Raw genomic sequence first — 55,415 nt, forward strand, 5'->3', positions numbered from 1 at the left:
GCTGATCAATGCCGAGCTGCCGCCCGCATTCACGGCCAATGGCGATCCGAGCTTCCTTCTGGGGACGGACAATCAGGGCCGCGATTTGCTCTCCGCCATGCTCTACGGCGCGCGCGTGTCCATCGCCATCGGTGGTGGTGCGGTCGTGCTTGCAGCCACCCTCGGCGTCACGCTGGGGCTGCTTGCCGGCTATTACGGCGGCAGGGTGGATGCCCTGATCATGCGTGTCGGCGATGTGATCCTCAGCTTTCCCACGATCCTGCTGGCGCTTCTGGTCAGCGGCATTGCGCGGGCGATCTTCCCCGGAGCAGCAACAGCCGAATGGGCGCCGATCATCCTGATCTGCGCTATCGCGATCCATGAATGGGTGCAATATGCCCGCACGGTGCGGGCCGCCACCATGGTCGAGACGGCGAAGGACTATGTCCGCGCCGCCAAAGTGATCGGCCTGCCGCCGCGTCGGATCATGCTGCGGCACATCCTGCCAAACGTGATGAGTTCAGTCCTCGTCATCTCCACGATCAATCTTGCAGCCGCCGTGCTCACCGAGGCAACCTTGTCCTTCCTCGGAGTCGGCATGCCTCCCACCTATCCCTCGCTCGGCACGCTCATCCGCATCGGAAACGAGTTCGTGTTCTCGGGGATATGGTGGATCGCCCTCTTCCCGGCGCTCGCTCTCGTGATCCTTGTCCTTTCCGTCAACATCGTCGGCGACTGGCTTCGTGATCGCTTCAATCCCAAGCTGAGGGTGAAACGATGAACGTACAATCCACACCCGTCCTCGCCATCGATAACCTGCGCGTCGAGTATCCGCTCGCCAACGGTAATGTTTTCACCGCCGTGGAGAACGCCTCTCTCGTCATCAGGCCCGGCGAGATCCACGCCCTCGTGGGAGAATCCGGCGCCGGCAAGACGACCATCGGCAATACCGTGATGGGACTTCTCGAGAAGCCTGGACGCATCGTGGCCGGCAGCATCCATATCGACGGCAAGCGATTCGATCCTGCCAGAGGCTCGGCGGAGGGCATCGTGCTCGGCCGCGATGTGGGAGCCGTGTTCCAGGATCCGATGACGAGCCTGAACCCGCTCTTCACCATCGAGAGTCAGCTCACGGAAGCAATGCGCTTTCACCTCAAGCTTGGAAAGGCTGCATCCCGGGCGCGCGCGCTCGAATTGCTCGTAGCCGTCGGAATTCCCGAGCCGCGTCGACGTCTCAAGGCCTATCCTCACCAATTGTCCGGCGGACAGCGGCAACGCGTCGTGATTGCGGCCGCCTTGTCCTGCAATCCCAGGCTCCTGGTCGCCGACGAGCCGACGACGGCGCTCGACGTGTCGGTTCAGGCGCAAATCCTCAAGCTCCTGCGCGATCTGGCGGACAATCGTGGGATCGGCATCCTGCTCGTCACGCACAATATGGGTGTCGTGGCTCAGATCGCCGATCGCGTCACGATCATGCATCGGGGCAAGGTCGTGGAGACCGGATTGACGGCAGAGGTTCTGCGCAGCCCCAAAGCCCCTTATGCCAAGGCGCTGATCGGTGCGGTCCCCCGGATCGACCAACGTCTCGACCGGTTCCCGGTTCTAGGCGAGGAAGGCAAGGGCCGCGCGGAGCAGGCCCGCGCGGAGCTGCGCGCGAAGGCCGATCGCGCGGACGCACCGTCCGAGGAGACGCCGATCCTATCCGTCGAGAACCTATGTGTCGACTATAACTCTAGCGGCTGGCTGCCCGGCTCGAAGGGCCACCGCTTTCGCGCCGTGGACGGCGTTTCCTTCTCAGTCCGCAGCGGTGAAGTCTTCGGACTTGTGGGCGAATCCGGCTGCGGCAAGACGACCATCGCCAATGTCGTTTCGGGCCTTGTGCGCCCCACGTCGGGCCGGGTGCTCTATCGCGGCCAAAGCATCGCCGGCGAAGGTGCGACCCGCCGGGTCGGGCCGCTTCGGCAGGCGATCCAGATGATCTTTCAGGATCCCTATTCATCACTCAACAGCCGCATGCGTATCGGCTCGATTCTGTCCGAGCCGATCCTCTTCTATCGCCTCGCCGACACCCGTTCCGAGGCCGAGCGCGACGTGGAACGGCTGATCGAAGCCGTTGGCCTCGACGCGGAGGCAACGCAACGCTTTCCGCATGCGTTCTCCGGCGGCCAGAGGCAGCGCCTCTCCATCGCGCGGGCGCTTGGTGCCAGACCTAGGCTCATCGTCTGCGACGAGCCGACATCCTCCCTCGACGTGTCGGTCCAGGCGCAAATCCTGAACCTGCTGAAGGATCTTCGTGACGCCACCGGCCTGACGCTCCTTCTGATCAGCCATGACCTCGCCGTGGTGCGCCAGATGTGCGATCGGGTGGCCGTCATGCGTCAGGGTAAGCTCCTGGAGCAGGCAGATTCAGAAACCCTCTTCGATGCGCCTCAGCATGCCTATACGCAGGAGCTGCTGTCGCTCGTTCCGACCCTCGACCGTATCCGCGGCGAAATCAAAGCCGCCTGACTGACCGGAGTTTCCCCATGGCCGACATCATCATTACCAACGGCATCGTCGTTACAATGGACCCGCACCGCCGGGTCATCGAAAACGGCGCCGTCGCCATCGAGAAGGACCGGATCGTTGCCGTAGGAACAACCGAAGAGGTCCTGGCGAGCCATCAGGCGCCCACGATGATCGACGCCAGCCGCAAGATCGTCATGCCGGGTCTGATCGACGGACACGCCCATGCAGGTCACGGTCTGATAAAAACCATGGGCGGCGGCGACAGCGACGCATGGTACGAAGCCTGCCACAAGGCCTATACGGTGGCCTCGACGCCAGAGTTCTGGCGTGCCGAGGCCCGCCTCGCAGCTCTCGAGCGCTTGCGCTTCGGCGTAACCACGGGCGTTTCCCTGCTGGGCGGTGGAGATACGATCCTTCGCACCGACGAGCCCATCTATGGTGATGCTCATTGTGAAGGCGTGCGGGAAGTCGGCACCCGGTCCGTCGTCGCCGTTGGCCCGACCCGCCCGCCCCATCCGCGCACCTATGCGCGCATCGTGGACGGGAAAGCCGTCGAGCGCCCCGTGAGCTTCGAAGAGCAGTTCGAAACCTGCAAGACGCTCATCGACACTTGGCACGGCAAGCACGGCGGGCGCCTCAACATCGCGCTCATCACGCCGACCCTGCGGGCCGAGCATCTCGCGGAGCTCGGCGCGGAGAACCTGGAAGAGGCAAAGCGTCAGGCCCGGTTGACGGCCGCTCTGGCCCGCGAAGCCGGCCTCGTCTTCACGCAGGATGGCCACACGAAGGGAAGCGTCTCCTATGCCAAGGAGCTCGGGATTCTGGGGCCGAATGCCCTGCTCTCGCACTCCACCAACCTCACCGAGGATGAAATCCGGATTGTGGCCGATACAGGAACGAGCATCGCCCATAACCCGAGCGCCATCGCGTCGATTCTGGGGCGGTGCCCGGTGCCCGAACTGCTGGAAGCAGGAGCCAATGTCTGCCTCGGTTCGGACGCCACGGCGCCGGATCGCTCCGGCGACATGTTCCGGCACATGCAGCAATGCATGCACTACCACCGGACCTACTTCAAAGATCCCACCTGGCTCCCGCCGGGCCGCGTGCTCGAGATGTGCACAATCGACGGTGCCAAGGCGCTCGGGATGGAGAAGGACATCGGTTCGCTCGAAGTCGGCAAGAAGGCGGACGTGGTGCTCCTCGATCTGCGCCGTCCGCACCTCTATCCCCTCAACATGCCGGTCTTCCGTCTCATCTACTTCGCCAACGGCAACGATGTGGATACGGTGATCGTCGATGGCCGCATCGCCCTGCAAGACCGAAAGGCCGTGTTCGTCGACGAAGATGAAGTGCTCGACGACGCACAGCGTGAGACCGAGGCGATGCTGGAGCGGACCGGCTTCTGGCCCATGCTTGAGACGCCGCAGATGTTCTGGCGCCACGTGAGAGCCACCGACCAGATCGAAAATTGATGGATGCACAACGGTCGGATCAGAGCCGCGATACCCAACCATCCAGACAAACCGTACCAGCCGCCCGGACGCGGCTGGAAGGACAGACCATGCCGATTGCACGCGACCGGGAGACGAACGAGGCACAAGTGTCGCGCAGCAGCATGCGGACGAGGTCCCTCCCGGTTGCGTTCATCGTAGCCTGCGTTGTGGTCGCCGCGCTCAACCTGCGGCCCGCCCTCACCTCAACCGCGACCATGATGACTGAGATCCAGATGAGTCTGGATCTCAGCCAGGCGTGGATCGGCGCTCTGACCACAATGCCGGTGCTCTGCTTCGGAGTCTTCGGGCCGCTGGCTCCCTTCCTGTCCGCCACGCTCGGCCTCGAGCGCGCCATTGCGGTTCTTCTCCTGGGCCTTGCGGCGGGGCTTGCCCTGCGCGCGCTCCCGATTAGTTTCGCACTGTTCGGCGGCACCCTCATTGCAGGAGCGGCCATCGGCATGGCGGGTGTGCTCCTGCCCGTCGTGATCCGCCGTCGCTTCCCCGCGCAGATCGGCCCGATGACTGGTTTCTACACGATGATCCTGAGCGTGGGCGGGGCCAGCGCCGCGGGCCTGACGCCCGTTCTCGAAGGGGCGTGGCGCTCGTGGCCCCTGGCCTTGGCGAGTTGGGGCATCCTCGCTCTCGCCGGCGGCATCATGTGGGCGGCCCTCGCCTCCGTCGAACAGGCCTCCTCAAGCACCGCCCGCCTGCCGCGCTTCTCGCTTCTGATGCGTGATCGCCTAGCTTGGTCGGTTACGGCCTTCATGGGTCTTCAGGCTGGGCTAGCCTTCATCGTTCTCGGCTGGCTGCCGACGCTGCTGCGTGATCGAGGGCTCGATGTCCTTGACGCAGGTGTCGTTACTTCCGTGTCGATCCTGGCGCAGACGGCAACGGCGCTGCTGGTGCCCTCGCTTGCGACGCGACGCGTGTCGCCACGATTTCTAATTCTGCTGGTTCTCATCGCCACCTGCGCGGGTTTCCTCGGCCTGCTTTATGCGCCGCTCATCTCTCGTGTCCTGTGGGCGCTCGTCCTCGGCCTCGGGCAAGGGGGGTTGTTTGGACTCGCGCTTCTTTTCGTATCACTGCGTTCGCCGACCGCGGAGGTTACGGCGATGCTGTCGGGTATGTCGCAGAGTATCGGCTATCTCGGCGCATCCCTATGTCCCTTTGCCGTTGGTGTACTGCGTAGCAGCGACGACCCCTTCCGGGGCCCAGCCATCATGGTGGTCCTGATCACGGCAGGCTGCATCTGGTCCGGCCTCCGGGCGGCGACACCCGCCTATGTGCTTCCCCATCTCAAACAGGGCTGAAATCTCAGACTGCCTCAGGCAACCTGTCGATCAGTTTGTCCAGCGTAAGTGGATAGTCGCGCACGCGAATGCCGGTGGCGTTATAGACCGCGTTCGCGACCGCGGCACCGACGCCGCAGATGCCGAGTTCCGCCACACCCTTGGCCTTCATCGGCGACGACATCGGATCTACCTCGTCGAGGAAGACGACGTCCTGATGCGGGATATCGGCATGGACCGGTACTTCGTAGCCGGCGAGATCGTGATTGACGAAGAAACCGCGCTTCGTGTCGACAGCGAGCTTCTCCATCAAGGCTGCGCCGACCCCCATGGTCATGGCTCCGATTACCTGACTCCGGGCCGATTTCGGGTTCAGGATGCGGCCAGCCGCGCACACTGCCAGCATGCGCCGGACCCGGATCTCGGCCGTCGCGGCATCGACGCCGACCTCGACGAAGTGGCCGGCAAAGGTCGATTGTTGCTGCTTCTTAGCTAAGTCCCCATACTCAATCATGTCCTCGGCAACGAGCTCGCTTTCCCTCGCGGCTTCGGCGAGAGGGACGCTCCGGTTGCCGGAGCGCACCTCGTTGTCCACGAACACCGCCTCCGCGGAGTTGAAGCCGAGCTTTGCCGCCACGGCCTCACGCAACTTCACGCAGGCGGCATAGACTCCGGCGGTGGAATTGTTGGCGCCCCATTGCCCACCGGACCCGGCCGAGACCGGGAAAGATGAGTCACCGAGCCGGACCGTCACCAACTCCAGCGGGACGCCCATCATCTCAGCCGCCGTCTGGGCCAGGATGGTGTAGGAGCCTGTCCCGATATCCGTCATGTCGGTTTCGACCGTCACCATGCCACGCCCATCGAGGCGAACGCGGGCCGCCGACTTGGTCAGGAGGTTGTTGCGGAAACCGACTGCCATGCCGTATCCCACAAGCCAGCGCCCGTTCCGGACCTGGCCCGGCTCCCGCGGACGTTTATCCCAGCCGAAGCGTTCGGCGCCCTGTCGCAGGCACCCCACCAGATCCCGATGCGAGAAGCGGCGTTCCGGCTTCTCGGGGTCGACCTGAGTGTCGTTGATAATGCGAAACTGGACAGGATCGATGCCGAGCTTCGTGGCCATCTCATCCATGGCGATTTCAAGAGCCAGCATGCCAGGCGCCTCGCCAGGCGCCCGCATGGCATTGCCTTCCGGAAGATCGAGATGTGCAAGGCGCAGGGCCGTCAGACGGTTCGCCCCCGCATACAGCAGTCTCGTCTGGTCGACCGCCGTCTCGGGTTTGCCGTCAGGAAGGTTGCCCGAAATACTCTCGTGTGCGATCGCCATGATCGTGCCGTCAGGATTTGCACCGATGCGGATGCGTTGGATCGTCGCCGGTCGATGCGTGGTGTTGTTGGCGATCAAGGGACGGGCGAGCGCCAGTTTGACAGGCCTTCCCGCGGCTTTGGCTCCGAGAGCCGCCAGCACCGCATCGGCACGGATGAAGAGCTTTCCTCCGAAGCCGCCACCGACATAGGGCGCATCGAGACGCACGTTCTCAGCCGGGATGCCCAGGATCTTGGCGATGCTTCCCCTGCCCCAGGCAATCATCTGGTTCGAGGTCCAGAGCGTGAGCTTGTCACCCTCCCACGCCGCGATCGTGGCGTGTGGCTCCATCATCGCGTGGCTTTCGTCGGAGGTTTCATAGCGCTCGTCGAGCTTGACCGGTGCTGCCGCGAAAGCCTCCTCGAAGTTCCCAACCCGAGCTTCGTGTGGAGCTCCGCTGCCTTCGCCGCTGTCACTGGCGACCGGCTCTGCATGGGGAGCTTCGGCCGCGAGGTCGAACTTGCCGGGCTCGTGCTGATACTCGACCCGGATCAGGTGCGCCGCCGCGCGGGCCTGCTCGAAGGTCTCCGCCACCACGACGGCAATCGCCTGATGATAATGCTGGATGACCGGACCGCCGAACAGGTAGGCGGCGTTCATCCGGCCTCTTCCCAACCGGGGCATGTCGAGCGTGGTGACGATGGACAGAACGCCGGGAGCGCTCCGAGCTTCGTCCACATGCATGGCTGCGATCCGCCCCTTGGCGATCGCGGAGCCGAGTACGAAGCCGTAGGCTTGGTTCGGCACCACGTCGTGACGTTCATAGGCATAGGGAGCCATCCCCGTTGTCTTATACTTACCGTCGATGCGGTCCGTCGGGCGGCCGACGATTCTAAGCTGATCGATTGGATTGGTGCCGGCAGGAGTGTCGAATTTCATGGCTCAGGCCCTTGTCTCGGTGAGCACCGCCGCGATGGTGCGCTCGACGAGTGGAAGCTTGAAAGCGTTGTCGCGGGTTGGTTTTGCGCCGGAAAGGAGCGCCGCTGCCGCGGCCTTTGCCCCCCGGGTCAGTTCCGCGTCCGCTGCTTCGATCCGCCAGGGCTTGTGAGCCACGCCGCCAAGGGCCACTCGTCCGGTCCCGTCCTGCTGCACGATGGCTGCGACAGAGACCAGCGCAAAGGCGTATGAGGCGCGGTCTCGAACCTTGCGATAGATCTGCTTGCCGCCGACCGGGGGCGGCAGAGTGACAGCCGTGATAAGCTCGCCGGGCTTGAGCACGGTTTCAATATGAGGCGTATCGCCGGGAAGACGGTGGAACTCGGCGATCGGGATCGTCCGCGTCGTGCCGCCGGCATCGACCGTCTCGACCTTTGCATCGAGCACACGCATGGCAACGGCCATGTCAGACGGGTTGGTCGCGATGCAGCCTTCGCTCACGCCGACGATCCCGAGCTGCCGGCTGACCCCGTCCAGAGCGGAGCAGCCGGATCCCGGCTCCCTCTTGTTGCAGGGCTGGGCCGTGTCGTAGAAGTAGGGGCAGCGGGTGCGCTGAAGCAGGTTGCCCGCTGTTGTCGCCCGGTTGCGCAGCTGTCCGGAAGCACCGGCAAGCAGGGCTCGCGACAGGACCCCGTAATCACGCCGGATCCGCTCGTCAGCTGCGAGGTCCGTGTTGCGCACGAGCGCCCCGATTCGCATACCGCCCTCGGGCGTCGGCTCGACCCGGTCGAGCTTGAGGCCGTTGATGTCGACGAGGTGGGCCGGGGTCTCGATCTGGAGCTTCATCAGATCGAGCAGGTTCGTCCCGCCCGCAATGAACTTGGCGTCGGGACTGCGCGCAACAGCAGCGGCGGCCTGCGCCGGTGAGCTGACGCGCTCGTACGTGAAGGCCTTCATCCTTGCCTCTCCGCGACTTCAGTGATGGCTTCGACGATGTTGGAGTACGCGCCGCAGCGACAGATGTTGCCGCTCATGCGCTCACGCATCTCGATCTCTGTCGGCTGGATGGGTGCGAGCAGGTCCGCCGTGACATGGCTCGGAATGCCAGCCTTGATCTCCTCCAGCATTGCGACGCTTGAGCAGATCTGGCCTGGCGTGCAGTAACCGCATTGATAGCCGTCATGCTTGATGAACGCGGCCTGCATCGGATGGAGATTGTCGGGCTGGCCCAGCCCCTCGATCGTGGTGACGTCACTGCCCTCCTGCATGACCGCGAGGGTCAGGCAGGAATTGATCCGACGCCCATCCACGATCACCGTGCAAGCGCCGCACTGGCCGTGGTCGCAGCCCTTCTTGGTGCCGGTCAGGTGCAGGTTCTCGCGAAGAAGGTCGAGAAGCGTCGTCCGGGTATCGACGGTCAGTGTATGAGATTGCCCGTTCACCTTCAGGGCAACCTGCAACTCGACGAGCCTGCCATCGGGTTCCGGCTGCGCCCTCGCGGCACCTGGAATGGCCGGCATGGCGGCGTACGCTCCGGCGCCGACCATCAGATCGCGCCGGTTCAGATTCAGGTCGTCCGAATCCACCATTTTCCGTCTCCAGTCTATCGAGGATTTTCTGACGTTGCGAGTGGCTCGCCCACACCCACGATGCCCCGCACATCTCGCCGAACGCCTCCACGGCCTGAACTGTTCCGACGAGCGGCGTTGCAACTTTCAATATTCACCATAGGGAATGGATCATAAGGCTCAGAAAAATGTGGCGGGTGAAGCAGTTTTCCAGTCCGAATATTGTTCAGCGCAAGCCGAGCTTAACCGGACAGGCCTTCATGGGATCTTCGGGTTCTGAACCGAGTGCGGCAGCTTCCCCGGTACCTTCTGCAGAGTATAGGAACTAAAACCAGATGCGTATCGCGGCCCCTCACGCGATGCCGAGGTAGGCCGCCTTGATCTGAGGATCGGCGAGAAGAGCGGAACCGGCGCCGCTATGAGCGACCTTTCCGGTTTCCAGCACATAGCCGCGATCCGCGATCGCCAGGGCCGCGCTGGCGTTCTGCTCGACGAGGAGTACCGTGATCCCGTCCTTCTTGAGCGACACGATGGCATCCAGGATCTGGTCGACAAGGAGAGGCGACAATCCGAGGGACGGCTCGTCCAGGAGCAGAAGCTTCGGGCGTCCCATGAGGGCGCGGCCGATAGCGAGCATCTGCTGCTGGCCGCCCGACAGCCCCCCTGCCAGAAGATGCCTCTTCTCGGCCAAGATCGGGAACATCGCGAAGATGCGGTCGCGATCCTGATCTATTTCCTTGTCGCGCCGCCTGTAGGCCCCGAGGCGCAGGTTGTCCTCGACGGTCAGAGGTCCGAAGACCTGCCGACCCTCCGGCGACTGCGTCATGCCCAATTCCACCCTCTTGTGGGGCGGCAGCCGCTCGATGCGTTGATCCTTGAAGCGGATCTCGCCGCCGGTGATCGGCTGAACGCCCGAGAGCGCGCGAAGCAACGTCGTCTTGCCCGCTCCGTTCGAGCCGACCAGCGCGACAATCTCGCCAGCTTGAACTTTGAGATCGATGCCCTTGAGCACCTCGATCCGGCCATAGGCGCTGCGCAGATTTTTCACCTCAAGCACGGGCAGCCTCCCGTGCGCCGTGTCGTCCCAGATAGGCCTCAAGGACCCTTGGATCATCGCGCACCTCCCGCGGTGTGCCTTCCGCAAGCGGCCGTCCGCGCTCGAGCACGAGGATCCTGTCGGAAATCTTCATCACGAGCTTCATGTCGTGCTCGACTAGGACCACGGCGACACCTCGATCGGCGACCTGCTTGATCAGGTGATCGATCTCCTCCGTCTCCACCGCATTGCAGCCGGCGGCGGGCTCATCGAGAAGAAGCACCCGCGGTTCGGCGGCAAGCGCGCGGGCGATCTCCAGTCGCTTGCAGGCTCCGTAGGGCAAAGATCCGGCCGGAACATCGGCGGCGTCCTTCAAGCCAACCTCGGCCAGCAGATCGAGCGCCGCCGCCCGGGTCTCCCGGTTCTGGCGTGTAACCGACGGCGTCCTGAACAGGGCCGGCAACAGGCTGCACTTCTCTCGCAGGTGGCGCCCCACCATCACATTCTCGCAGGCGGTCATGCGCTGGAAGATCTGCAGGTTTTGAAAGGTCCGCGAAAGCCCGCGCGCGGCGAGCTTGTGAGGGGGAAGTCCCGTCACGTCCTGGTCGGCGAGGCGGATCGATCCGCGGCTCGCCGTATAAACACCGGACACGATGTTGAAGAGCGTGGTCTTGCCAGCGCCATTGGGACCGATGATCGACAGGATCTGTCCAGGACTGGCCGAAAAGCTCACGCCATCGACCGCCTTCACGCCGCCAAAGGAAATGCCAATGTCCGTCGCTTTCAGGATCGTCATGAGCGGGCCCTCCGGACCAAAAGGCTCGAGAGGCTCGGCACGATGCCATTGCGCATGAAGATCATCGCCACGATGATGATGAGGCCGAGCAGAAGGTGCTCGTACTCCTGGAAAATCGTAAGGGCCTGCGGGAGGGTGATGAGCACCGCGGCACCGACGATGCTCCCGACCACGGAGCCGAGACCGCCGAGCACCACGATGGTGACGAGTTCGACCGAATGCAGGAAACCGGCCTGATCCGGGTTGATGAAGCCATTCATGAAGGCAAGGGCGGAACCCGCGAGAGACGCGTAGACGGCGGCGATCACGAAGGCCTGCAGCTTGAAGCGGGCCACGTCGACACCGACGACCTGCGCTGCCACCTCGCTGTCATGGAGCGCGCGGAAGGCTCGTCCGGTCGGTGTCTCGTCGAGATTGAGCGCGATCCAGGTTCCGATGAGGAGAAGGGCCCCGGTTACCCAGTACCAGGTGTAGGAGCCGCTCACGCGCCAGCCGAACAGCGTCAGCCGCTCGACCGGCATGCCGTCCGGTCCGCCGGTCCAGCGGCTCTCCGTTGTAATGACGAGCGCCACGAGGACGCCGAGACCGAGAGTCGCGATCGCAAGGTAGTGTCCTTTCAGCCGCAGGATCGGGCGCCCAACAAGATAGGCGAGAATGCCTGAGAGAACCGCGCCGACGAGCAGCGCGGCCCAGGGGGGAATGCCGAGATGCGTCGGCCCGATCGCCACCGCATAGGCTCCGATGCCGAAGAAGGCTGCATGTCCCAGGCTGACCTGTCCGGCCTGCCCCATCAGGATGTTGAGGCCGATCGCGGCAAGCGCCGAGACCCAGACGAGCGAAGCCACGCGGAAGTAATAGCTCGACGGAAAGACGAGCGGCAGCGCGGCGATCACCGCCGCCAGCACGATGAGCGTGATGAAGCGCTGGTTCAGGAGTGCCCGCATGTCTACACCCTCTCCACGACCCGGCGTCCGAACAGGCCCTGGGGAGCCGCGAACAGGACGATGAGAATGACGACGAACGCGAAGGCATCCTTGTAGGTCGAACTGATGTAGCCGGCACCGAAGGCTTCCAGCAGACCAAGCAGCAGGCCGCCCACGACGGCTCCGACCGGATTGCCCATGCCGCCCAGCATAGCGGCGGCGAATCCTTTCAGGGCCAGCAGCGTGCCGACGTCGTAGCTCGTCAGCGTGATCGGTGTCACGAGGATGCCCGCGATGGCCCCGATAGCGGCAGAGCCGCCGAAGGCGAGTGCCATGATGGTGGTGGTGTTGATTCCGACGAGACGCGCCGCGAGGCGGTTCGCGGCCGTCGCGAGCACGGCCTTGCCCGTGATCGTATGTTCGAGAAAGATGTAGAGGGCGAGGACGACGACCGCCGTTCCGCCCAGCACCCAGAAGCTCTGCGGCTGCACAGCCGCACCCATCACGTCGACCGGCGTATCGCCCGTGAAGGCGGGAAGCTTGTGGAACTGCTTGTCGAAGACGATCGCCGCAAGGCCGCGCAACAGGATCGAGGCGCCGATGGTGATGATGATGAGGGTCACGGCCGATGCGCCGCGCGCCGGCTCGATGGCGAACCGGTGCAGCAGCAGCCCGATCACGACGGCCACCCCGATGGCGATCAAAGCTGCCAGCGGAAGAGGCACGCCGGCCGCCGACACGAACACCGTCACCATGCCGCCGAGCATGACGAATTCGCCCTGGGCGAAATTCACCACGCCCGACGCGTTGTAGATCAGGGTGAAGCCGAGTGCGACCAGCGCGTAGACGGCTCCTACCGTCAGACCGGAAATGAGAAACTGGAGGAACTCGGCCATGATGCTGTCCCGCGGCCTTCAGGTTGCAGAACGGGAGGCTGACGATCAGCCTCCCGTTCGATCGATGATGTCGAGGAGTCAGCTTCCCGAGGCGATCAGGTTCCAGTCGCCGCCCTTGATCTCGAGCATTCGGAAGGCCGAAAGATCGAGACCGAGATGGTCGGTGGGCGACATGTTCACGATGCCTCCGGTGCCGACGAAACCCTTGGTCTTCTCGATTTCGTCGCGGATCTTCTTCGGATCGGTCGAGTTCGCGCGCTTCATGGCCTCGACCAGGATGAAGAGACCGTCATAGGCGTGTCCGCCGAAGGTCGAGACCGGCTGTTTGGTCGCGCCCTCGTAGGCCTGCTTGTATTCCGTCACGACCTTCTTCTGCGGATCGCTCTCCGGCAGCTTGTCGCCAACGAGGAGCGCGGCCGCCGGCAGGCGCACGCCTTCGGCAGCGGCGCCGGCCAGATCGATGAAGCTCTTCGAGGCCACGCCATGGCTCTGGTAGAAGGGGATGTTGGTCATGCCGAGCTGGGCGTAGTTGCGGGTCACGATGGCTGGCCCCTGGCCGAAGCCTGGATTGACCACCGCCTGCAGGCCGGCCGTGTTCTTGATCTTCGTCAGCTGAGCGGTCATGTCGCTGTCGCGCGGACCGTAGTTCTCGTCGCTGACGATCTCCATGCCGTAATTCGGCGCGACCTTGACGCATTGCGCGCGCATGGATGCCCCGAAACCGTCTGTGCCCGAGATCAGGCCGACCTTGGTGAGATTGCGCTTCTTCAGATCCTCGAAGATCTTCTCGCACGCCATCTTGTCCGTGTGCGGTGTCTTGAAGACGAACTTGCGCGCCGGATCGATCACCTCGATGGCACCCGCAAGCGAGATGAACGGCACTTGCGCCTCTTCGAAGACCGGGATCATCGCCATGGTGCTGCCGGTGGTCGTTCCTCCCACCATGGCGATCACCTCGTCATCTTCGATCAGGCGCGTCGCGAAGGTGCGTGCCTTGTTGGCATCGCCGCCATCGTCGTAGATCACGAGCTCGATATGCTTGCCAGCGACGCCGCCCGCCGCATTGATCTTGTCGACGTAGAGCCGCATCGTCTTGTCTTCCGGCTCACCGAGAAACGACGACGGCCCGGTCACCGAGAGCACTGATCCGATTTTGACGGTGTTCTGGGCGAGCGCGCCCTGCGAGACGCCGAAAGCCATGACGCTGGCGGCCAGAAGTGATTTGAGAGCGGTTTTCGAGTTCATCTGTTTCCTCCGGTTTCGTTGTCGTTTTCTGTTTTTTTATTGCGCAATGACTGGGCCGCCAAGTGCCCGCGGATCATAGCGAGAAGAGAGCGATCAGGAGGCCGCAAAGCAGGCGTAGCTTTGCATACGGATCCTGTCGGCCGCCAAGGCATGCCATCTCGCTTATCACCTGAAAGGACCGAGTATTGGCTGATTGACGCTGTTTCTCCCATCAATATAATTGACCGGACGGTTGGTCAATAGTAAACAAGTCGCAAGACCACCCGCTTGCCATCAGCGAAAAATCGGGAGGGCCATGGTGGAGAACGATCTCATCGTCACGGAGCGTCGCGAGGGCTATCGGGCTCTTGTTCTCAACAGGCCCGATCGCCTGAACTCCTTCAACGAGGCAATGCATGCGGCCCTGATGTCCGCTCTGGTCGATGCCGAAGCGGACGGGACCTGCCGCGCTCTTGTCATCACGGGCGCCGGTCGCGGATTCTGCGCCGGCCAAGATCTGTCGGATCGGGTCTTCAGCCCCGGCCAGGTTCCGGATCTCTCCTCAACCCTGGAGCGCCTCTACAATCCCCTCGTACGCAAGCTCCGTGCGCTGCGGATGCCTGTCATCTGCGCGGTGAACGGCGTTGCCGCGGGAGCAGGCGCCAACATCGCGCTGGCCTGCGACATCGTCCTGGCGGCGCGTTCGGCCAAGTTCATCCAGGCCTTTTCCAAGCTCGGCCTCGTGCCGGATTCGGGCGGCACCTGGTTCCTGCCGCGCCTCGTCGGCCCGGCGCGCGCGCGGGCCCTCGCGCTTCTCGCCGAACCGGTCACGGCGGAACAGGCGGAAGACTGGGGCATGATCTGGAAAACGGTCGACGATGCCGCCCTGATGGACGAGGCGCATCGTCTTGCCGCTCACTTCGCCGCTCAGCCGACCGTCGGCCTCGGATTGATCAAGCAGGCGCTCGATGCCTCCGAGACGAACGATCTCGACCGGCAGCTCGATCTCGAACGCGACCTGCAAGGACAGGCCGGACGCACGCCGGACTACATCGAGGGCGTCACGGCATTCTTCGAGAAGCGGCAGCCGAAATTCACCGGGAGAGCGTGATGGACGCGCGACCAGACCATCAGGACGACGCGTCTCACGCCATCGCCACGGCCTGCGCCGAAGCCATGTGGGCGGACGACCAGGCGAGCCGAGGGCTCGGCATGGTGATCGAACGCGTGTCACCGGGCGAGGCCGTTCTCTCCATGACGATCCGCTCCGACATGACGAACGGACACGGCATCTGCCACGGCGGCTTCATCTTCACCCTGGCCGACTCGGCTTTCGCGTTCGCCTGTAACACCTACGACCAGCGCACGGTGGCGCAACATTGCGCGGTGACGTTCCTGCTGCCGGGCAGGAGGGGCGACAGGCTCACGGCCCATGCGGTCGAACGTAACCGCTCGGGCCGGTCCGGCATCTACGACGTGACGGTCCGCGACGGAAAAGGCGCGGTGGTCGCCGAGTTTCGCGGTCATTCGCGCACCATCGCCGGCACCCTTCTCGGCCCGGATCCCCAATAAGAACGAACGAATGGGAGGTTCCCTTGCTTCAGATCCCGCATCGCAAGCTGTCCGAACTCAAGCCTCAACCCACTCAGCTCGATCGCTTCGAACTCGCGTCGCGGGATGAACTCGCCGCCTGGCAGCGTGAGCGCCTCGCCTGGTCCCTGCGCCATGCCTACGAGAACGTGCCGCACTACCGGGCGAAGTTCGATGCGGCCGGCGTTCATCCGGACGATTTCAAGGAGCTGAGCGACCTCGCCCGGTTCCCCTTCACCACCAAGGCCGACCTGCGGGACAATTATCCCTTCGGCATGTTCGCCGTTCCCCAGAATCAGATCGCCCGCGTGCACGGCTCGTCCGGCACCACCGGCAAGCCCACGGTCGTAGGCTATACCAAACGCGACATCGACACCTGGGCCGATGTGGTGGCCCGCTCGATCAGGGCCAGCGGCGGTCGCCCCGGCATGAAGGTGCATGTCGCCTACGGCTACGGCCTGTTCACGGGCGGATTGGGCGCGCATTACGGCGCCGAGCGCCTCGGCTGCATGGTGATCCCCATGTCGGGCGGCATGACGGAACGGCAGGTACAACTCATCCAGGATTTCCAGCCCGACGTCATCATGGTCACGCCGTCCTACATGCTGGCCATTCTCGATGAGTTCCGGAAGCAGGGGCTCGATCCGCGCCAATCCTCGCTCAAGGTCGGCATCTTCGGCGCCGAGCCCTGGACGAATGCCATGCGGGCGGAAATCGAAGAAGCCTTCGACATCCATGCGGTCGACATCTACGGCCTGTCCGAGGTCATGGGGCCGGGCGTCGCCTGCGAATGCGTGGAAAGCAAGGACGGGCTGCACATCTGGGAAGACCACTTCTATCCTGAGGTGATCAACCCGGTGACCGGTGAAGTCCTGCCTGACGGTGAGGAAGGCGAACTCGTCTTCACATCGCTGACCAAGGAGGCGATGCCCGTCATCCGCTACCGTACCCGGGATCTGACGCGCCTCCTGCCCGGCACAGCCCGGGCCATGCGCCGCATGGAGAAGATTACTGGCCGCACCGACGACATGATGATCATCCGGGGCGTCAACGTCTTCCCTACCCAGATCGAGGAGAAGCTCCTCACGATTCCGACCCTGTCGGGCCACTACCAGATCATCCTGACCCGCGAAGGCCGGATGGACCAGATGGAGATCCGGGCCGAGATCCGGCCGTATGCCGATTACCCGGAAACCCGCAAAGCCGCCGCCGAGCGCCTGGGACAGTCGATCAAGGATACCATCGGCATCACGGCTCATGTAAATGTCCTCGATCCTGAAGGAATCGAGCGCTCTCTCGGCAAGGCGAGACGCGTGATCGACCGCAGACCGAAAGAATAGAAGAGTCCCATGGCCCGAACCCGCGCCACCGATTATGACGACAAGCGCCGGGCGATCCTCGATCGTTCGGCCGAACTCTTTGCGGAGCACGGCTACGACCGCGCCTCAATGAGCAAGATCGCGGAAGCCTGTGGGGTCTCCAAGGCCAACCTTTACCACTACTACAAGGATAAGGAGGAGCTGCTCTTCGACGTGATCCGCTTTCATCTTGAGGAGTTGCTCGAGGTGGTGGAGGCGATTGATCGCCCGGATCTCTCCCCTGAAGATCGCCTGAGGGAACTGGTCGCGGCCCTGCTCGAGGCCTATCGCGATGCCGACGCCCAGCACAACGTGCAGATCAACGGCATGCGCCTGCTCTCGTCCGACCGCCAGGGCGAGCTCAAGGCCGTGGAGCGCGATCTGGTGAAGATATTTTCCGACGCCGTGGCGGGCGTGGCGCCGCAGCTCAAGGGGACAAAGCTGCTCAAGCCTGTGACCATGTCCCTCTTCGGCATGATCAACTGGCATTACCTCTGGTTCAAGAGTTCCGGCGAGGTGACCCGCGCGGATTATGCCGCCCTCGTATCCCAGCTCATCGTGGATGGGACCCGCAACCTTCATGCGGAACCCGCCGCCCCGTCACGGCGCGTCAGCGCTGCGGAATAGGAAGCCGTCCGCTAAAGACCTTGCCCTTCGAGTCCAAGCGGTGCTCGTCGGGAGGATCCGCGATCTCTCCACGTCATAGCCGGGCTTGTACTGGCCATCCCGATGCTACGAAGCGCCGTTCTCTCCAGAAGCAAGCTCACCGGTGCGAGGCCGGTGATGGCGTGGTGGATACCATCCCCGGCGAGGCGAAGGCTCGATACGGGAATTCCTCCACACTCAGGACAGGCCCGGAACGGCAAGGCCGAAGCGCGAGAGCGTCGGGTGGACGAGGCTCTGCCACTCGAGGGTCAGCTCCTCCCGTCCCTTCTGGCGCAATCCGTATTTCCGATGCTGGGCAAAATGGTCCGACGCGCTACTGCCGAAGGTTTCGGCCACGCGAGGATACCAGTAATTGATCGACGCCTGAGCATCGGTCCTGTCGTGCCCTCTCTCCAAGGCAACCTGTAATCCCTGTTGCCCGAGTTCCGCGTGGCGCCTCTCGGTAGGAAGGATATTAGCGAGAACGTCGGCAAAGGGCTGGTAGGAACCTCGTGTCAGCTCGTCGAGCTGCACCACGGTCGCATGTCCCATCAAGCAGTTCATCACCACCGCGTCGACCCAGCCGTTGATCGGGTAGTGGAACACGTTGAGGCGCATGTCGCCTTCCATGCGCCGCGTGCCGAGATTGACGCTGCGATCGAGTCGGGATGCCCAGGGATGGGCTCCCACATACTGGACCGTGTTGGCTCCGAACTGCTCCATCAGGTCCAAAACCTGTCGGGCATGGTTGAATTTGTCGAAGACGATGCGGGTCGCGATGATCCGCTCCTTCAACCCCGGGGCAAGGTTGATGCAGTCGGCGAAGCCGGAAGCGCCTGCCATCTCCGAATCGATGAAGATCGCCATCAGGCGCATCAGCTCGCCGCGATAGCGCGGCGTGACATTCCCCGGTGCGCTCAACCGGCCGCCGCCGGCTATGAAGGTGACGAGATCCTCATCATCGACCATGGCAGCGGCTCCCTCGTCATTTGTCGAAATCGACCAGGATCTTGTCGCTGACGGGATAGCTCTGGCAAGTCAGGATATACCCGCGGGCGATCTCATAATCCTCAAGGGCGAAGTTCGCATCCATGTCGACCTCGCCTTCGACCAGCATCGCCCGGCAGGTGGAGCAGACGCCGCCCTTGCAGGCATAGGGTAGCTCGAGCCCCTCGGCTGTCGCGGCATCGAGGACAGACGCGGTTCCCTTCTCGAACGAGAGGCTCCGGGCCCGTCCGTCGATGACGATGGTGGCCTCGCACAGGTTCTTGCGATCCTCCGCCCCCGTCTCCTCGGGCCTACGCTGCCGGCGGCTCGGCGTCGAGGTGGCGAAGAGTTCGAACTTGATCTGGCGCTTGTCGAGGCCATGCTCCTCGAGGCTTTGCGCGACACCCAGCATCATGTCCTGCGGCCCGCAGATGAAGGCGGTGTCGATGGACGACGCATCGATCCAGTGGTCGAGGAGCTGGTCGCACTTTTCCTTGGTCAGGCGCCCGTTGAAAAGATCGATGTCCTGCTGCTCGCGGCTGAGGATGTGGATCAGGCTGAAGCGGTCGAGGTGCTCGTTCTTGAGATCCTCCAGTTCCTCGCGGAACATGATCGAACTCGAAGCGCGGTTGCCGTAGAACAGCGTGAAAGAGGATTGCGGCTCGGCCACCAGCGTCGTCTTGACGATGCTGAGCAGGGGCGTGATCCCGCTGCCCGCAGCGAAGCCCACGAAGTGACGCTTGCGCGTCTGATCGAGCGGCACGAAGAAATTGCCCATCGGCGGCATGGCCTCGATGACCTGCCCGGGCGCGAGCTGCTCGCTGGCCCAGCTGGAGAATGCGCCGCCGGCGATTTTCTTGATGCCGACCCGGAGCCTACCCTCCATCGGCGTCGCGCAGATGGAATAGGATCGCCGCACTTCGTCGCCATCGATGGTGGTGCGTAGGGTCAGGTACTGACCCGGCGAGAAGCGGAACGCGTCCTTGTGCTCATCCGGCACATCAAGCGTCAGGATGATCGCATCGCGGGTTTCGCGTCGCACATCGGCGACTGTGACGGGGTAGAACTTCGTCATGGAGCGTCCGCTCGTTTCAAATGCATTTGAAGTAGTCGAAAGGTTCGAGGCAATCCCGGCACCGGTACTGCGCCTTGCACGGCGTCGACCCGAATTCGCTCACCCGTTCGGTATTTTCGGACTTGCAGCGCGGGCAGGCGATCACCAGAGGCTTGCGCAGGAAGCGGTCGAAGGGCGATGGCCCGCCGGCACTCTCGGCAGGCGGCGCGATCCCGTAGGCCTCCAAACGACGCCGCCCTTCCGGGGTGATCCAATCCGTCGTCCAGGGCGGCGAAAGGCGACGCTCGACGCGCAGGCGTTCGATTCCTCGCGCACGCAGGGCGACTTCGATCTCGAACGCGATGACGCTTGTCGCGGGACAGCCCGAATAGGTCGGGGTGATCGCGACGACGAGCTCGTCGCCGTCCCATTGCACATCGCGAACGATGCCGAGATCCATGACCGAGACGGCGGGCACCTCCGGGTCGGGAACCTCGTCCAGCCAGCGTCTGATCTGATCCGGGTCCGGTCGTGTCAGGCTGTCGATCATCGCTCCCGCGCTCCTTACCACGTGGCGTTGGGATAGGCCCGCTGCAGGAATTGGAGATCCGCCAGGATGTAGCCGAGATGCTCGGAATGGATGCCGCGCCTTCCGCCCTTTTGGGCCCAGCCGGGTTGCGGGAGGCTCAGCGTCGCCTCCTTGGCCGTCGCCCGGACGAGCCCGAGCCAGGGTTCGTGCAGCGTCGCGAGGTCGGGCCCCAAGCCGTCCTGGACCATGGCCCGGTCGATCTCGTCGTTGTCGAACAGCTCACCCGTATACATCCACAGATCGTCGACGGCCGCCTGCATCCGGCGACGGCTCTCCTCCGTCCCGTCGCCGAGGCGCAGAACCCAGTCCCGGCTCCGCTCGAGGTGATAGGTGATTTCCTTGAGGCTCTTCGCGGCAATCTCGGCGATGCGGGAATCCTTCGAACCGGTCAGCTCCCGCAGCAGCAGGTAATGCCAGGCATCGAAATAGAACTGGCGCGCCATCGTGGCGGCAAAATCGCCGTTCGGCTGCTCGACGAGCAGGACATTGCGAAAATCGCGCGCATCGCGGAGATAGGCGAGCCTGTCGGCGTCCCGTCCCTTGCCCTCCACCTCGCCTGCGAGGTTCAGCCACAGCTGCGTCTGCCCGATGAGGTCGAGGGCGACGTTGGAGAGCGCCAGGTCCTCCTCGAGGGCCGGCGAATGCCCGCACCATTCCGACAGGCGATGCCCCAGGATCAGGGCATTGTCCCCAAGGCGCAGCAGATACTCGAAGAGAGCGTCCTGGTCGTTCATCACATATGCCCCAGCTCTTCGGGAATCTCGTAGAAGGTCGGGTGGCGATAGACCTTGCTGTTGGCGGGATCGAACAGCGGACCCTTTTCGCCGGGCGAACTCGCCGCGATGTCGGACGCCTTCACGACCCAGATGCTGACGCCCTCGTTGCGGCGCGTATAGACGTCACGCGCATTCATGATCGCCATCTCGGCATCCGGCGCATGCAGGCTGCCCACGTGGCGGTGGGCCAGGCCGTGCTGGCTGCGGATGAACACCTCCCAGAGAGGCCATTCCTTCTTGTCGGTCATGCTCGTTCTCTCCCTTACGCAGCCTTGGCCTTTGCTCGCGCCGCCTTCTTGGCCGCATAGGCGTCGGCCGCGTCGCGCACCCACTGCCCTTCCTCGTAGGCCTTGACGCGGGTGCGCAGGCGCTGGCGGTTGCAGGGGCCGTTGCCGGCGATGACCTGATAGAACTCATCCCAGTCGATCGCGCCGAAATCGTAATGGCCGCGCTCCGCGTTCCATTTGAGGTCGGGATCCGGGACGGTGAGTCCGAGATATTCGGCCTGCGGCACCGTCTGGTCGACGAATTTCTGGCGCAGCTCGTCGTTGGAGTTGATCTTGATCTTCCAGCGCATGGACTGGGCGCTGTGCACCGAATCCGCATCGGAGGGGCCGAACATCATGAGCGACGGCCACCACCAGCGGTTCAGCGCATCCTGCGCCATCTGCTTCTGCTCGGGCGTCCCTCGGGCGAGCTTCGTCATGGCGTCGTAGCCCTGGCGCTGATGGAAGCTCTCCTCCTTGCAGATGCGGATCATGGCGCGGGAATAGGGCCCATAGGAGCAACGCTGCAGCGGCACCTGATTCATGATCGCGGCCCCGTCGACGAGCCAGCCGATAGCGCCGATATCGGCCCAGGTCAGCGTCGGATAGTTGAAGATGCTGGAATACTTGGCCTTGCCGCTGTTGAGCTGCTCCATGAGCTCGTCGCGGCTCACGCCCAGGGTTTCGGCTGCGCAGTAGAGGTAAAGTCCGTGGCCGGCCTCGTCCTGCACCTTGGCGAGTAGGATGGCCTTGCGCTCCAGGGTCGGGGCACGTGTGATCCAGTTGCCCTCCGGCTGCATGCCGATGATCTCGGAATGGGCGTGCTGCGAGATCTGTCGGATCAGGGTCTTGCGATAGGCCTCCGGCATCCACTCCTTCGGCTCGATCTTGATGTCGGCATCGACACGGTCCTGGAAGGCCTGCTCCTCAGGGGACATCTCATCCTTGGACCGGACATGCTCGACGCCCGTTTTCACCATCTGTGCATACACGGCGCTTCTCCCTGGCTTCCCGGCCCTGCCGGCCTCTTCCCACCTGGGGCACGGGCAAGATCCCGGCGCGCAGGCGGCATGCCTCTCCGGCTCTCCGTGGGCCTCCTCAATATGTCACATGAATTAATTTATTCAAGAATTTCTTGTAACGTATTCGTCAGCCGATTTTCACCGCGGCAACCGGCTTCATCGCGGCGAAACGCTGCTTGAAATCCCGGTCGGCCGCCGGCAGAGGTCCAGTGTCGTTCTGGGCATGGGTGTCGATCCAGCGTTCCGCCGCCGGGAGCAGGGTCCTGTAGATCGTGCCGCAGAGAGCACGGGCAGCCGTTCCGGCCCAGGGCTCGGGAAGAAGCTGCGCGGGCAGCAGCGGGTCCTTCAGGACGGCCCGGCGGTAATCGTGGATCAGAAGGATGCGGACCAGCAGGGCATCGAGATTCGTGAACCCGGCACCTCTTTCCAGGGCTCCGCGGATTCCCGAGTAGATATCGATGAACCGCTTGTAGCGGCCCTCGATCTCCGCCAGGGGCCAGGCCTTCTCCACCAGCCTCCGGGCCGTCGCCGGATCGGCTGGGGTCGCGCTCAGCCTCAGGAAGGGGCCTGTTCCATCGGTCAAGGATGTGGCCGCCAGCAGGAGGTCCGGCCCAAGGGCGCCGTAGCCCGCCACTGTGAGTTCGCTCCTGAGCGCACTGCGGTCCTGGGCGTTTTCGAGGAGGAGGAGGTCGAAGGAACCCTGCCAGTCCTGGGGCGGGTCGGCATAGATCCGCTGCGTAGCCTGGGCGAAAGCCTCCTGCCCCTGGAGCGTCAGGCGGTAATAGCTGTTGCGCCCGACCTTCCAGCGCTCGAACCACCCTTCGGACACGAGGCGGGACAAGGCCGTCCGGACGAGCGTGTCGCTGATGCGGAAGGCCCGCATGATCTCATGCAGGGACGCGAGGGACAGAACCCCGCCCCGGGGCACCACCGCATCCCCGAAGACGGTCACGATCAACGAACCCGCCCGGATCGGCGTCCGCTCGTGGAACTTGTCCAGCAGGGTCTCTACGAACGCGACCATGCAAGCCTACTCCGGTTCTCTATGGCCAAGGCGATCTTTGCCTCTCACCTACCCATTCTTCAGCATGCCTGTCGAGCCATGCCGTCCGCCCGGAACCATCCGCAAAATTCCTTGACTAACCGGCCGGTCGGTCAATAATGCCGTAAAGATCCGGCGATGCCAATGCCGCCGCCCGTCATAGCAATCCAAGGTGCCCCATGAGACTCGAGAGCTTCGTTCGCGGAAGTTGGATGTCGCCCGGCCAGGACTTGGCCGACATTCACAGCGCCGTCACCGGAAACGTCGTCGCCCAGGTCGCCAGCGGCGGCCTCGATATGGGCGAGGTGCTGGCCTATGCCCGTCAGGTCGGCGGTCCCGCCTTGCGGAAGCTCACCTTCCATCAGCGGGCGGAATTGCTGAAACGCCTTGCCATTTACTTGTCAGAGCGGAAGGAGCAACTCTATACGCTTTCCTTCCAGACCGGCACCACGCGAACCGACAACTTCATCGACGTGGACGGCGGTATCGGCACCCTCTTCGTCTATGCCTCCAAGGGCCGCCGCGAACTGCCCAACACCACCTTCCTTCTGGATGGAAATGTCGAGGCGCTGTCAAAGGGTGGCAGCTTCGTCGGCCAGCACGTGATGACGCCGCTCCACGGCGTCGCCGTTCACATCAACGCCTTCAACTTCCCCTGCTGGGGCATGCTGGAAAAGCTCGCCCCCGCCATCCTGGCCGGCGTGCCGGTGGTCACGAAACCCGCGACGATTACGTCCTATGTGGCGCATGCCCTCGTGCGCATGATCGCGGAATCCCGCATCCTTCCGGACGGCGCCCTGCAATGCATCGTGGGCTCCACGGGCGATCTCTTCGACCACCTGACCTGCCAGGACGTGGTGTCGTTCACGGGCTCCGCCGACACGGCCCAGAAGCTACAGCGACACCCGGTCATCGCGCGGGAATCCGTCCGCTTCATCGCCGAGCGCGACTCGCTCAACGCGGCGATCCTCGCGCCCGACGCCGGACCGGGCACGCCTGAATTCGACCTCTTCATCAAGGAGGTCGCCAAGGAGATGACGGTCAAGGCCGGGCAGAAATGCACCGCCATCCGGCGCGCCATCGCGCCAAACACCCATGTTCCGGCCGTGATCGAGGCCCTGGGCGAGCGGCTGTCCAAGATCAAGGTCGGCAATCCCGAGCTGGAAGGCGTCCGCATGGGACCGGTCGTCGGCCTCGGGCAGCGCCGCGACGTGCTCGCTCAGGTGGCGAAGCTGCGCGCGGAAGCGGACATCGTCGTCGGCGATCCCGATAACTTCACGGTCGAGGGCGCGGACCGGGAACGCGGCGCCTTCCTTCCCCCACTCGTGCTGCATTGCCCGGACCCGATCCGGGCCACCAACGTGCACAGCGTCGAGGCTTTCGGCCCCGTCTGCACCGTCATGGGCTATGACGGCCTCGATCAGGCCGTGGCCCTGGCCAACAAGGGCGACGGCAGCCTCGTCGCCTCGCTCTACACCTACGATCCCTCGGCTGCGGCCGATCTCGTCTTCGGCGTCGGCGCCTTCCACGGCCGTCTCGTGCTGATCGACCGCGACTGCGCCAAGGAGCAGACGGGCCACGGCTCGCCGATGCCCCACATGGTCCATGGGGGACCAGGACGGGCCGGCGGCGGCGAGGAACTCGGCGGCATGCGCGGCGTGCACCATTACATGCAGCGCACGGCCCTGCAGGGTTCGCCCGCCATGCTCTCGCGTGTGACGCAAAGCTGGATCAAGGGCGCGCCGACCATCGAGGAGGGACGCCACCCCTTCCGCTACTATTTCGAGGATCTCGCCATCGGTCAGACCTTCGTCTCGAAGGAACGCACGATCACTCTCGAGGATATCGAGCATTTCGCAGAATTCACCGGCGACACCTTCTATGCTCACATGAGCGAGGAGGCGACGAAGAACCATCCGTTCTTCCCCGGCCGCGTGGCCCACGGCTATCTGCTCCTATCCTTCGCGGCAGGGCTCTTCGTCGACCCGGATCTCGGCCCGGTGCTTGCCAATTACGGTCTCGACTCCTTACGTTTCGTCAAGCCCGTGCAGCCGGGCGAGACCATCAAGGTCCGGCTGACGGCAAAATCCAAATCGCCGCGCAATGAGCAATACGGCGAGGTACGGTGGGACGTGGAGATCATGACGGACAAGGGTGAAACGGTTGCGACCTACGAGCTCCTTACGATGAACGCGGTGCGCCCATGACGGCGGCTTCGCCCGAGGATACCGGTCCGGTCAGGCTGATTTCCACGTACCCGGTCGCCCTGATCGAAATCGACAATCCTCCGGTCAACGCTACGTCGCAGGCAGTCCGGGCGGGGTTGCTCGCGGCGATCCAGGAGGTCGACCACGATCCCCGGATCGAAGCCGTGGTGATTGCCTGCGCGGGAAAAACCTTCGTGGCCGGGGCCGACATCCGCGAGTTCGGCCAGATTCCGCGCGAGCCGCACCTGCCCGACGTGATCAACGCCATCGAGGCCTGCGCCAAGCCCGTCGTCGCGGCCATCCAGGGCACGGCCCTCGGCGGCGGCTGCGAGATTGCCCTGGCCTGCCATGCCCGCGTGGCCGAGCCGGGCGCGAGCCTGGGCCTGCCGGAGGTCAAGCTCGGGCTGGTGCCGGGAGCCGGCGGCACGCAGCGCCTGCCCCGGCTCGTCGGGCTGGAAGCAGCCCTGGACCTCGTCACCAGCGGACGCCCCGTCAAGGCGCAGGAAGCCCTGCGTCTCGGCCTCGTCGACCGGCTGTCGTCCGGCGATCTCCGCCAGGATGCGATGGCGCTGGCACGAGAGCTGATCGGCCAGCCGCTGCGCCGCACCGGCGAGCGGAGGGTGGCCCCGATGGATGTGGAAGCGGCATCGGCGAAAATCAAGGAAATCCGGAAGAAAGCCAGGGGCGCGGAAGCTCCGGGCAAGGCCGCGGACCTCGTTCTCCTGGCGGCAACCCTGCCGCTTCAGGAGGGCATGGCGCGGGAACGCGAGACTTTCCTGGAGCTGCGCTCCTCCGCGCAATCGGCGGCCCTGCGGCATGCCTTCTTTGCCGAGCGGGACGTCATGCGCCTGCCGGGCCTCGACAAGGTCGAGCCTCGCCCCGTCCGGAAGGTCGGGATCGTCGGGGCCGGGACCATGGGCTCCGGGATCGCCATTGCCTTTGCGGACGCCGGTTTCGACGTCAGGATCGTCGAGACGAGCGAACAGGCTCTTAGCGCCGGGCAGGCTCGGGTTAAGGACGTCTACGACAAGCAGGTTTCCAGCGGCCGGATCACCCCGGACGCGCGGGACGAGCGATTGAAAGCCATTGGGTATGCGGTTGGTATCTCCTCCCTTTCGGACCGGGAGCTCGTCATCGAGGCGGTGTTCGAGGATCTGGAGGTCAAGCGCGCGCTTTTCCGCGATCTCGACGCCATTTTGCCAATTGGAACAATCCTGGCAACGAATACCAGTTACCTTGACATCTCGCTGATAGCCGCTGCCACATCGCGGCCGGCCGACGTGGTGGGCCTGCATTTCTTCAGCCCGGCCCACGTGATGAAGCTCCTCGAGATCGTCCGGACCGACGCGACGGCCGCCGATGTGGTCGCGACGGGCCTCGCCCTCGCCAAGCGCCTGCGCAAGATCCCGGTGGTCTGCCGGGTCTGCGACGGCTTCGTCGGGAACCGGATCCTGTCGCGCTATCGCCAGCAGGCGGAGTACCTGCTCGAGGAAGGCGCCTTGCCGCACGAGGTCGATGCCGCCCTTGAAGCCTTCGGCTTCCCGATGGGGCCCTTCGCCGTGTCCGACCTCGCCGGGCTCGACATCAATTGGGCGCGCCGCAAGCGCCTGGCGCCGACCCGCGATCCGCGCGAGCGCTACGTGGACATCGCCGACCGTCTCTGCGAGGCGGGCCGGTTCGGACGCAAGACCGGCGCGGGCTGGTATCGCTACGAGGGCGGCACGCGCGAGATCGACCCGGCCGTAACGGCGCTCGTGGAGGAATCCTCGCAGCGGCGCGGGCTCACGCGACGCCCCATTTCGGCGGAGGAGATCCAGTCGCGCATCCGCGCCGCCATCGTCAACGAAGCGTGCAAGATCCTCGACGAGCGCATCGTCGAGCGGCCGCTCGATGTCGACGTGGTGATGATGCACGGCTACGGCTATCCGGCCTGGCGCGGCGGTCCCCTGTTCGAGGCGGACCGCGTGGGATTGCAGCCGATCCTCGCGCAGGTGAAGGAGCGCGCCGCGCAGGACGGGCCGGGCTGGGAACCGGCCGAGAGTCTCGTCAGCCGCGCCGCGACGGGAGCGAAGTTCTATCCGTAAAGCCAAGCACGACTAAGAAGCGGGGGGATCCTTCATGTTCGATCGGACGGCCGCAGAGGCCATGCTCGAAAGCGTGTTCGCGCCATGGGTGCAGGCGCTTGATCTCTCCATCGAGAGCCTCGACAAGGAGAGCGCAACCGTGCGCATGCGGTTCTCCGAAAGGCTCTGCCGCGACAACGGCGTGATCTGCGGCCAGGCTCTCATGAGCCTCGCCGACACCGCGATGGTGTTCGCCGTGTCCTCCGCCGGCGACGCCTACCGGCCGATGACCACGGTCGACCAGACCATGCATTTCCTGCGTCCGGCGGCGAATGCCGACGTGCTGGCGGAGGCGAAGATCGTCCGACTCGGGCGCACCATGGCGTTCGGCAGCGTGACGCTCACCACCGACGGTGACGCGCGGCCCGTGGCGATGGCGCAGCTCGCCTATGCGCTGTTGGGTGAGGGTCGGTAGAGGCGGCGATCCTTTCACGTCATGGCCGGCCCAGTGCCGGCCATCTCAGTTGTGTGAGGCGGTGCGTTCGACAGAAGCGGGATCACCTGCACGAGGCCGGTGATGACACTGAAGCGGCCCTTCCAACCGAGACTGCCTGCTCAAAACGGCAGCGCGACGCTCGTCTTGATCTCCTTGAGGATCACGTTGGTGCGCACGTAGCGGATGCCGGGCAGGCGGAACATGAACTCGTCGAGGAATGCGTTGTAGGCCTTCATGTCGCGCACGACGACGCGCAGGTGGTAATCGGCGTCGCCCGTGGTGGCGAAGCATTCCAGGACCTCGGCGCGCTCCGTCACGCGCGACACGAACTCGTCGACGAATTTCGCATCGTGCCGTTCGAGCGATACGTGCAGGATCGCCGAGGTGGTAAACCCCGCTTTCTCCCGGTCAACCAGGGCCGAATAGCCCACGATCACGCCTGTCTCCTCGAGCGAGCGCACGCGCCGCCAGCAGGCTGAGGTGGACATGCCCACATCTTCGGCGAGCTGCTGGTTCGTCGTGCGCCCCTCCTTCTGGAGCTGCGCCAGAATATGCTCGTCCTGCCTGTCCAACATGGCGCGCCTTCCTTGGATACTTTTGCCATTTATAGCGCATCCTCGAATGACATCTACCGCAGGATGCCGGTTTCCGGGAATGAATAGGAAACATCTACCAGCCGTTCGGGATTATCCTGGAAGCAATAACGAATGCGCCCGCTTCGGGAGGAAGCCGATGAAAAGCGTTCCGTCACTCGATTCCTATCAGCTCGCCGACCGCTATGCCCGCGAGGCGGGCCGGGTCTTCCTCACAGGCACCCAGGCCATCGTCCGCATCGTGCTCGACCAGGCCAAGCGCGACAGGGCGGCGGGGCTCGACACCGCCGGCTTCGTGTCCGGCTATCGTGGATCGCCGCTCGGCGGCGTCGATCTCGAACTCTGGCGCGTGAAGGAACAGCTGAAGGCGAACCGGATCGAGTTCCTGCCCGCCGTCAACGAGGACCTGGCCGCGACGGCGGTTCTCGGTTCGCAGCAGGTCGAGACCAGCCCCGACCGGCAGGTGCAGGGCGTGTTCGGCCTCTGGTACGGCAAGGGCCCGGGCGTCGACCGCTCCGGCGATGCGCTCAAGCACGGCAACGCCTACGGCTCGTCGCCCCATGGCGGCGTGCTGGTGATCGCAGGCGACGATCATGGCTGCGTGTCCTCCTCCATGCCGCATCAATCCGACGTCGCCTTCATGAGCTGGTTCATGCCGACGCTCCATCCGGCGAGCGTCGCGGAGTATCTCGAATACGGCGAGTACGGTTATGCGCTCAGCCGCTTCTCCGGCATGTGGGTCGGCTTCAAGGCCGTATCGGAGATCGTCGAATCCGGCGCGTCCGTGGAGCTGCATCCGCCACGCCGGTTCATTGAGCCCGATTTCAACCCGCCGCCCGGCGGCCTGCATTACCGCTGGCCGGACCTGCCGGGGCCGCAGATCGAAGAACGCATGGAGGCGAAGAAGCACGCGGTCTATGCCTTCGCCAAAGCGAACCCCATCGACCGGCGCATCTACGACATCCCGAATGCGAGCTACGGCATCGTCACCGCCGGCAAGGCGCATCTCGACCTGATGGAGGCCCTGCGCCTCATCGGCCTCGACGATGCCGCCTGCCGGGCCCGCGGCATCGACATCTACAAGGTCGGCATGGTGTGGCCGCTCGCCCTGCACGATGCGCTGGAATTCGTGAAGGGCAAGCGCGAGATCCTCGTGATCGAGGAGAAGCGCGGCATCATCGAAAGCCAGTTCAAGGAATATTTCTACGACTATCCGGGCTCGAAGCCCGAGCGCATGGTCGGCAAGCACGACGAGACCGGCGAGCGGCTCATCCCCTGGACGGGCGAGCTGTCGCCGCGCTTCCTCGCGGGCGTTCTCGCCCGGCGTCTCGACCCGATCTTCCCCGATCTCGGTCTCACGCAGCGCGCCGCCGCGCTGACGCCTGAGCCCGAGCGCGTGATCGCCGTTCCGGGCGCAACGCGCACGCCGTACTTTTGCTCCGGCTGCCCGCACAACACCTCGACCAAGGTGCCGGAGGGCTCGAAGGCGCTCGCGGGCATCGGCTGCCACTTCATGGCGAGCTGGATGGATCGCGAGACATCGTCCCTCATCCAGATGGGAGGCGAAGGCGTGAACTGGGCTGCCTCGTCGAAGTTCACCGGCCAGGGCCACATCTTCCAGAACCTCGGCGAAGGCACCTATTACCATTCCGGCTCCATGGCGATCCGGCAGGCCATCGCGGCGGGCGCCAACATCACCTACAAGATCCTGTTCAACGACGCGGTCGCCATGACGGGCGGCCAGCCGGTCGACGGGCCCGTGAGCGTCTACGCCATCGCGCACAGCGTGCGCGCCGAGGGCGTGTCGCGCATCGCGCTCGTGTCGGACCATCCGGAGAAGTTCAACGCCTCCGACCTGCCGAAGGGCGTGACGATCCATCCGCGCGAGGATCTCGATGCGGTCCAGAAGGAACTTCGCACGATCTCCGGCGTCACGGTGCTGATCTACGAGCAGACCTGCGCGACGGAAAAGCGCCGCCGCCGCAAGCGCGGACAGATGGAGGACCCGAAGCGCTTCGCCTACATCAACGACCTCGTCTGCGAAGGCTGCGGCGATTGCTCGGTGGCGTCCAACTGCCTGAGCGTCGAGCCGAAGGAGACGCCGTTCGGACGCAAGCGCAAGATCAACCTCTCCACCTGCAACAAGGACTTCTCCTGCCTGGAGGGATTCTGCCCCAGCTTCGTGACCGTGGAAGGCGCCACGCGCCGGGCGAAGGCCACGAGCGGCTTCGATGCCGCCGCGCGCGCGGCGTCCCTGCCCTCGCCTGCCCTTCCCGATCTTTCGAAGCCCTTCGATCTTCTCGTGACCGGCGTCGGCGGAACCGGCGTCGTCACCATCGGGGCGCTTATCAGCATGGCGGCGCATCTGGAAGGGCGCGGCGTCTCGGTGCTCGATTTCACGGGCTTCGCGCAGAAGTTCGGCCCCGTGCTGAGCTTCGTCCGCCTCGCGGAGAATCCCGATGCGCTGCATCAGGTGCGCATCGACCAGGGCGCGGCCGACGCGCTGATCGGCTGCGACGTCGTCGTCAGCTCCTCGCCCAAGGCGTCCGGCACCTATCGGCACGGCACGCGCGCCGTGGTCAATACCGCCGAGATGCCGACCGGCGACGTGGTGCGCTTCCGCGATGCGGATCTCGCCAGCCGCACGCGTCTTCGCGCCATCGAGCGCGTGATCGGCGTCGGCAACATGGCGACGCTCGACGCCAATGCTCTCGCCGAGACGCTGCTCGGCGATTCGGTCTACGCCAATGTGATGATGCTCGGCTTCGCGTGGCAGCAGGGCCTCGTGCCGGTGTCGTTCGAGGCTCTCTCCCGCGCCATCGCACTCAACGGCGTCACCGTCGAGCGCAACCGGCAGGCCTTCGCCTGGGGACGGCTGCTCTGCGCCGCTCCCGACGTCGTTCACCAGGTCGCGGGCGACAAGCCCCAGGAGGTCGAGACGCTCGACCAGGTGATCGCCCGGCGCGTCGCGTTCCTGACCGCTTACCAGAACGCCGCCTATGCGGGCCGCTTTGAATCCCTGGTGGCGCGGGTGCGCAAGGCCGAGGGCGCGCTCGGCTCCGAGGCGCTGACCGACGCGGTGGCGCGCTCGCTCTTCAAGCTCATGTCCTACAAGGACGAGTACGAGGTCGCGCGCCTCCACATGGAGACGGGCTTCCTCGACGAGCTCAAGCGGCAGTTCGAGGGCGACTTCACGGTGCATTATCATCTGGCGCCGCCGCTCCTGCCGGCGAAGCGCGATGCGCGCGGCCGCCCACGCAAACGCAGCTTCGGCCCCTGGCTCCAGACGCCCCTGTCGGTCCTGGCCAAACTAAAGGTGCTGCGCGGCACTCCGCTCGATGTCTTCGGCTACACGGCCGAGCGGCGCATGGAGCGGGCGCTCATCGGCTGGTACGAGGCGCAGATCGACAGGATCCTCGGCGCCCTCGGCCAACGGCCCTTCGCCGACCTTCTCGCCATCGCCAAGGCCCCGATGGACATCCGCGGCTACGGCCCGGTCAAGGAAGCCGCCATCCATCGGGTGCAGGCGGATGTGGAGCGTCTGTGGGAGCGCGCGGCGGCGCCCCCCGAGGCAATCGACAGCCGCGCGCCCCAGGCCGTTCGGGCTTGATGGCTGCTCCACCACGTCATCACCGGGCTTGCCCCGGTGATCTCGGTTGATTGAGACACAGCGCTTCACGGCATCGAGATGGCCGGCACTGGGCCGGCCATGACGTGGGGGGATCATTCCCGGCCGGAGCGAAGCGGAGGGGAAGGGAAACCATAGCACCGAGCGTGATCGTGGATCCCCTTCCCGGCCCTAACGGGCCGCCGGGGATGACACTGATATTCTCACGCACGCCGGAGGAAACGAAACGCCGCGCAGCCGCCTCACGATTCCTGGCTCACTCCGCCCTGCGTCGTCATCATGACCTTCGTCAGGGCGGCCACGAGATCATCCGGGAGAATGGGCTTGTGCAGGAACGCCGCGTTGGGCGGCATGTCACCGGGACCGGGACCGGTCTTGCCGGAAATGACGAGGACGCCCACCTCGGGCCAGCCCTGGCGGACGAGGCGCGCGAACTCGAAGCCGTCGATGGAGCCCGGCATGTCCACGTCCGTGAGAACCGCCGAGATGTCGGGCCGCGTCTTCAGCACCTCGAAGGCCTCGTCGGCGTCCTGGGCCTCGACGACCCAGAACTCGGCCTCGCGCAGAATATCGACCTGCGTCAGACGGACGAGCGGCTCGTCTTCAACCAGGAGCACGACCGGCTGCCTTACAATTCTGCGATGGGGTTTCATGCACGTTCAAACGGACATTTCCCGATCCGGTTCCCACGGCTCGCGCAGGCGTGAGGGCGTACTCTCAGAGGCAGGCGAGCATGATGTCGGTCCGATCGGCGGAGCCCTCCTGTCGTGGCCGGGCTTGTCCCGGCCATCCCGATAAGGAAAGGCGCGTCGCTTCAGGTTGTCGAGATCACCGGGACGAGCCCGGTGATGACATGAGGGGGGATGCCGCCTTCAGAACCGCCGGGCCTTCGCGGTGAGCTGCTTGATCCGGTCAACGACGTCCTTTGACGGGTACGGCTTCTTCAGCAGCGGGCCGGCCTCGCACAGGGTCGCGGCGATGTCGGCCGAGCGTTCCGCCCCGGACGTGAGGATCACCTCGGTGCCCGGCTTGTTGGTGCGGATCCAGCGCGCCAGCCCGAAGCCGTCCATGGACCCGGGCATTTCGACGTCGCTGAACACCACGTCGACGGAGACCTCCGGCGATTGAAGGATCGACACGGCCTCCTCGGCGTTCACGGCCTCATGGACCCGGTAGCCGCATTCGCGCAGGTAATCCGCTATCACGAGGCGAATCAACACCTCGTCCTCGACGACGAGAACGGTCGGGAGGGGGGATTCGGCATCGGCCGTGATGTTCTTCGACAGGGTGCTCACGGCTTCCTTAACCGCTGAGCTTCGGTCCTTGTTCCCTTCGGGCCTATGCGGGCTCGGGCCAGTTGAGGCTGCGCATGACGATGCCGACGACCTGCGACGCGGGATAGGGCTTGCGCACGAGAGGCCCCAGGCCGCCCGGGTCGATATCCCCGTCCGCGGACGCGACGATGATCCGCATGGGCTTCTGCCGGGCGCCGGCCAGATGGGCGGTCTCCAGCCCGCTCTGCGCCCCCGGCAGATCGAGGGCGATGAACAGGAGATCGACCCGGACGGCCTCGATCACCGTCAGGGCCTCCTGGGCGGATCCGGCTTCCAGGACCCGGAACCCCGCCTCGCGCAGCTCGTCGCTGACGAGGCAGCGGACCCGGACATCGACTTCGGCCACGAGGATAGTGGGAGGTGTCCGGCGTGGAAGAACCGTGACGGATGCAGCGCTCATTCTTGCCCCTGACGCCATACAATACGCGGACAACGTGCATCCGTCCCAAGGGTTCTCCCGCAAATTCGCGCCGGTTTCCCTCGATTGTCTGGCCTGAGGAGGCGGAACAGTCTATCAATGGTCGCGTTCCTTGCCTTTGCCCTCACCCTCACCCCGCGTTGGCATCTTGTCCGATCCGAAACCCTTAGGCGTCATTCTCCTGGTGGAAGACGAGCCGCTCGTGCGGCTGGTGGCGGCCGAGATTCTCATGGAGGCACAATTCCGCGTGATCGAGGCGGCCGACGCGGAGGAGGCCCTGACGGTCCTGAAGGCCGAGATCGGCATCGACGTGGTGTTCTCGGATGTGGAGATGCCGCCCGGCATCAGCGGCTATGACCTGGCCTGGCAGGTCCACCGGCATTGGCCCTGGATCGGTCTCCTCGTCACGTCCGGCCGGGAATGGCCGCGGGAGAACGATCTGCCGCCGGGAGCGGCCTTCCTGGGCAAGCCCTATTCCCAGGCAACCCTGCTGTCCCATGTCCGGGCCGCCGTCGAGACCGCCCAGGCCGCCAGGGCCCGGTCGCAAAGCGGCACGGGCGGCGCAACGCCACCCGTGCCCAAGACCGCATGAATGCTGTGATCTAGGCCGCCCGCACGCCCTGCAGGAATCCATCGACCTCCCGGCTCAGGGCGTTCGAGTTCGCCGCGAGCTCGCCCGCCGCGGCGAGCACCTGGGAGGCGGCCGAACCCGCATGGGTCGCGGCGCCCTGGACCTGGGTGATGCTCTCGCTCACGTCCTGCGTGCCCCTGGCCGCCTCGCTGACATTGCGCGCGATCTCCTGCGTGGCCGCCTGCTGCTCCTCGACGGCCGCCGCCACGCTGGTGGCGATCTGGTGCACCTCCTCGATGGTGAAGCCGATATCGCGGATGGCCTCGACCGCATCCTTGGTCGATTGCTGGATCTGGTGGATGTGCGCGCCGATATCCTCGGTCGCCCGCGAGGTCTGGTTGGCGAGTTCCTTCACCTCCGCGGCCACGACGGCGAACCCCTTTCCGGCCTCTCCCGCCCGCGCCGCCTCGATGGTGGCGTTGAGGGCGAGAAGGTTGGTCTGGCTTGCGATCGTATTGATCAGGGCGACGACCTCGCCGATCTTCTGCGCGCCCTCCGCCAGCGTCTCCACGAGCGCGTTGGTCCTGCGCGCGTTCTGCACGGCGCGAGCCGCCGCGACCGAGGTCTGCGACACCTGCGAGCCGATCTCGCTGGACGAGGCGGCGAGCTGCTCCGCCGCCGCCGCGACGGCCTGCACGTTGCTGGAGGTTTCTTCGGCGGCCGCCGCCACCGAGTTCGATTGCTGGTTCGTCTGCTGCGCGGTCGAGGCCATCGAGCGGGCCGTCGCCTCCATCTGCTGCGCGGCGACGGACAGGTGCTGCACGAGGCCGCCGATACTGCCCTCGAAGCTCTGGGCGAGCGCCATCATGTCGAGCCGGCGCCGCTCCGCCGCCTGCTTCCCGGCCTCGGCCTGCGCATGACGCAGGGTCTCGGCTTCCCGCATGGCGCCGGCGAAAACCTGCGTCGCCTGCCAGATATCGCCGATCTCGTCCTTGCCCGCCTTGGCCTGCGGCAGGTCATACTCGCCCGAAGCGAGCCTGCGGATGGCCTCGGTCACGCGCTTCAGCGGCTGGGCGATCTGCAGATGGCCGACGAGCCAGCCGATCAGCAGCGCCAGGACGGTGCCCGCGAACGCAATGGAGATGAGAAGCATCAGGCGCTGGTCGTAGAGCTCCGACACGCGCCGGTTGACGGCCTCGATCTCCTCGCTGCCGCGCTTGGTCAGGGCATCGATGCTGACCTGGAAGGCCTTCCGGTTGGCGCGGTTGGCCTCGTTGTTGCCCTGCGCATTGGCGGCGGCGGGCGAGACCTCGCTGGCCAGGCGCACCGTTTCGGAGCGGAACCTGCCGAACTCCGCCGCATCCCTTACGACCGCATCGAACAGCGCCTTGTTGTCGGCCGGGACGATCGGCTCCCATTCCTTCAGCAGCGCGTCCACGTCCTTCAGGGTCGCGAGAAGGCCGTCGCCGAACTTGCGCGCCTCGGCCGTATCCTTCGACGCGTAGATGCCCCTGGCTTCCATGACCACATGGGTCACGAGCCGGTTGAGGCGCTCGCCATAGAGCGCACGCGTGGCCGCAAGGCGGACATCGTCGACAGCCTGGTGATAGGTCTTCAATGTGCTGATACCCACGACGGCGGTCACGACCGCGACAAGGCTCAGGGCCGCCACAAGGGCGAAAATCTTCGTCCTAATTCTCATGATAAACCTCGAGCGGCCGACGTCACCGCAACATCTCTGAACGACATGTCATGGTATCGCGCGATGGCTTGCGCGAGGCTTGCTCTCGGGTTGCATCCACTTGCGAGGAAGCGCCTCTTCTTCGCTTTGCCGCATTCTTGACGGTGAACCGGATCCGCTTCACCGAAAAATGCCCCTAACCCTTTGGAGGTATACGGCCAAGTTTCGCCACCCGAGTGACGAATTCTTAAGCATACGCCCATAGTCCTGATGACACGCGGTTCTCAACGTGGCGGTTTCCATGGGCGTTCGGTTCGACAAGGTTTTGGAGCAGGTTGCCAGGGCTGGAAATGCCAGGGAACAGGTCTCCACGGCCGAGCGGCGGCAACGCAAGGTCCAGCGCATCGAGGAATCCATCCGCGCGCGCGAGGCGGTCGGCGACCGCATCGTGATGTGCCTCGGCCTGGCCCTCACCCTGTCGGCCATCGGCCTGCCGGTCTATGCCCTGCATTTCAGCGAAAGCTATACCTATCTCACGAGCGCCGTGGCCGACACGACCATCGGCAAGGCCGTGCCACGCACGATCGACTTGAACCCCGCGACGACAGGCTCACTGGCGAAGAAGGATCTCGAACCGGCCGCAGGCCACAAGAGCGCCACGACCCCGAGCGTCAAGGGAGGCCCGCAGTTTCAACGCTACGTTCTCCATCGGGCCACGGGCGAGTCCGCCCTGATCGAAGGCCCCGACGGTATCTGGTGGGTCACGCCGGGCATGACCCTGCCCGGCATCGGCCAGGTGATCTCCATCGAGCGCTCCGATGCCGGTTGGGTGGTTCTGACGACCGAGACCATGATCACGCAGTCACCGGCACGGGCTTCGAGCTGAAGATTACGGGGCGCTCAAGCGGGCGCCGTCCCACACCCTGCTGACAACGAAAGCGACGTGGCCAAAGCATCGGACCCAAAAGCGGACATGCGCTTTTGGGTCCGATGCTTATTCTTATGCTGGCGCATCGTCCGGCGCGGTTCCGGAGGGTCGCGTCGGCGACCGTTAAGGCCCGCCGGTGAAACCGGACCCTTTTTCCCGCAGGATGCGCTCGAAAGACCCGTCGCCTACTTCGTCGCGGTCGCGACCGGCGCGGCCTGGTTTCCGAGCCAAACCCAATTCACATTGTCCGAGCCTTCCCGCTTCACATAACGATAGCCTGTCTGCTGCCAGGGCAGGACGACGTTGCGCTTGTTGTCGAGGATGTAGTCGCCGCGATCCGTCCGCGCCATGAGAACCGCGTGCCCTGCACCGAGTTCATCGATCACCACGGTCATGCGCAGGGCTCGCTGCGGCAGGCCGGCCTGCGTGAGACGGCGGCGTTTGAGCAGCTGGATGTCTTCGCAATCGCCCATGCCGTCATCCGGATAATCCCAGCGATCCGCGACACCCCAGTGATCCTGGTCGGTGACGGGCACGATTTCCTTGTTCACCTGCTCGTTCACGTCGACGATCAGCTTCCACGCCGCCTGATCGAGAACGATCGTGTCGGGCTCCGAACGATTGGGCGCGCATTCCTGCGGCAGCTGCGTGCAGAACTCGATCCAGGCCGGCGTCGGCCCGGCGGCACCGACTGCAAAGAGCGTATCGCCGGACGCCCGTTTGGCGAATTGAGGGAAGTCGAGTGCCGATCCCGCTCCTGCTGTGGCGGACAGGACAAGGGCCGCGAGACCTGCTGGCGCGAAGAAGCGTTGAAAGCGTTTACTGCGCCGTCGTGAAGCTTTGAAAGTAATCCCGCACATGCCCCGCACCTGTTCAGTTTTATTATTTTCAATAAAGCTGTCAGCAGCGGATGCGCGGCGCAAGCGCGAACTTGCCGCAAGATCACGAACGACTCGGCACTGTTGACTTCAAGCAACAGAGCAAGCAATCGCCGCCCGCGACCTATCCAAACGAAGAGGAAAGATCAGGTCCGAGGTACCGCCCATACAATCACGTCCATCTCAGCGGACGGCTCAGTCCCGAAATCGTTAAATGGCTCTCTTGGCGAACGTAGAGAAGACTCGCCGGAGGCTTCACCGACGAGCATCGCTCCTCCATTCGGCGCGCATTCTCAAAGAGACTTGGTTTTGTTCACGACCGGCCCTGCGCCATGCTGCGACTTCTGGCCCAATGCCTTGTTTTCGCGGACGACATCATGAGGCGGATGACGGGCATTCCAATCAGCCCGACCAGGGAAGCTGCGACGACCGGCACCAGAACGATAGCCACGGATCTCTCCTCATCACTCGGAGGTACTCCTTCAATATGAGGCAGGAACCTTTCCCGAACCTGACCATCTCCGGCGCAGGTCCGTTACCCGCGGCCATTGGTTTACTACGCTCTCAGGAAACGCTTCGTCCGGGCCGGGTCGTCGGTATAGTGCAGCCTGGAAACGAGTTTCGATTGGCCTTGGGAGATCGTCTTGAGAACGCTTTTCGCGACACTTGCAGCTGCCCTCGGCGTCGGCGGCTGCGTGCCGGCCGTTCAGGAGCCCCTTGCCCTGTCCTGCTCGGATTATATCGGCAAGCCCATCTCGGCGCGCATCGCCGCCTGGGGACCGCCGCGAACCGTCTACCGGATCAGCCCAACCCAGGTCGGCTATATTTTCGAGAGCAGGCAGACAGCCTTCATCGGCGGCGAGCCCTATTACACGGTGAATTACATGATCGGCGCCGACAAGCACCACGCGCCGGTGCGCAAGGTGACGACGATCTGCAGCGGCCTCTTCATCGTGAACGCGCCCAGCGACGCGCTCCCGGTCACGGAGCGGATCGTCGAGGACGTGATCTCGGTGAAAGGCTGAAGCATTTTTCGGTGAACGGAATTCGGTTCGCCGTCGAAGAATGCGGTCGAACAATGAAGAGAGGTGATTCCACATCAGTGGAAACACCTCTAGCCCATCGTGCGCCCCCCTGGGGCCGCACGATGCACGCGATCAGAAGCCTCCGAGCCGAAGCTTGGTGATGCTCATCATCAGGTCGACGCTGATGCCGGCTTCCGCCGGCTCGGAGAACAGGGTCAGGACCGGGGATGCCGTGGCGGCGCTCACGTTGTTCATGTCGTACATGGCGGCAAAGCGCTGGATCAGCTTATCGACTTTCTTGGGATCCTGCAGATCCTTGATGTTGAGATGCTTCTCCAGGTTGCGGACCTGCAGGTCGAGATCCGCCTTGGAGGCGCCGGTCGGGATGCTGAACGTCGTCTGCACGAACTTCAGGAGCGCCTTGTCGGCCAAAAGCCCCATGGTGGTGGTGACGCTCGACGCCTTGCGCTTGAAATAGAGGGCGAGCCTCACGCCTTCGTTCTGCTCGCCTTCCTTCTTTTCGAGAGTTTGCTGATAGTACTTGCTGACCGCTTCGGTGGTCGCGCTGGTCTCCGATGTCGCCTTGTCGCCCTTGGCGGCGAAGTCGAACGCCTTGGCGAATTCCATGTACCGCTTGTCCGTCATCTTGTTCGCCATGCTCTTGGTATCGGTGATACCCTCGGTGAGCACCTTCTTGATGAAGGCCTTGGCGTAGGTCATGTCCTCGAGGCCATAGGCCTTCATGGCATAGCTGAAGAGACGGTAATCATTCACGAATGCGTCGATGGTCTTCACCTTCGAGATATTCGCCAGGTAGTATTCCGTGTCGCGCTTGACCATCGCGTCGTTCTGGGTGAGCGTCTTGGTCAGCGCCGTGTTGGTCTGCAACATCTGGTAGCGGGTCATCGTGCTGATCATGGCTCACTCCTTCGGCTCGTAAGGCCGCGCACCGTGCATCAATCCCGAGCCGTCGCGATGGACCGGCAATCCTTCGAGAATCGCTCCGCCACCGCATGGGTTTCGTCGGGATCGAGGGCGAACCTCACGCTTTGCGGCTCGAGGCGGAAATCCGCAAGCTCCACGATAAGCGTCTGCGCTGTCGCGAGGCTTGCGACGAGATTCATCACCTGGTCTTCTCCGCGCAATTGGCCGTAGCGGTCGCGATAGACCCAGCGCGCCACCTCCGGCGGGCGGTCGTCGAGCCAGAGGACCGTGCTGCGCCCCCGATGATCGCTGGGCCCGAGATAGGCCTTCTGCATCACCGTGGCCGCGACGGCGACCTGCGGCGGCTCGTCCTCTCCCGTCACCTTCGTGCAGGAGAACCAGAGGGAGCTCCCCCCCTCGCCCCTGATCTGCGCCAGCGCGCGGTTCGGAGCGCCGCCCTGGTCGATCTGCAGGGCATAGTTCCAGGCCCGGAGAGCGCCGGTCGTCGCCGACAGGGCCGAAAGGTCAGGGACGACCAGTCCGAGCGTGCCCGCAATCACCAAAGCGGTCGTGCGAAAATATAGATTGAACATGGCTCAGCGTTCCGCGAGCGACCCAAAAAGAAGGCCCCGCCTTTTGCAAGACGGGGCCTCGTATCACCGATCAGGAGGCTCTTACTGGAAGAGCTTCAGGATCATCTGGCTGTTCTGGTTCGCGATCGAGAGCGACTGAACGCCGAGCTGCTGCTGCGTCTGCAGAGCCTGCAGGCGGGTCGAAGCCTCGTTCATGTCGGCGTCGACCATCGAGCTCACGCCGTTGGTCAGCGAGTTGGAGAGCGACTCCAGGAACTCCGACTGGGCGTCGATCTGGTTCTGCACGGCGCCGAGATCGGCGGCGTATTCACGAACGGCGGTCAGGCCCGTGTCCAGAGCCGCGTGCAGCGTCTCGGCATTGGCTTTCGACGCGATGGTGGTCGGAGCCGTCACGGCAGTCGTCAGGGTCGTCTTCAGGTCCTGCGAGGTGAGGTCGATCGTCGTGAAGGTCGCTCCGCCCCAGCCCGACACGATGTTCACACCGGCGGTTGCGCTGTTCAGGATGTTCACGCCGTTGAAGCTCGCACCGTCGATCAGGCCCGTCAGGGTCTTGGCGAGGCCTGCCAGCGCCTTGTTGACTTCGTTGTAGCCGCTCGTGCCATCGACGTCGCCAGCCTGCGTGGCCTGCTCCTTCATCTTGGTGAGCGTGTCGGCGATCTGCGTCAGGGCAGCCGTCGCGGTCTTCACCAGGGCGGAGTTTTCCTTCAGCTTGTCCTTGATGGTGCCGACAACGCTGTTCTCGGCCTTCATCTTGGTCGAAACCGACCAGTTGGTGGAGTTGTCGGCAGCGGTCGCGACCTTGAGACCCGTGGAGATCTGGCTCTGGGTCTTGCTCAGCGAACGCTGGGTGTTGCTCAGGTTCTGGAGAGCGGTGAGAGCGCTGGAGTTCGTGAGAATCGAAGACATGTGCTTCTTCCTTGAATGATGTGAGATTTTTTCAGGGAATGTCGGAATTTAACCGACCCAGCGGAGTGGCCTCATGCCTCGAGAGAATCTCGATCCGCTGCTCACATGACATCCGGGCTTTTACCGGCAAAATGGATCGGCATCATGCCTGGCCTTCGGACGAAGGCGTACCATAGTGCTTTCTTGGCACCCGAAGCGAAAGCGCTTCATCTGCGGTGCTTGTGCTTCCTTCTTTACGGGCCCCTGTCCCTTGCGTCAAGCACAAAAGTCAGCATCGATCGCAAAAAACGTCGTGTTTACAATTTGTTAACCATATTCACCCGCCCAGCCGCGGGGCCGAGCGCTTCCAGGACATGCGCGGATCATCCGCTGGCTGCTCAACGGGCCCCGACGGCGAACATCTTCGGTTTGCCGGCCGCCGGCGTCTTTGCGTAGAGACCGCGATGAGCCGGATCGAGCGTCAGGGCGTCCGTCACCCCGAGCACGGTCTCAGAGGCACCGAGCAGGAGCGAGCCGTCCGCCGCCATCAGGCTGGCGATGCGGCGCAGAACGTCCGCCTTCAGGGCGGCATCGAAGTAGATCAGCACGTTGCGGCAATACACGATGTCGAAGGATCCCAGGCGGCTGAAATCGTCGAGCAGGTTGAGATAGCGGAAATCCACCATCGCGCGGATCTCGGGCGAGATCTGCCACTGATCCCCTGTCTGCGTGAAATACTTCACGAGGAGACGGATCGGCAGGCCGCGCTGCACCTCGAACTGGTTGTAGAGACCGGCCTTTGCCTTCTCCAGCACATCGGTCGAGATGTCGGACGCGACGATGTCGACGTGCCAGCCCGGCATCCGGGCGGACGCCTCCTTCAGGAGCATCGCGAGCGAGTAAGGCTCCTGCCCGCTCGATGCCGCCGCGCACCAGATCCGCAGCCTGCGGCTTGCCGCCCGCTCCTTCAGGTATTTGGGCAGCAGGACGTCCTGGAACAGATCGAACGGCGTCTTGTCCCGGAAGAAGAAGGTCTCGTTCGTCGTCATCGCCTCGATGGTCGCCTTTTCGAGCGCCATGGCGCGGCCGGCCCTGATCTCGCGGATGAGGTGCGAGAGGCTTTCGAGCTTGAAGCGCGTGCAGACGGAGGAGAGGCGGCTCTCGACGAGGTAGCGCTTGTCCGGCGACAGCGCCAGGCCCGACCGGGCCTTGAGGAACACGCGCAGGGCTTCGAATTCGGCTTCGGTCATGTCGAAGCTCCGGTGATGAGGCCTTTCAGCGATCGGCCGATGGATTCCAGCGGAAGGACCTCGTGGGCGAGGCCCGCCTTCACGATGCTGCCCGGCATGCCCCAGACGATGCTCGTCGCTTCGTCCTGGGCGATCACGGTCGCGCCCGCCTTCGCGAGGTGGCGCGCCCCGTGCGTGCCGTCGGAGCCCATGCCCGTCAGGACGACGGCGAGCGCCGACGCGCCGTAGACGGCGGCGGCTTCCCGGAACAGCACATCGACCGCGGGGCGGCAGAAATTCTCGGGCGGCCCGTCATTGAGCCTGATCGCCGCCTTGCCTCCGGACGAGACGACGCCCATGTGCCGCCCGCCGGGCGCGACGAGGATCGTCCCGGGTGCGACCGCATCGCCGTCCCGCGCCTCCCTCGAAGGAATGGACAAGAGGGTCTGAAGATGGTCCGCGAAGACGGCCGTGAACATCGCCGGCATATGCTGGACGATCAGCACGGGAATCCTCGACAGCGCCGGTTTCATGTCCAGGAGAACGCGCTCGACGGCCCGAGGGCCGCCTGTCGACGAGCCGATGAGCAGGCATTGCGGCTTCGTGCCGCCGAGCCTCGGGGGCGCCGGCGGCATCGGCGAGATGACCTTCGCGGCGGGCGACGCGGGGACGCGCGCTGGCCGGGCTTTCGTTTCGCTCAAGGCCCGCATTTTCTCGACGAGCTCGCGGCGGAACTCGTTCGCTGCGCCGGGAACGCGAGCGCTCTCCGGTTTCGCCAGGTAATCGATGGCGCCGAGCGAGAGGCATTTCAGGGAGATCTCCGCGTTCCTCTGTGTGAGGGTCGAGATCACGATCACCTTGCTCGCCGGATGCGCCTTCAGGATCAGCGGCAGAGCCGCAAGGCCGTCGACCTCGGGCATTTCGAGATCGAGCAGGATGATCTCGGGCTTCGCGCGGGCCGCCGCATCGACGGCCATGCGGCCGTTCGAGGCCGTCGCGACGATCTCGAAGCCACCCGCTTCGGTGAGCCACCGGCCGATCATGCCGCGAATGACGGCGCTGTCGTCCACGATCATCACGCGGGTGAGACGGCCGGGCACGGGAATTGTCTGGGTTACAGGGGAGAGTACCATGACCTCACGCGGAATGCGATGCCGGAAGAACGCCCAGCTCTTGGAATTTCGCCGCGAGAATGTCCCTGTCGAAGGGCTTCATCACGTACTCGTCAGCGCCCGCTTCCAGAGCGCGCGTGATATGGTCGAGGCCGTTCTCCGTCGTGCAGAAGACGACCTTCGGCGTGCGACCTTCCGGCGTGGCGCGCAGGGCCTTGAGGAAACTGTAGCCGTCCATGACGGGCATGTTCCAGTCGAGGAGGATCACGTCCGGCATCTCGGCCTTGCAGGCCTTGAGACCCGCTTCGCCGTTCTCCGCCTCCGCGACGCGGAAATCCAGGCTCTCGACGATGTCGCGGGACACCTTCCGGATCACCCGGGAGTCATCAATGATCAGGCAATAGCTCATAAAAATTCTTCCCAGGCCTCGCCGCCCGGCCGCTTCGGAACAGGCGTCGGCGCTATGAACGGATATCGGACTTGTCGACGAAGTTGAAATTCTCGACCAGGATTTCCTTGACGATCTCGGCCCCCAGCCGCTTGTTGATCTTCTCCCGGACGCTGGCGATCATGCCGTTGACGTTGTAGCGGGAGAGTTTTTTGAAATCGAGCGTCTCGTCGGCATAGACATGGCGGAAGACCTCGTCCTGGATGAAGGCCTCGGGAGGAACGGAGATCTCGCGCATGGTCTTGGCATCGGCCGTGAAGACCAGGTTCGCGACCACGTAGCCCTGCACGGCCCCCTCGGCGATGATCGGGATATTCATCGCGGGCAGCTTCTTGTATTGAAGCCCCTCGTAATTCCCCTTCTCCTCCGTGGGAGCCTTCCCGACGGCCCAGGTCACGGCCGCATAGCAGGATGCCAGCGTGACCGCGCAGACCCAGAAGCCCGCCATGACGTTCTTCATCATGCGCCGAAGCCCGCCTTGTTCATGTGCGCTGAATACGTGCTGTCGGACTCAGCCTTCTGAATGGCATTCGAGATGATGCTCGCAACCTCCTGCACGGCCTGCATGTGCTGCTGCAGCATGTCCTGGTTGGTTTCGATCTTGGCCTGGAGATTCTGCAGCCGCTTCGTCGCCTTCTGGTCCAGAGCGTGGATATCCGGCGTCCGGACCATCCGGCTGATCTCGAGGAGGCACTGGCTCTTGCGCCGGTTGAATTCCTCCAGATTGGACAGGTCCCGCGCCATGAGGGCAGCCGTTTCCTGATCCAGGGTTTCTTCAAGGCGATCGAGGGATTTCATCAGCATCATGTGGCTTCCTGTTTAGGGGCGCTGGTCGGCCGCCATCCTCGTCATGTGAACTGGATTCAGACCTTGCCGGAGAACGATGCGGGGGCCGGAGGGACACGGATGTCGGAGGAGCGCCCGGGTTCCTGCGCGTCGAGGAGCCGCTTTGCGATTCCGATGCCGCCCGCCTTCGAGATCTGCGCACCGATCTGTTCCGCCATCATGGATTTCCAGATGGAGCCTGCATTGCCCTTGCCATAGGTGTTTTCCGCATCCTTCGGCAGCATGGATTCGACGAAGGTCTGGAGGATGTAGGCTTCGAATTCCTGATGCGCCTTCTGCGTCCTGGCGGCGCTGGCCGACTCGGCATCGTTGCGAAGCGAGTTCCGCAGCGTGTAGATGTCGGCACCCGATGCCATCAGCGGCTGGCCGGCCATGGACTTCATGGCGTCGTCGAAGCTGGCGCCGTCCAACGCGGACGCGCCATCGAGAAGCTTTTGCGACGCGGCCTGATAGCGTGCGGGATCCGCCGCCCGGGCAACGTCGTTGATAATATCTGAGGGCGGGCTGATCGCCATCTCGCATCTCTCACGTTTCAGACTTGAGAGGAGGTTTAACCCGGCTAGCTTACGGGAAGCTTGCGCCTTCGCCTTTTGCGAGCAGCTCGATGATGGAAGCGAGATCCTTCTTCTCACTTTCCCGGCGGTCTTGCTCCTTGAGACCCGACAGCATCTTCTCCGCCCGCTTCGCCTGCATGGCCTTGTCGACGGTGACGGCCTTCTGCGCCACCTTGGCCTTGTCCACGACGCTCGCCTGGGACGCCAGTGCCTGCAGGCGCTTGGCCGCGACATCCACGAAGAGGCCGTGCAGCGTTTCGTGGTCGTTCATCGTCTGGATCAGCGTCTCCTGCGCGAGCTTGAGTTCGGATGCCTTCCGCTCGAGCTGAGCGAGTTTCAGCTCGGCCTCTTTCTGGAGGTGCTGCTGCATCTTCATGATGCGGTCGATCTTCCGAATCCTCTGTTTCATCCGGTCTACCCGTCCCGCAGCCAGGTCGAGAACGCCTCCATGAAAAGGAGCACGTAGTCGCTCACGGCAAAGTAGGTGATCAGCAAGCCGCCGAGCATGATGAAAGGCGTCGCCAGGAAATAGACCGGGATCTGGGGCGTGAGCTTGTTGGTGAGCCCGACCGCCAGATTGACGATGACGGAATACAGGATGAAGGGGCTGCTGATCCTGAGCGCCAGCACGAAGGAAATGCCGATCTGGTCGACCAGCTGCGTCAGGGACAGGTTCATGCCCAGTCCTTCTCCCACGGGCAGCCGCGAGTAGGAGGCGATGAGCCCTCGAAAGAACTCCCAATGCAGGTCGGACATGAAGAGAACGGCCGTCGCCACCATCATGATGAAGGACGTGATCGGCGGAAGAGGCTCCGCCTCGTCGATCGGCGTTCCGGGCATGCCGCCGAGGCTTAAGGCCAACGCCACGGCGTTCAGCATGGTCTGGAGGGCAAGAAAATAGACGCGGCCCAGGAGACCGATCAGAAGTCCCGTCAGGAGTTCCTTGCCGACATAGAGGAGAACGGCCGCCGGAACCTGCGACGTGATGCCCGCCTGGACCTTCTCGATGAGCACGGGCGCCAGCGCCAGGCTGGTGGCCAGGCCGATGAAGAGCCGCACATGCATCGGGATCCGGTTGCTCGAGAAGCCCGGGGCGATCATCAGGCATCCGCCGATCCGGCAGAAGATCAGGAAGATCGCCAGCAGGATCTCGGGCGTGACTTGGTTCACGAGATCGTCCCGAGCGAGTTGACCTCGACGCCGCGGGCGATTTCCAGATGCGACAGGACAGGCAGGGACGAGAACATGCGCTCGATGATCATGCGCACATAGGGGCGGGCATCCGGCGCGGTGACCACGGCAAAGGTCTGGACCTGTCCCATGCGCGTCTTGATGGCATCCGATGCCTCGGCGCCGAACTGTTCCACGAGGCGGGGATCGATGTCGAATTCGACCACGTCGCCTTTCGCGTCCCGCTTCAGGCTCTGATGGAACGCGATATCCCACTTGTTCCCCAGCCTCAGCACATTGAGGGCCCCACCCTCCGCAAGGTCGCCGCAGATCTGCTGGGCGATGCGGACCCGCACGTGCTCCACCAGCTGCTCGGCGCGCCGCGCATGGGGGGCGATCTCGGCGATCGCCTCGAGGATCAGGCTCAGGTTGCGAATGGACACTCTCTCGGCCAGCAGGAGCTTCAGAACGGATTGAAGGCCGGAATAGGAAATCTGCGAGGGGCAGATGTCGTCGAGCAGGCGCTTGTACTCGGAATCGAGGCCGTCCAGGAGATTGCGGACATCCTTGTAGGACAGGAGCTGAGGCAGGTTGTTTCGGATCACTTCGCTCAGATGCGTGAGGAGGACCGATGCTCCATCCACCGCCTGGAAGCCCTGCCGCTTGATCTCGCTCATGTAGACGTCCGACACCCACAGGGCCTTCATGCCGAAGGCCGGCTCGCGCACCTCGTCGCCGGGAACATCGGGGACCGGCCCGTCGCCCAGCACCACGAGGAGATCGCCGGGGCGGATTTCCTGCGTCGCCACGACGGTTCCGTGGATCTTGATCTGGTAGCTCTTCGGCGGGATCATCAGGCTGTCGGAGAGCTTCACGTCCGGCAGGACGAAGCCGTAATCCTGGGCGAACTTCTTGCGCATCTTGCCGACGCGATGCGCCAGGTCCCCATGCGAGGTCGCCAGGTAGGATGCCAGATGCTTGCCGAGGCACAGCTCGATCTCGGCAAGCTTCAGGGTTTCCTTGACCGATTCGCGCGACTCCAGAAGATTCTTCTGCTGTTCCTGGGCCAGCTTGGCCTGGGCCTTCGCGGCCTCGTCGGCTCTTTGCTTCGGGATCGAATAGGCGATGAAGCTCATGCAGCCGCCGAGCACCAGGAACGGGATCATCGGCAGGCCGGGCACGATGGAAAAGACGAACATCAGGGCGGCGGCCACCATGAGGGCCCGCGGATAGGCGCCGAGCTGCCCGAGCACGGCCTGCTGGGCCTGCCCCCTCGTTCCGCCCTTCGAGACCAGGAGGCCGGCGGCCAACGAGACGACGAGAGCCGGGATCTGGCTCACCAACCCGTCGCCGACCGAGAGCTGGACGAAGACATCCGCCGCCTTGGACAGGGGCATGCCGTGACGCGTGACGCCGATGACGATGCCGCCGAAGATGTTGACGGCAATCGTGATCAGGCTCGCGACGGCTTCGCCGCGGACGAATTTCGAGGCACCGTCCATGGATCCGAAGAAGGCGCTTTCCTCTTCGAGCTCGCGACGCCTCTTCTGGGCCTCCTTCTCGTCGATCAGGCCCGCGGACAGGTCCGCATCGATGGCCATCTGCTTGCCGGGAATGGCATCGAGCGTGAAGCGTGCGCCGACCTCGGCGATACGGGTCGCGCCCTTGGTGATGACGAGGAAGTTGACCGTGATCAGGATGATGAAGACGACGATGCCGATGACGAAATCGCCGCTCATCACGAACTGGGAGAAGCCGCTGATCACATGGCCGGCCGCATCGACTCCCTTATGGCCATCGGACAGAATGAGGCGGGTCGACGCGATGCTCAGGGCGAGTCGCAACAAAGTCGCGATAAGAAGGACCGTGGGAAAGGCCGAGAACTCGAGAGGCTTCTGGATCCAGAGCGCCACCATCAGGATCAGGACGGACAGCGCAACCGAAAAGGCAAGCCCCATGTCGATCGCCATCGGCGGAATGGGGAGAAAGAGAATGGCAAGGATGCCGACCACGGCGCCGGCGAATGCCAGATCCCTGCCGCGCCCCTGGGCTGTAACTTCAGTTGCTTCCATGTGCCTGCCAGCTCAACGGATGAACGATGAGACTGACACATGAACCATGAAGCTTGCGCGAGGGTCGCCGGTCGAGATCTATGCCCACTTGCGTGGAAGCACCTCTCGTCTGTGCCTGGCCGCATTTTCTCGGCGAACCGGATCCTCTTCGCCGAAAAACCGTCTGGCCCCGCGCATCGTGCAGCGGGCTAGAACCCCGTTACGATCTTGCCGTAGACCAGTTCGGTAAAGGCGAAGATCTGCGAGCCGACGAAGGAGCCGGTCACGAGGGCCACCACCAGGATGGCGATGATCTTCGGGATGAACGTGAGAGTGACCTCCTGGATCTGCGTCAGGGCCTGCACCAGGGCGATGACGATGCCGATGATCATCGCGGCGGCGACGGCCGGTCCCGCGGCAATGATGACGGTCCAGATGGCTGCCCGCACGAGCTCCAGGGCATCGACTTCATTCATCGTCAGCTCACGATGACGCCCGGGCCCAGGAGGATCTGTTCCCCGCTGGTCAGCTTCGCGACGGCGCCCTCGCTGACGATCGTGACGGACGTGACCTGACCGGTGATCTTGCCGTCGGCCGTCGAGATCGTGCGGCCGATGACGCTGTCGGCCTGAGAAAGGGCCGACGAGGCCAGGAGAGCGTCCAGCTTGGAATTGCTCTTCACGGTCTGCTCGACCTGGGAGAAGGTCGCGAGCTGAGCCATGTAGTCGGTGGACTTCATGGGCTCGGTCGGATCCTGGTTCTTCATCTGCGCCATGAGCAGCTTCAGGAAGTTGTCGTAGCTCGCCGTCGAGGTCGTTGCGCTCGTCGCGGCCCGCTGCGCCCCGGCGGGGCTGGATACGGAGGAGACGTTCATGATGGGACTCCCGAATTAGGCCGCTTGGACGGCGGCTTCCGCCGGTGCGGAGGGGCGAGCCTCGACGGGCTCGAACAGGGTTCGGATGAGCTTGAGCGCCTCGAACGTCCGGTCGGCCTCGACCAGGTCGCCCACCTTGCCCAGGGTATCCTTCACCGCCTCGTCGGCGGCGACCTGGATCAGGGCCTCGTGCAGCTTGCGGAAGGCACCCATGACCTTACCTGCCTCCTGAGGATTGATCAGGAGGGATTGCACGACGAAATAAAGCTGGCGCATCGGAGTCGTCGCCTCCGTGACCTGAAGAACGTGGCTCTCCAGGAGAAAGCGCGCTTCGTTCAAAAGGCTCAGCGTCACCTTCTGGCTGACCGTCAGGACGGCGCCGTTGATGAAGATGCGCTCCCCGGCCTTGAGGGAGAATCGCATTTTGGCTTTCATTTCAGCCCCTCCTGGATCATGGCGTTGATATCGATCAGCGCGGTCAGATTGTTGTGTTCGCCGCAGGCGACACGGCTCGTCTCCCGCATCACCCAGAAGCCTATCGAGATGAGCTGCGCCTTGAGCTTGTCGGGCATCTCGTTGTCGGGGTGCGCCAGGTCCTTGACGAGGGACGTCCACAGCCGCTGGAGAAACTCCAGGGCCTGGGTCATCTCAGGGGATCTGGACGGCAGGCCGTCGGCTGCCTTGAGGAGCCCGATTGCTTGTCCGAAGATTTCATACTCGCGCTGCCGACATTCCCGGGGAGCGTCTTCGACGACTTCTGCATACGAAAATCGATACATGGATAGGATCCGGGACTAGAGATAGTTGATCAGGCTCAGTTGCTTGAGCTGGGCCGTGAGCGAATACGACGTCTGGATCTGGGTCATGAGCTGATCCACCCGGACTTTCGCCTCGGCAGGATCGACGGCCTCCAGCTTGCCGATGCGCTCCTCGAAAATCGCTTTCTGCAGATCCATTCTCACGTTGGCGCTGTCGGCCTTGGCCTGCGCCGTTCCGATGCTTGCCTGCACGTCGGTGACGCCGCTGACGGCCGTCGAAAGGACCCGGGCGGCCTTCATGATCACCATGTCCCGCGTCGCGGGGCTGAGCGTCTCGATGCCGAGATCGAAGATCATCGTGTAGGCCATCGCGATCTGGCGAATGGGCGTCGTATTCGCGTTCGTCGACGTCTCGACCTTTTCCGTGGGCGAGATCAGGCTCTGGATGTTCTGATCGGACGCGTTCGAGAAGGCGCTCCAATCCGGTCCTTCGAAGATTTGGCGGAAGGGACCGTCCAGGAAGGCCTCCATGTCCGCAGGGGAGATCCCGGAAGCGAGCGGATCGCTCTGCGGGAATCCGAAGCCGCCGGACGCCACAGGCGCGGCGAATGCGCTCGCGACCAAGTCCTTGAGCGAGGACGGAACACCGTTCGCATAGCCGTTGGCGGGCGCCGTGGTCGTGTTGATGCCGCCGAAGACGTATCGCCCTCCGATCGAGACGTTGAGGTCCCCGACCAGACTGCTCATATAGGCCGCCGCCTGCCCCTTGACGGTTTCGACCGGAGGGTTGGAGGGCAGTCCCACCAGGGCATCCCTGAACTTGGTCGCGTTCTCGCGGATGCTGTCGAGGGCTGCCGTCGTTGTCTTGAGGCGCTGGATGGCCAAGCCGTTGCTGTCGGTCAGCGTGTCGATTTCCGCCCGCTGCTGGCGCAGGGAGAGAGACTCCCCGACCTTGTGCCCGAGAGCGAGCCCGACATCCGCGTGCCGCCCCGTCGTCAGCTCCGTATTGGCTTTCGTGAGGCCGCTCTGCAGCTTATCGAGAGTCGACTTGGATGAGTTCCAAAGCGAGATAGTCGAGACGAAAGTCGTTCTCATGGCTTAGCCTACAACGCTGAGAAGGGTCTTGAGCATCTGGTCGATGACCGACAGCAGTTTTGCCGATGCCGCATAGGATTTCTCCAACTGCAGCATCAATGCCGTCTCATCGTCCATGTTGACGTCGGTTGCGTTCGACAGCGCTTCCGACGCATGGCTGAGAAGCGTCGTCTGATAGTCGACGTTCTGGCTGGCGCTCTGGCGCGTGGTTTCGAGCCAGCTCCCGGTCAGGGATGCGAATCCCTGCAGGGACGCGGTAGGCCCGAATCCGAATGCGGGGTCGAAGGGGCGTTCCGCGACCATGCCGCTCGTCAGGGCGTAGAGCCGCCCGGAGAAGGCCGCGTTGGCGTTGCCGCTCGGATTGTAGACGTAGTCGGTACCGTTGATCCCGCCATCGCGGATCGCCTCGAAGGTGCCGCCCTTCGCCGGGTCGACGGCATCGCTGACGCGGATCAGCCCGGCCAGCCCGGTAGAGGCCGGCATAGTGGGGATGCCCGCGGCGCCTGCGAAGGTGAAGATCCCCGGCATGTCGGGTTGCCCCGCCCCGCTCTGATCGCTCTCGGCGAAGGCCTGAATCAATCCCCGGGCGAGCTCGTCGAGCTGCTTCTGGTAGGTGACGGCGACATCGTCGCGCACCTGTGCCAGCCCGACGAGATTGCCGGAGTTCAAGGGCATGAGGGCTCCGGGTCCCGTCACGCGGATCCCGTCGATGAAGACATCTCCTCCCGTGGTGGCGGGGCCGAAGACCGTGGTGGGGCTGAAGGTCACGGGCCGGGCCGTCCGCTCGAACAACGGTACGCCGCTGTCCGTGTACAGCGCGATGTCGTTGCCCGCTCGCGGCACGACCGTGATCCCGATCTCCTCGGACAGCTGCGCGATGAGGCTGTCGCGCGTGTCCATGGCATCGCTGACATCGGCTCCGAGGGCAGTGCCGCTCATGACCTGCTGGTTGGCCTTCTCGAACTTCGCGAGAAGATCATTGATGCGGTTGACCGAGCCGGCCATGCCTTTGTCCGCTTCCAGGCGGACGGACTGGATCGTGGCCGTGGCCCGGTTCAAGGTATCGGCCAAGTCCGTGGCGGCCTTGACGAAGGCGCGTGCCAGCGTCGTATTGTCCGGCGCGTTGGCATATTGCTGCAAGGCGCTGTTCAGGGCCCCAACCCGGGCGGCGGCGGATTCGTCGAGTTCCGTGTCGCCGATCGTCTGGCTGAGCTTCTGCAACCCATCGAGCAGCGCCTTCTGGGTCGCTGAAGCGGAGGTGGTTTCCAGCATCTTCGTCAGGAGCGCCTGATCGCTGGCCCGCAGGACGGTGACGCGGGCGTACCCGCCCGTGGTGGTGAGGACACCGATCTTGCGTGAATAGCTCGGGTCGGTCGCGCCGGATGTATTGCGCGACACGACCGCCATTTGCGATTGCGACGCCTGCAACGAGGAACGCGCCGTATTATAGGCTACTGACAGAGACATGGATCACGGGCCCTTGAGCAGACAGGAGAGCGTTACCGCTTCAGGTTCATCAGAACATCGAGCAGCTCGGATCCGGTCTGGAAGACCTTCGAGTTCGCCGTATAGCTGGTCTGGGCCTCGATCATCGCCGTCAGCTCGGTGCCGATATCGACGTTCGATCCTTCCAATGCCCCTGACGCGATGGACCCGAAGCCGGACATCTCCGGGAAGCCGACCTGGTAGCCGCCGGATTGAGCCGTCGTCTCGTAGACGTTGCCGGCGCGGGGGCTCAGATTGTCCGGGCTCGAAACATTGGCGAGCGGGATCCGATAGGCTCCGACGCGCGTCCCGTCCTCGTAGACGGCATAGACCGTTCCGTCGGATGCGAACTCGACGTCCTTTACCGCCGACGGCGCATTGCCGTTGGCCTCGCCGGTGACGTTGTATTCGCCAGCGAGCTGCGTCATGCCCGCCATGTCAAGAGCGAAAGGCTCGCCGCCGGGAATGCCGAAGTTCAGCACGGACGGGCCGGTCAATTGGCCGTCGGCATCGAAGGTCAGGGTCATCGACGTCGTTCCGGTCAGCGGATCGGCACTGGAGCCGTTGGCAACGCTGATGCTCCATTGCGTATCGCTGATCTTCGACAATGCGATATCGATTTTGATCGGATTGCCGACCTTGTCATAGACCTGAAGCGAAGATTGCTTGCTGACGGCGGGCAGTGCGACGACCGGGGCCCCATCCGGCAGGTTGCCCTTGAAGGTTCCTTTCGTAGACCCGCTGGCCTGCATGGCGAACGACGACATGTTGACCGGCTCGACGCCGTCGAGGCTGTTCAGGGAGGGGTTCACCGCCCCTGACCCCAGCTTGTATCCCATGAGGGTAAAGCCGTAGGCATTGACGAGGTTGCCCGTCCGACCGTCCTTGACGAAATTGCCCGCGCGGGTCAGGTAGGGAGATCCGCCCGGATCCGTCACCACGAAAAATCCGTTGCCGGAGATCGCAAGGTCCGACGGAGACGTCGTGTAGGCGATCGGCCCCTGATCGGCGATCGTGTAGCGGACGCGGCTCGTGACGGAGCCGGAATTGTAGTTCCCTTCGCTCGACGGCAGGATCAGAGACGAGAACTCTGTCGAGGCGCGCTTATATCCAGTGGTGCTCGAGTTCTGGATGTTCTCAGCGACGGTACCCAACTTGTTCGACTGAGCGTTCATGCCGGAAACGCCACTACGAAGAACGCCATAAAGACTCATCTGAAGCTCCTACGGTTTCAAACTGGACCTAACACCATGACGCTTGTGCGAAGCTGTGTTCCATTCCAGGGATGATGATGCGAGACGTGAACGACTCTATTGCTTGAGGGATTGGGCCAGATCCATGAAGGCGTCGCGGCTGGCAGGCATGGACGGATCCTGTCGAAGCGCCTCGTAGATCTTCGGGACGAGAACCACGGCCTGATCGAGCTCCTGATCGTTGCCCGGATGATAGCCGCCCATCAGCCTGAGATCGCGCGTATCCTCGAAGCGCGCGATCATTCCCCGAAGGCGGCGCACCAGCTCCTTCTGGTCCGGCGACCAGACATGATCGGCCAGACGCGAGATCGAACCCAGCACGTTGATGGCCGGATATCGCCCCTGATCCGCGATCGCGCGATCCAGAACGATGTGGCCGTCGAGCGTTCCGCGAATGTTGTCGGCAACGGGATCGTTATGATCGTCGCCATCGATGAGAACGGAGAAGATGCCCGTGATGGAACCCTTCCCCTCTGCTCCGGGCCCCGCCCTTTCCAGAAGGCGAGGCAGGTCGCTGAAGACGCTGGGCGTGTAGCCGCGGGCCACGGCAGGCTCTCCGGCCGCCAGGGCCACGTCGCGCGCCGCATGAGCATAGCGCGTGACGGAATCCACGATGAGCAGGACCGAATCCCCGCAATCGCGGAAGTACTCCGCGATGGACACCGCCGTGCGCGGCGCCTGGCGCCGCATCATCGGGCTCTCGTCACCGGTCGACACCACCATGACGGATTTATGCAGATTCGCCTGGATGGGGCCTTCCAGGAACTCCCGCACCTCGCGGCCGCGCTCTCCCACCAGGGCAACGACGATCGTGTCGAAGCCCTCGCATTTGGCCAACATGGTCAGGAGAGTGGACTTTCCGACGCCCGAGCCCGCAAAGATGCCGATGCGCTGCCCTTGGCAGAGAGGCGTGAACAGGTCGATGGCCTTGACGCCCGTTCTCAGGGGCGTGGTGACCCTTGCCCGCGTCAGGGCGGACGGCGGCTCGGCATCGTTCCTGACCGGGTCGTGGCCCGGGATGAGAGGTCCGAGA

The 55,415-nt window shown here is 64.1% G+C and carries 57 protein-coding genes (2 of these 57 only partly in view); 15 read left to right on the forward strand and 42 right to left on the reverse strand.

Annotated elements, in window-relative coordinates; all coding sequences use genetic code 11:
• The 4 genes from H0S73_RS00770 to H0S73_RS00785 all read left to right on the forward strand — a co-directional run.
• Positions 1-760 carry the 3' portion of an ABC transporter permease gene (locus H0S73_RS00770; protein WP_181050355.1) on the forward strand. 155 nt of this gene lie to the left of the window's left edge, so 760 of the gene's 915 nt are visible here — the last part of the coding sequence; its start codon lies beyond the left edge, outside the window; its stop codon occupies positions 758-760.
• Complete coding sequence (locus tag H0S73_RS00775; RefSeq protein WP_181050356.1) at positions 757-2,487, forward strand: dipeptide ABC transporter ATP-binding protein; 1,731 nt, start codon at positions 757-759, stop codon at positions 2,485-2,487. The genes H0S73_RS00770 and H0S73_RS00775 overlap by 4 nt, the downstream gene beginning before the upstream one ends.
• Before the next feature lie 17 nt (positions 2,488-2,504).
• The gene (locus H0S73_RS00780; protein WP_181050358.1) at positions 2,505-3,959 is read left to right on the forward strand and encodes an amidohydrolase family protein; all 1,455 of its coding nucleotides are present in this window, start codon (positions 2,505-2,507) and stop codon (positions 3,957-3,959) included.
• 89 nt (positions 3,960-4,048) lie between these two features.
• Positions 4,049-5,290, forward strand: coding sequence for an MFS transporter (locus tag H0S73_RS00785; protein WP_181050359.1), 1,242 nt, complete (start codon positions 4,049-4,051; stop codon positions 5,288-5,290).
• A gap of 4 nt (positions 5,291-5,294) precedes the next feature.
• Here the strand turns inward: H0S73_RS00785 and paoC are convergent, their stop codons facing one another.
• The 8 genes from paoC to H0S73_RS00825 form a co-directional block, all read right to left on the reverse strand.
• On the reverse strand, positions 5,295-7,514 hold the full coding sequence (gene paoC / locus H0S73_RS00790; protein WP_181050361.1) for an aldehyde oxidoreductase molybdenum-binding subunit PaoC: 2,220 nt from the start codon (positions 7,512-7,514) through the stop codon (positions 5,295-5,297).
• 3 nt (positions 7,515-7,517) lie between these two features.
• Complete coding sequence (locus H0S73_RS00795; protein ID WP_181050362.1) at positions 7,518-8,468, reverse strand: FAD binding domain-containing protein; 951 nt, start codon at positions 8,466-8,468, stop codon at positions 7,518-7,520.
• Positions 8,465-9,100, reverse strand: a complete 636-nt coding sequence (paoA, locus tag H0S73_RS00800; protein WP_181050364.1) for an aldehyde dehydrogenase iron-sulfur subunit PaoA — start codon at positions 9,098-9,100, stop codon at positions 8,465-8,467. The genes H0S73_RS00795 and paoA overlap by 4 nt, the downstream gene beginning before the upstream one ends.
• A gap of 331 nt (positions 9,101-9,431) precedes the next feature.
• The gene (locus H0S73_RS00805; protein WP_181050365.1) at positions 9,432-10,136 is read right to left on the reverse strand and encodes an ATP-binding cassette domain-containing protein; all 705 of its coding nucleotides are present in this window, start codon (positions 10,134-10,136) and stop codon (positions 9,432-9,434) included.
• Complete coding sequence (locus H0S73_RS00810; protein ID WP_181050366.1) at positions 10,129-10,911, reverse strand: ABC transporter ATP-binding protein; 783 nt, start codon at positions 10,909-10,911, stop codon at positions 10,129-10,131. Before H0S73_RS00810 ends, H0S73_RS00805 begins: the two co-directional genes overlap by 8 nt.
• Positions 10,908-11,855, reverse strand: a complete 948-nt coding sequence (locus H0S73_RS00815; protein WP_181050367.1) for a branched-chain amino acid ABC transporter permease — start codon at positions 11,853-11,855, stop codon at positions 10,908-10,910. Before H0S73_RS00815 ends, H0S73_RS00810 begins: the two co-directional genes overlap by 4 nt.
• A gap of 2 nt (positions 11,856-11,857) precedes the next feature.
• Positions 11,858-12,730, reverse strand: coding sequence for a branched-chain amino acid ABC transporter permease (locus tag H0S73_RS00820; protein ID WP_181050368.1), 873 nt, complete (start codon positions 12,728-12,730; stop codon positions 11,858-11,860).
• A gap of 78 nt (positions 12,731-12,808) precedes the next feature.
• Positions 12,809-13,975 (reverse strand): ABC transporter substrate-binding protein, encoded by a 1,167-nt coding sequence (locus tag H0S73_RS00825; protein WP_181050369.1) that lies wholly within the window; start codon positions 13,973-13,975, stop codon positions 12,809-12,811.
• A gap of 295 nt (positions 13,976-14,270) precedes the next feature.
• Here H0S73_RS00825 and paaG point away from each other — a divergent pair, with 295 nt between their 5' ends.
• The 4 genes from paaG to H0S73_RS00845 are packed head-to-tail and all read left to right on the forward strand — an operon-like array spanning position 14,271 to position 17,529.
• Positions 14,271-15,065 carry a 2-(1,2-epoxy-1,2-dihydrophenyl)acetyl-CoA isomerase PaaG gene (gene paaG, locus H0S73_RS00830; RefSeq protein WP_202049760.1) on the forward strand — a complete coding sequence of 265 codons (795 nt, stop codon included), beginning with the start codon at positions 14,271-14,273 and terminating at the stop codon, positions 15,063-15,065.
• Positions 15,065-15,526: a hydroxyphenylacetyl-CoA thioesterase PaaI gene (gene paaI / locus H0S73_RS00835; protein WP_181050370.1), complete on the forward strand. Its 462-nt coding sequence runs from the start codon at positions 15,065-15,067 to the stop codon at positions 15,524-15,526. Before paaG ends, paaI begins: the two co-directional genes overlap by 1 nt.
• A 23-nt stretch (positions 15,527-15,549) precedes the next feature.
• The gene (paaK, locus tag H0S73_RS00840) at positions 15,550-16,884 is read left to right on the forward strand and encodes a phenylacetate--CoA ligase PaaK (RefSeq protein WP_181050371.1); all 1,335 of its coding nucleotides are present in this window, start codon (positions 15,550-15,552) and stop codon (positions 16,882-16,884) included.
• A 9-nt stretch (positions 16,885-16,893) separates the two neighbouring features.
• Positions 16,894-17,529 (forward strand): TetR/AcrR family transcriptional regulator, encoded by a 636-nt coding sequence (locus tag H0S73_RS00845; RefSeq protein WP_181050372.1) that lies wholly within the window; start codon positions 16,894-16,896, stop codon positions 17,527-17,529.
• 216 nt (positions 17,530-17,745) lie between these two features.
• On the opposite strand, the gene H0S73_RS00850 is transcribed toward H0S73_RS00845, so the two are convergent.
• The 7 genes from H0S73_RS00850 to H0S73_RS00880 all read right to left on the reverse strand — a co-directional run bounded on the left by H0S73_RS00850 (position 17,746) and on the right by H0S73_RS00880 (position 23,265).
• Positions 17,746-18,516 carry a Phenylacetic acid catabolic protein gene (locus H0S73_RS00850; protein ID WP_181050373.1) on the reverse strand — a complete coding sequence of 257 codons (771 nt, stop codon included), beginning with the start codon at positions 18,514-18,516 and terminating at the stop codon, positions 17,746-17,748.
• Positions 18,517-18,532: 16 nt separating this feature from the next.
• Positions 18,533-19,609, reverse strand: coding sequence for a 1,2-phenylacetyl-CoA epoxidase subunit PaaE (paaE, locus tag H0S73_RS00855; protein WP_181050374.1), 1,077 nt, complete (start codon positions 19,607-19,609; stop codon positions 18,533-18,535).
• Between the two features lie 16 nt (positions 19,610-19,625).
• On the reverse strand, positions 19,626-20,138 hold the full coding sequence (paaD, locus tag H0S73_RS00860) for a 1,2-phenylacetyl-CoA epoxidase subunit PaaD (RefSeq protein WP_181050375.1): 513 nt from the start codon (positions 20,136-20,138) through the stop codon (positions 19,626-19,628).
• 14 nt (positions 20,139-20,152) lie between these two features.
• A complete protein-coding gene (paaC, locus tag H0S73_RS00865; RefSeq protein ID WP_181050376.1) occupies positions 20,153-20,911 on the reverse strand; it encodes a 1,2-phenylacetyl-CoA epoxidase subunit PaaC in 759 nt (252 codons plus the stop codon).
• On the reverse strand, positions 20,911-21,201 hold the full coding sequence (gene paaB / locus H0S73_RS00870) for a 1,2-phenylacetyl-CoA epoxidase subunit PaaB (RefSeq protein WP_181050377.1): 291 nt from the start codon (positions 21,199-21,201) through the stop codon (positions 20,911-20,913). Before paaB ends, paaC begins: the two co-directional genes overlap by 1 nt.
• A gap of 14 nt (positions 21,202-21,215) precedes the next feature.
• Positions 21,216-22,211, reverse strand: coding sequence for a 1,2-phenylacetyl-CoA epoxidase subunit PaaA (gene paaA / locus H0S73_RS00875; protein ID WP_181050378.1), 996 nt, complete (start codon positions 22,209-22,211; stop codon positions 21,216-21,218).
• A 157-nt stretch (positions 22,212-22,368) separates the two neighbouring features.
• A complete protein-coding gene (locus H0S73_RS00880; protein WP_181050379.1) occupies positions 22,369-23,265 on the reverse strand; it encodes a PaaX family transcriptional regulator C-terminal domain-containing protein in 897 nt (298 codons plus the stop codon).
• A gap of 197 nt (positions 23,266-23,462) precedes the next feature.
• On the opposite strand from H0S73_RS00880, the gene paaZ reads away from it, so the two are divergent.
• From paaZ to H0S73_RS00895, 3 genes are read left to right on the forward strand one after another with little or no spacing between them, the layout of a single operon-like run.
• Complete coding sequence (gene paaZ / locus H0S73_RS00885; protein WP_181050380.1) at positions 23,463-25,490, forward strand: phenylacetic acid degradation bifunctional protein PaaZ; 2,028 nt, start codon at positions 23,463-23,465, stop codon at positions 25,488-25,490.
• Positions 25,487-27,574 (forward strand): 3-hydroxyacyl-CoA dehydrogenase NAD-binding domain-containing protein, encoded by a 2,088-nt coding sequence (locus H0S73_RS00890; RefSeq protein WP_181050381.1) that lies wholly within the window; start codon positions 25,487-25,489, stop codon positions 27,572-27,574. Before paaZ ends, H0S73_RS00890 begins: the two co-directional genes overlap by 4 nt.
• A 34-nt stretch (positions 27,575-27,608) precedes the next feature.
• Positions 27,609-28,028, forward strand: a complete 420-nt coding sequence (locus H0S73_RS00895) for a PaaI family thioesterase (protein ID WP_181050382.1) — start codon at positions 27,609-27,611, stop codon at positions 28,026-28,028.
• Between the two features lie 140 nt (positions 28,029-28,168).
• Here H0S73_RS00895 and H0S73_RS00900 read toward each other — a convergent pair whose 3' ends face one another.
• On the reverse strand, positions 28,169-28,624 hold the full coding sequence (locus tag H0S73_RS00900) for an Lrp/AsnC family transcriptional regulator (protein ID WP_181050383.1): 456 nt from the start codon (positions 28,622-28,624) through the stop codon (positions 28,169-28,171).
• 157 nt (positions 28,625-28,781) lie between these two features.
• Here H0S73_RS00900 and H0S73_RS00905 point away from each other — a divergent pair, with 157 nt between their 5' ends.
• Positions 28,782-32,252 carry an indolepyruvate ferredoxin oxidoreductase family protein gene (locus tag H0S73_RS00905; protein WP_181050384.1) on the forward strand — a complete coding sequence of 1,157 codons (3,471 nt, stop codon included), beginning with the start codon at positions 28,782-28,784 and terminating at the stop codon, positions 32,250-32,252.
• Positions 32,253-32,512: 260 nt separating this feature from the next.
• On the opposite strand, the gene H0S73_RS00910 is transcribed toward H0S73_RS00905, so the two are convergent.
• From H0S73_RS00910 to H0S73_RS00920, 3 genes are all read right to left on the reverse strand, one after another.
• The gene (locus tag H0S73_RS00910; RefSeq protein WP_181050385.1) at positions 32,513-32,923 is read right to left on the reverse strand and encodes a response regulator; all 411 of its coding nucleotides are present in this window, start codon (positions 32,921-32,923) and stop codon (positions 32,513-32,515) included.
• A 219-nt stretch (positions 32,924-33,142) separates the two neighbouring features.
• Positions 33,143-33,565, reverse strand: a complete 423-nt coding sequence (locus tag H0S73_RS00915) for a response regulator (RefSeq protein WP_181050386.1) — start codon at positions 33,563-33,565, stop codon at positions 33,143-33,145.
• 43 nt (positions 33,566-33,608) lie between these two features.
• A complete protein-coding gene (locus tag H0S73_RS00920) occupies positions 33,609-34,004 on the reverse strand; it encodes a response regulator (protein WP_181050387.1) in 396 nt (131 codons plus the stop codon).
• 166 nt (positions 34,005-34,170) lie between these two features.
• Between H0S73_RS00920 and H0S73_RS00925 the strand changes: the two genes are divergently transcribed.
• Complete coding sequence (locus tag H0S73_RS00925) at positions 34,171-34,614, forward strand: response regulator (protein ID WP_181050388.1); 444 nt, start codon at positions 34,171-34,173, stop codon at positions 34,612-34,614.
• A 10-nt stretch (positions 34,615-34,624) separates the two neighbouring features.
• Here the strand turns inward: H0S73_RS00925 and H0S73_RS00930 are convergent, their stop codons facing one another.
• Positions 34,625-36,295 carry a methyl-accepting chemotaxis protein gene (locus H0S73_RS00930; RefSeq protein WP_181050389.1) on the reverse strand — a complete coding sequence of 557 codons (1,671 nt, stop codon included), beginning with the start codon at positions 36,293-36,295 and terminating at the stop codon, positions 34,625-34,627.
• Between the two features lie 280 nt (positions 36,296-36,575).
• Between H0S73_RS00930 and H0S73_RS00935 the strand changes: the two genes are divergently transcribed.
• Positions 36,576-37,160 carry a hypothetical protein gene (locus H0S73_RS00935; protein ID WP_181050390.1) on the forward strand — a complete coding sequence of 195 codons (585 nt, stop codon included), beginning with the start codon at positions 36,576-36,578 and terminating at the stop codon, positions 37,158-37,160.
• A 227-nt stretch (positions 37,161-37,387) separates the two neighbouring features.
• Here H0S73_RS00935 and H0S73_RS00940 read toward each other — a convergent pair whose 3' ends face one another.
• Both H0S73_RS00940 and H0S73_RS00945 read right to left on the reverse strand, forming a co-directional pair.
• Positions 37,388-38,062 (reverse strand): transglutaminase-like cysteine peptidase, encoded by a 675-nt coding sequence (locus H0S73_RS00940; protein ID WP_181050391.1) that lies wholly within the window; start codon positions 38,060-38,062, stop codon positions 37,388-37,390.
• Between the two features lie 331 nt (positions 38,063-38,393).
• Complete coding sequence (locus tag H0S73_RS00945; RefSeq protein WP_181050392.1) at positions 38,394-38,531, reverse strand: hypothetical protein; 138 nt, start codon at positions 38,529-38,531, stop codon at positions 38,394-38,396.
• 193 nt (positions 38,532-38,724) lie between these two features.
• Here H0S73_RS00945 and H0S73_RS00950 point away from each other — a divergent pair, with 193 nt between their 5' ends.
• Positions 38,725-39,105, forward strand: coding sequence for a hypothetical protein (locus H0S73_RS00950; protein WP_181050393.1), 381 nt, complete (start codon positions 38,725-38,727; stop codon positions 39,103-39,105).
• Between the two features lie 132 nt (positions 39,106-39,237).
• On the opposite strand, the gene H0S73_RS00955 is transcribed toward H0S73_RS00950, so the two are convergent.
• The 20 genes from H0S73_RS00955 to fliI all read right to left on the reverse strand — a co-directional run.
• Complete coding sequence (locus tag H0S73_RS00955) at positions 39,238-40,023, reverse strand: DUF1217 domain-containing protein (protein WP_181050394.1); 786 nt, start codon at positions 40,021-40,023, stop codon at positions 39,238-39,240.
• Between the two features lie 38 nt (positions 40,024-40,061).
• Complete coding sequence (locus H0S73_RS00960; protein WP_181050395.1) at positions 40,062-40,622, reverse strand: hypothetical protein; 561 nt, start codon at positions 40,620-40,622, stop codon at positions 40,062-40,064.
• A gap of 81 nt (positions 40,623-40,703) precedes the next feature.
• On the reverse strand, positions 40,704-41,528 hold the full coding sequence (locus tag H0S73_RS00965) for a flagellin (RefSeq protein WP_181050396.1): 825 nt from the start codon (positions 41,526-41,528) through the stop codon (positions 40,704-40,706).
• Positions 41,529-41,905: 377 nt separating this feature from the next.
• Positions 41,906-42,757 carry a CheR family methyltransferase gene (locus H0S73_RS00970; RefSeq protein ID WP_181050397.1) on the reverse strand — a complete coding sequence of 284 codons (852 nt, stop codon included), beginning with the start codon at positions 42,755-42,757 and terminating at the stop codon, positions 41,906-41,908.
• Positions 42,754-43,869, reverse strand: coding sequence for a protein-glutamate methylesterase/protein-glutamine glutaminase (locus H0S73_RS00975; protein ID WP_181050398.1), 1,116 nt, complete (start codon positions 43,867-43,869; stop codon positions 42,754-42,756). Before H0S73_RS00975 ends, H0S73_RS00970 begins: the two co-directional genes overlap by 4 nt.
• A gap of 4 nt (positions 43,870-43,873) precedes the next feature.
• Positions 43,874-44,257, reverse strand: a complete 384-nt coding sequence (locus H0S73_RS00980) for a response regulator (RefSeq protein WP_181050399.1) — start codon at positions 44,255-44,257, stop codon at positions 43,874-43,876.
• Positions 44,258-44,309: 52 nt separating this feature from the next.
• Entirely contained in the window at positions 44,310-44,759 is a 450-nt protein-coding gene (locus tag H0S73_RS00985; protein WP_246388686.1) for a hypothetical protein, read from the reverse strand.
• Positions 44,756-45,103, reverse strand: a complete 348-nt coding sequence (locus tag H0S73_RS00990; RefSeq protein WP_181050400.1) for a magnesium transporter CorA family protein — start codon at positions 45,101-45,103, stop codon at positions 44,756-44,758. Before H0S73_RS00990 ends, H0S73_RS00985 begins: the two co-directional genes overlap by 4 nt.
• 56 nt (positions 45,104-45,159) lie before the next feature.
• Positions 45,160-45,657: a rod-binding protein gene (locus tag H0S73_RS00995; protein WP_181050401.1), complete on the reverse strand. Its 498-nt coding sequence runs from the start codon at positions 45,655-45,657 to the stop codon at positions 45,160-45,162.
• 49 nt (positions 45,658-45,706) lie between these two features.
• The gene (locus H0S73_RS01000) at positions 45,707-46,105 is read right to left on the reverse strand and encodes a hypothetical protein (protein ID WP_181050402.1); all 399 of its coding nucleotides are present in this window, start codon (positions 46,103-46,105) and stop codon (positions 45,707-45,709) included.
• Between the two features lie 5 nt (positions 46,106-46,110).
• On the reverse strand, positions 46,111-46,866 hold the full coding sequence (fliR, locus tag H0S73_RS01005) for a flagellar biosynthesis protein FliR (protein WP_181050403.1): 756 nt from the start codon (positions 46,864-46,866) through the stop codon (positions 46,111-46,113).
• Positions 46,863-48,938, reverse strand: coding sequence for a flagellar biosynthesis protein FlhA (gene flhA, locus H0S73_RS01010; protein WP_181050404.1), 2,076 nt, complete (start codon positions 48,936-48,938; stop codon positions 46,863-46,865). Before flhA ends, fliR begins: the two co-directional genes overlap by 4 nt.
• 188 nt (positions 48,939-49,126) lie before the next feature.
• A complete protein-coding gene (locus H0S73_RS01015) occupies positions 49,127-49,393 on the reverse strand; it encodes a flagellar biosynthetic protein FliQ (protein ID WP_009493088.1) in 267 nt (88 codons plus the stop codon).
• A gap of 2 nt (positions 49,394-49,395) precedes the next feature.
• Positions 49,396-49,791, reverse strand: coding sequence for a flagellar hook assembly protein FlgD (flgD, locus tag H0S73_RS01020; RefSeq protein ID WP_181050405.1), 396 nt, complete (start codon positions 49,789-49,791; stop codon positions 49,396-49,398).
• 15 nt (positions 49,792-49,806) lie between these two features.
• Positions 49,807-50,226, reverse strand: a complete 420-nt coding sequence (gene flbT, locus H0S73_RS01025; protein ID WP_246388688.1) for a flagellar biosynthesis repressor FlbT — start codon at positions 50,224-50,226, stop codon at positions 49,807-49,809.
• Entirely contained in the window at positions 50,223-50,570 is a 348-nt protein-coding gene (gene flaF / locus H0S73_RS01030) for a flagellar biosynthesis regulator FlaF (RefSeq protein ID WP_181050406.1), read from the reverse strand. Before flaF ends, flbT begins: the two co-directional genes overlap by 4 nt.
• A 15-nt stretch (positions 50,571-50,585) precedes the next feature.
• Complete coding sequence (locus H0S73_RS01035) at positions 50,586-51,644, reverse strand: flagellar hook-associated family protein (RefSeq protein WP_181050407.1); 1,059 nt, start codon at positions 51,642-51,644, stop codon at positions 50,586-50,588.
• Positions 51,645-51,647: 3 nt separating this feature from the next.
• Positions 51,648-53,111 (reverse strand): flagellar hook-associated protein FlgK, encoded by a 1,464-nt coding sequence (gene flgK / locus H0S73_RS01040; protein ID WP_181050408.1) that lies wholly within the window; start codon positions 53,109-53,111, stop codon positions 51,648-51,650.
• A gap of 32 nt (positions 53,112-53,143) precedes the next feature.
• Positions 53,144-54,343 carry a flagellar hook protein FlgE gene (locus H0S73_RS01045; RefSeq protein WP_181050409.1) on the reverse strand — a complete coding sequence of 400 codons (1,200 nt, stop codon included), beginning with the start codon at positions 54,341-54,343 and terminating at the stop codon, positions 53,144-53,146.
• 96 nt (positions 54,344-54,439) lie between these two features.
• Positions 54,440-55,415, reverse strand: partial view of a flagellar protein export ATPase FliI gene (gene fliI, locus H0S73_RS01050; RefSeq protein ID WP_181050410.1) — the 3' portion only. It continues 347 nt past the right edge of the window; only the last 976 of its 1,323 coding nucleotides appear in the window; its start codon lies off the right edge, out of view — the gene reads right to left on this strand; it ends in the stop codon at positions 54,440-54,442.

Source organism: Microvirga mediterraneensis (assembly GCF_013520865.1).
Classification (GTDB): Bacteria; Pseudomonadota; Alphaproteobacteria; order Rhizobiales; family Beijerinckiaceae; genus Microvirga; species Microvirga mediterraneensis.

Bases quoted from the DNA above. Each gene is read 5' to 3' on its own strand.
- H0S73_RS00965 (WP_181050396.1), bottom strand. From the start codon at position 41,528: ATGTCTTCGATTCTCACGAACTCCAGCGCTCTCACCGCTCTCCAGAAC.
- H0S73_RS00825 (WP_181050369.1), bottom strand. From the start codon at position 13,975: ATGAACTCGAAAACCGCTCTCAAATCACTTCTGGCCGCCAGCGTCATG.
- paaE (WP_181050374.1), bottom strand. From the start codon at position 19,609: ATGACGAAGTTCTACCCCGTCACAGTCGCCGATGTGCGACGCGAAACC.
- flhA (WP_181050404.1), bottom strand. From the start codon at position 48,938: ATGGAAGCAACTGAAGTTACAGCCCAGGGGCGCGGCAGGGATCTGGCA.
- paaZ (WP_181050380.1), top strand. From the start codon at position 23,463: ATGAGACTCGAGAGCTTCGTTCGCGGAAGTTGGATGTCGCCCGGCCAG.
- flaF (WP_181050406.1), bottom strand. From the start codon at position 50,570: ATGTATCGATTTTCGTATGCAGAAGTCGTCGAAGACGCTCCCCGGGAA.
- paaI (WP_181050370.1), top strand. From the start codon at position 15,065: ATGGACGCGCGACCAGACCATCAGGACGACGCGTCTCACGCCATCGCC.
- paoC (WP_181050361.1), bottom strand. From the start codon at position 7,514: ATGAAATTCGACACTCCTGCCGGCACCAATCCAATCGATCAGCTTAGA.
- H0S73_RS00815 (WP_181050367.1), bottom strand. From the start codon at position 11,855: ATGCGGGCACTCCTGAACCAGCGCTTCATCACGCTCATCGTGCTGGCG.
- H0S73_RS00955 (WP_181050394.1), bottom strand. From the start codon at position 40,023: ATGATCAGCACGATGACCCGCTACCAGATGTTGCAGACCAACACGGCG.
- H0S73_RS00850 (WP_181050373.1), bottom strand. From the start codon at position 18,516: ATGGTCGATGATGAGGATCTCGTCACCTTCATAGCCGGCGGCGGCCGG.
- H0S73_RS01045 (WP_181050409.1), bottom strand. From the start codon at position 54,343: ATGAGTCTTTATGGCGTTCTTCGTAGTGGCGTTTCCGGCATGAACGCT.
- H0S73_RS00910 (WP_181050385.1), bottom strand. From the start codon at position 32,923: ATGAAACCCCATCGCAGAATTGTAAGGCAGCCGGTCGTGCTCCTGGTT.
- H0S73_RS00775 (WP_181050356.1), top strand. From the start codon at position 757: ATGAACGTACAATCCACACCCGTCCTCGCCATCGATAACCTGCGCGTC.
- H0S73_RS00780 (WP_181050358.1), top strand. From the start codon at position 2,505: ATGGCCGACATCATCATTACCAACGGCATCGTCGTTACAATGGACCCG.
- H0S73_RS00905 (WP_181050384.1), top strand. From the start codon at position 28,782: ATGAAAAGCGTTCCGTCACTCGATTCCTATCAGCTCGCCGACCGCTAT.
- H0S73_RS00930 (WP_181050389.1), bottom strand. From the start codon at position 36,295: ATGAGAATTAGGACGAAGATTTTCGCCCTTGTGGCGGCCCTGAGCCTT.
- H0S73_RS00980 (WP_181050399.1), bottom strand. From the start codon at position 44,257: ATGAGCTATTGCCTGATCATTGATGACTCCCGGGTGATCCGGAAGGTG.
- H0S73_RS00940 (WP_181050391.1), bottom strand. From the start codon at position 38,062: ATGTGCGGGATTACTTTCAAAGCTTCACGACGGCGCAGTAAACGCTTT.
- H0S73_RS00960 (WP_181050395.1), bottom strand. From the start codon at position 40,622: ATGTTCAATCTATATTTTCGCACGACCGCTTTGGTGATTGCGGGCACG.
- H0S73_RS00895 (WP_181050382.1), top strand. From the start codon at position 27,609: ATGTTCGATCGGACGGCCGCAGAGGCCATGCTCGAAAGCGTGTTCGCG.
- H0S73_RS00985 (WP_246388686.1), bottom strand. From the start codon at position 44,759: ATGATGAAGAACGTCATGGCGGGCTTCTGGGTCTGCGCGGTCACGCTG.
- H0S73_RS00900 (WP_181050383.1), bottom strand. From the start codon at position 28,624: ATGTTGGACAGGCAGGACGAGCATATTCTGGCGCAGCTCCAGAAGGAG.
- H0S73_RS01000 (WP_181050402.1), bottom strand. From the start codon at position 46,105: ATGAAACAGAGGATTCGGAAGATCGACCGCATCATGAAGATGCAGCAG.
- H0S73_RS00890 (WP_181050381.1), top strand. From the start codon at position 25,487: ATGACGGCGGCTTCGCCCGAGGATACCGGTCCGGTCAGGCTGATTTCC.
- H0S73_RS00810 (WP_181050366.1), bottom strand. From the start codon at position 10,911: ATGACGATCCTGAAAGCGACGGACATTGGCATTTCCTTTGGCGGCGTG.
- paaB (WP_181050377.1), bottom strand. From the start codon at position 21,201: ATGACCGACAAGAAGGAATGGCCTCTCTGGGAGGTGTTCATCCGCAGC.
- H0S73_RS00845 (WP_181050372.1), top strand. From the start codon at position 16,894: ATGGCCCGAACCCGCGCCACCGATTATGACGACAAGCGCCGGGCGATC.
- flbT (WP_246388688.1), bottom strand. From the start codon at position 50,226: ATGAAAGCCAAAATGCGATTCTCCCTCAAGGCCGGGGAGCGCATCTTC.
- H0S73_RS00820 (WP_181050368.1), bottom strand. From the start codon at position 12,730: ATGGCCGAGTTCCTCCAGTTTCTCATTTCCGGTCTGACGGTAGGAGCC.
- H0S73_RS00975 (WP_181050398.1), bottom strand. From the start codon at position 43,869: ATGGTACTCTCCCCTGTAACCCAGACAATTCCCGTGCCCGGCCGTCTC.
- H0S73_RS00990 (WP_181050400.1), bottom strand. From the start codon at position 45,103: ATGATGCTGATGAAATCCCTCGATCGCCTTGAAGAAACCCTGGATCAG.
- H0S73_RS00785 (WP_181050359.1), top strand. From the start codon at position 4,049: ATGCCGATTGCACGCGACCGGGAGACGAACGAGGCACAAGTGTCGCGC.
- H0S73_RS00795 (WP_181050362.1), bottom strand. From the start codon at position 8,468: ATGAAGGCCTTCACGTACGAGCGCGTCAGCTCACCGGCGCAGGCCGCC.
- H0S73_RS00880 (WP_181050379.1), bottom strand. From the start codon at position 23,265: ATGGTCGCGTTCGTAGAGACCCTGCTGGACAAGTTCCACGAGCGGACG.
- flgD (WP_181050405.1), bottom strand. From the start codon at position 49,791: ATGAACGTCTCCTCCGTATCCAGCCCCGCCGGGGCGCAGCGGGCCGCG.
- flgK (WP_181050408.1), bottom strand. From the start codon at position 53,111: ATGTCTCTGTCAGTAGCCTATAATACGGCGCGTTCCTCGTTGCAGGCG.
- H0S73_RS00935 (WP_181050390.1), top strand. From the start codon at position 36,576: ATGGGCGTTCGGTTCGACAAGGTTTTGGAGCAGGTTGCCAGGGCTGGA.
- H0S73_RS01035 (WP_181050407.1), bottom strand. From the start codon at position 51,644: ATGAGAACGACTTTCGTCTCGACTATCTCGCTTTGGAACTCATCCAAG.
- H0S73_RS01015 (WP_009493088.1), bottom strand. From the start codon at position 49,393: ATGAATGAAGTCGATGCCCTGGAGCTCGTGCGGGCAGCCATCTGGACC.
- paaC (WP_181050376.1), bottom strand. From the start codon at position 20,911: ATGAACGACCAGGACGCTCTCTTCGAGTATCTGCTGCGCCTTGGGGAC.
- H0S73_RS00920 (WP_181050387.1), bottom strand. From the start codon at position 34,004: ATGAGCGCTGCATCCGTCACGGTTCTTCCACGCCGGACACCTCCCACT.
- H0S73_RS00970 (WP_181050397.1), bottom strand. From the start codon at position 42,757: ATGACCGAAGCCGAATTCGAAGCCCTGCGCGTGTTCCTCAAGGCCCGG.
- paaD (WP_181050375.1), bottom strand. From the start codon at position 20,138: ATGATCGACAGCCTGACACGACCGGACCCGGATCAGATCAGACGCTGG.
- paaG (WP_202049760.1), top strand. From the start codon at position 14,271: ATGGTGGAGAACGATCTCATCGTCACGGAGCGTCGCGAGGGCTATCGG.
- H0S73_RS00995 (WP_181050401.1), bottom strand. From the start codon at position 45,657: ATGGCGATCAGCCCGCCCTCAGATATTATCAACGACGTTGCCCGGGCG.
- paoA (WP_181050364.1), bottom strand. From the start codon at position 9,100: ATGGTGGATTCGGACGACCTGAATCTGAACCGGCGCGATCTGATGGTC.